Origin of the sequence: Mycolicibacterium aurum (assembly GCF_900637195.1) — a bacterium.
Lineage (GTDB): Bacteria > Actinomycetota > Actinomycetes > Mycobacteriales > Mycobacteriaceae > Mycobacterium > Mycobacterium aurum.
Genome location: NZ_LR134356.1, coordinates 1256406 through 1313273, shown reverse-complemented (window position 1 = coordinate 1313273; position 56868 = coordinate 1256406). Strand labels below are relative to the sequence as shown.

The 56868-nt window shown below is 68.2% G+C and carries 55 protein-coding genes and 1 riboswitch (2 of these 56 running past the window's edge); of the genes, 29 read left to right on the top strand and 26 right to left on the bottom strand.

The annotated features are described in order from the left end of the window. A protein-coding gene (locus tag EL337_RS06370; RefSeq protein WP_048630203.1) for an APC family permease crosses the window boundary here: on the top strand, nt 1-127 show its end. It extends 1385 nt beyond the left edge of the window; 127 of the gene's 1512 nt are visible here — the last part of the coding sequence; its start codon lies off the left edge, out of view; its stop codon occupies nt 125-127. 15 nt (nt 128-142) lie between these two features. Further along, nucleotides 143-1003 (top strand): universal stress protein, encoded by an 861-nt coding sequence (locus EL337_RS06365; protein WP_048630202.1) that lies wholly within the window; start codon nt 143-145, stop codon nt 1001-1003. Between the two features lie 78 nt (nt 1004-1081). On the opposite strand, the gene EL337_RS06360 is transcribed toward EL337_RS06365, so the two are convergent. Next, complete coding sequence (locus tag EL337_RS06360; protein ID WP_048630201.1) at nt 1082-2575, bottom strand: gamma-aminobutyraldehyde dehydrogenase; 1494 nt, start codon at nt 2573-2575, stop codon at nt 1082-1084. 122 nt (nt 2576-2697) lie between these two features. Between EL337_RS06360 and EL337_RS06355 the strand changes: the two genes are divergently transcribed. Genes EL337_RS06355 through EL337_RS06345 form a run of 3 tightly spaced genes read left to right on the top strand, consistent with a single transcriptional unit; the run spans nt 2698 to nt 5617 of the window. Continuing rightward, the gene (locus EL337_RS06355) at nt 2698-3219 is read left to right on the top strand and encodes an Lrp/AsnC family transcriptional regulator (RefSeq protein WP_048630200.1); all 522 of its coding nucleotides are present in this window, start codon (nt 2698-2700) and stop codon (nt 3217-3219) included. Further along, entirely contained in the window at nt 3216-4604 is a 1389-nt protein-coding gene (locus tag EL337_RS06350) for an aspartate aminotransferase family protein (RefSeq protein ID WP_048630199.1), read from the top strand. Before EL337_RS06355 ends, EL337_RS06350 begins: the two co-directional genes overlap by 4 nt. Nucleotides 4605-4615: 11 nt before the next feature. Then, a complete protein-coding gene (locus EL337_RS06345) occupies nt 4616-5617 on the top strand; it encodes an SMP-30/gluconolactonase/LRE family protein (RefSeq protein ID WP_048630198.1) in 1002 nt (333 codons plus the stop codon). A gap of 4 nt (nt 5618-5621) precedes the next feature. On the opposite strand, the gene EL337_RS06340 is transcribed toward EL337_RS06345, so the two are convergent. Beyond that, nucleotides 5622-6086, bottom strand: a complete 465-nt coding sequence (locus EL337_RS06340) for a nuclear transport factor 2 family protein (protein WP_048630197.1) — start codon at nt 6084-6086, stop codon at nt 5622-5624. Between the two features lie 4 nt (nt 6087-6090). Next, nucleotides 6091-6912, bottom strand: coding sequence for an alpha/beta fold hydrolase (locus tag EL337_RS06335; RefSeq protein WP_048630196.1), 822 nt, complete (start codon nt 6910-6912; stop codon nt 6091-6093). Between the two features lie 187 nt (nt 6913-7099). On the opposite strand from EL337_RS06335, the gene EL337_RS06330 reads away from it, so the two are divergent. After that, nucleotides 7100-7396, top strand: a complete 297-nt coding sequence (locus EL337_RS06330; protein ID WP_048630195.1) for a hypothetical protein — start codon at nt 7100-7102, stop codon at nt 7394-7396. A gap of 115 nt (nt 7397-7511) precedes the next feature. Here EL337_RS06330 and EL337_RS06325 read toward each other — a convergent pair whose 3' ends face one another. Then, the gene (locus EL337_RS06325) at nt 7512-8354 is read right to left on the bottom strand and encodes a helix-turn-helix transcriptional regulator (RefSeq protein WP_048630194.1); all 843 of its coding nucleotides are present in this window, start codon (nt 8352-8354) and stop codon (nt 7512-7514) included. 61 nt (nt 8355-8415) lie between these two features. Here EL337_RS06325 and EL337_RS06320 point away from each other — a divergent pair, with 61 nt between their 5' ends. Together EL337_RS06320 and EL337_RS06315 are read left to right on the top strand one after the other, a co-directional pair. Next, nucleotides 8416-10116 (top strand): AMP-binding protein, encoded by a 1701-nt coding sequence (locus EL337_RS06320; RefSeq protein WP_048630193.1) that lies wholly within the window; start codon nt 8416-8418, stop codon nt 10114-10116. A gap of 8 nt (nt 10117-10124) precedes the next feature. Further along, nucleotides 10125-11747 (top strand): AMP-binding protein, encoded by a 1623-nt coding sequence (locus EL337_RS06315; protein WP_048630839.1) that lies wholly within the window; start codon nt 10125-10127, stop codon nt 11745-11747. A gap of 51 nt (nt 11748-11798) precedes the next feature. Here EL337_RS06315 and EL337_RS28700 read toward each other — a convergent pair whose 3' ends face one another. After that, on the bottom strand, nt 11799-11954 hold the full coding sequence (locus tag EL337_RS28700) for a hypothetical protein (protein WP_157866269.1): 156 nt from the start codon (nt 11952-11954) through the stop codon (nt 11799-11801). A gap of 112 nt (nt 11955-12066) precedes the next feature. Next, nucleotides 12067-13281: a metallophosphoesterase gene (locus EL337_RS06310; RefSeq protein WP_048630192.1), complete on the bottom strand. Its 1215-nt coding sequence runs from the start codon at nt 13279-13281 to the stop codon at nt 12067-12069. 189 nt (nt 13282-13470) lie between these two features. Between EL337_RS06310 and EL337_RS06305 the strand changes: the two genes are divergently transcribed. Next, nucleotides 13471-14694 (top strand): D-alanyl-D-alanine carboxypeptidase family protein, encoded by a 1224-nt coding sequence (locus EL337_RS06305; protein ID WP_048630191.1) that lies wholly within the window; start codon nt 13471-13473, stop codon nt 14692-14694. 1 nt (nt 14695) lies between these two features. Here EL337_RS06305 and yhjD read toward each other — a convergent pair whose 3' ends face one another. Together yhjD and trpS are read right to left on the bottom strand one after the other, a co-directional pair. After that, nucleotides 14696-15730: an inner membrane protein YhjD gene (yhjD, locus tag EL337_RS06300; RefSeq protein ID WP_048630190.1), complete on the bottom strand. Its 1035-nt coding sequence runs from the start codon at nt 15728-15730 to the stop codon at nt 14696-14698. A gap of 42 nt (nt 15731-15772) precedes the next feature. Then, on the bottom strand, nt 15773-16795 hold the full coding sequence (gene trpS / locus EL337_RS06295; protein WP_048630189.1) for a tryptophan--tRNA ligase: 1023 nt from the start codon (nt 16793-16795) through the stop codon (nt 15773-15775). Between the two features lie 166 nt (nt 16796-16961). Here trpS and EL337_RS06290 point away from each other — a divergent pair, with 166 nt between their 5' ends. Continuing rightward, a complete protein-coding gene (locus EL337_RS06290; RefSeq protein ID WP_275992946.1) occupies nt 16962-17969 on the top strand; it encodes an esterase/lipase family protein in 1008 nt (335 codons plus the stop codon). Here EL337_RS06290 and EL337_RS06285 read toward each other — a convergent pair. Continuing rightward, on the bottom strand, nt 17966-18796 hold the full coding sequence (locus EL337_RS06285) for an exodeoxyribonuclease III (RefSeq protein WP_048630187.1): 831 nt from the start codon (nt 18794-18796) through the stop codon (nt 17966-17968). The two genes, EL337_RS06290 and EL337_RS06285, sit on opposite strands and share 4 nt — an antisense overlap. Nucleotides 18797-18866: 70 nt before the next feature. Here EL337_RS06285 and EL337_RS06280 point away from each other — a divergent pair, with 70 nt between their 5' ends. From EL337_RS06280 to EL337_RS06265, 4 genes are all read left to right on the top strand, one after another. After that, on the top strand, nt 18867-19697 hold the full coding sequence (locus tag EL337_RS06280) for an epoxide hydrolase EphH (protein ID WP_048630186.1): 831 nt from the start codon (nt 18867-18869) through the stop codon (nt 19695-19697). Between the two features lie 67 nt (nt 19698-19764). Further along, nucleotides 19765-19884, top strand: a riboswitch (SAM riboswitch). 39 nt (nt 19885-19923) lie between these two features. Next, nucleotides 19924-21267: a bifunctional o-acetylhomoserine/o-acetylserine sulfhydrylase gene (locus EL337_RS06275; protein ID WP_048630185.1), complete on the top strand. Its 1344-nt coding sequence runs from the start codon at nt 19924-19926 to the stop codon at nt 21265-21267. Between the two features lie 10 nt (nt 21268-21277). Beyond that, a complete protein-coding gene (gene metX / locus EL337_RS06270; RefSeq protein ID WP_048630184.1) occupies nt 21278-22405 on the top strand; it encodes a homoserine O-acetyltransferase MetX in 1128 nt (375 codons plus the stop codon). Beyond that, on the top strand, nt 22402-23142 hold the full coding sequence (locus EL337_RS06265; RefSeq protein WP_048630183.1) for a class I SAM-dependent methyltransferase: 741 nt from the start codon (nt 22402-22404) through the stop codon (nt 23140-23142). Before metX ends, EL337_RS06265 begins: the two co-directional genes overlap by 4 nt. Before the next feature lie 6 nt (nt 23143-23148). On the opposite strand, the gene EL337_RS06260 is transcribed toward EL337_RS06265, so the two are convergent. Then, nucleotides 23149-23433 carry a DUF3017 domain-containing protein gene (locus EL337_RS06260; protein WP_048630182.1) on the bottom strand — a complete coding sequence of 95 codons (285 nt, stop codon included), beginning with the start codon at nt 23431-23433 and terminating at the stop codon, nt 23149-23151. Next, nucleotides 23430-24284 (bottom strand): bifunctional methylenetetrahydrofolate dehydrogenase/methenyltetrahydrofolate cyclohydrolase, encoded by an 855-nt coding sequence (locus EL337_RS06255; protein WP_197724186.1) that lies wholly within the window; start codon nt 24282-24284, stop codon nt 23430-23432. Before EL337_RS06255 ends, EL337_RS06260 begins: the two co-directional genes overlap by 4 nt. 58 nt (nt 24285-24342) lie before the next feature. Here EL337_RS06255 and EL337_RS06250 point away from each other — a divergent pair, with 58 nt between their 5' ends. Next, nucleotides 24343-25539, top strand: a complete 1197-nt coding sequence (locus EL337_RS06250) for an NADH:flavin oxidoreductase (protein ID WP_048630838.1) — start codon at nt 24343-24345, stop codon at nt 25537-25539. Here the strand turns inward: EL337_RS06250 and EL337_RS06245 are convergent. Next, on the bottom strand, nt 25523-26086 hold the full coding sequence (locus tag EL337_RS06245; protein ID WP_048630180.1) for a TetR/AcrR family transcriptional regulator: 564 nt from the start codon (nt 26084-26086) through the stop codon (nt 25523-25525). The genes EL337_RS06250 and EL337_RS06245 overlap by 17 nt on opposite strands. A gap of 387 nt (nt 26087-26473) precedes the next feature. On the opposite strand from EL337_RS06245, the gene EL337_RS06240 reads away from it, so the two are divergent. Next, nucleotides 26474-29074, top strand: coding sequence for an FHA domain-containing protein (locus EL337_RS06240; protein ID WP_048630179.1), 2601 nt, complete (start codon nt 26474-26476; stop codon nt 29072-29074). A 97-nt stretch (nt 29075-29171) separates the two neighbouring features. Next, nucleotides 29172-29738 carry a TetR/AcrR family transcriptional regulator C-terminal ligand-binding domain-containing protein gene (locus tag EL337_RS06235; protein WP_048630178.1) on the top strand — a complete coding sequence of 189 codons (567 nt, stop codon included), beginning with the start codon at nt 29172-29174 and terminating at the stop codon, nt 29736-29738. On the opposite strand, the gene EL337_RS06230 is transcribed toward EL337_RS06235, so the two are convergent. From EL337_RS06230 to EL337_RS06205, 6 genes are all read right to left on the bottom strand, one after another. Continuing rightward, a complete protein-coding gene (locus EL337_RS06230; protein WP_048630177.1) occupies nt 29735-30955 on the bottom strand; it encodes a globin domain-containing protein in 1221 nt (406 codons plus the stop codon). The genes EL337_RS06235 and EL337_RS06230 overlap by 4 nt on opposite strands. Before the next feature lie 127 nt (nt 30956-31082). Next, nucleotides 31083-31631, bottom strand: a complete 549-nt coding sequence (locus EL337_RS06225; RefSeq protein ID WP_048630176.1) for a pentapeptide repeat-containing protein — start codon at nt 31629-31631, stop codon at nt 31083-31085. After that, on the bottom strand, nt 31632-32213 hold the full coding sequence (locus tag EL337_RS06220; RefSeq protein WP_048630175.1) for a GTP-binding protein: 582 nt from the start codon (nt 32211-32213) through the stop codon (nt 31632-31634). Beyond that, nucleotides 32194-32568: a DUF742 domain-containing protein gene (locus tag EL337_RS06215; RefSeq protein WP_048630174.1), complete on the bottom strand. Its 375-nt coding sequence runs from the start codon at nt 32566-32568 to the stop codon at nt 32194-32196. The genes EL337_RS06220 and EL337_RS06215 overlap by 20 nt, the downstream gene beginning before the upstream one ends. 6 nt (nt 32569-32574) lie before the next feature. Then, nucleotides 32575-32976 (bottom strand): roadblock/LC7 domain-containing protein, encoded by a 402-nt coding sequence (locus EL337_RS06210; protein WP_048630173.1) that lies wholly within the window; start codon nt 32974-32976, stop codon nt 32575-32577. Beyond that, nucleotides 32973-35546: a HAMP domain-containing sensor histidine kinase gene (locus tag EL337_RS06205; RefSeq protein ID WP_232786679.1), complete on the bottom strand. Its 2574-nt coding sequence runs from the start codon at nt 35544-35546 to the stop codon at nt 32973-32975. The genes EL337_RS06210 and EL337_RS06205 overlap by 4 nt, the downstream gene beginning before the upstream one ends. A 312-nt stretch (nt 35547-35858) precedes the next feature. Here EL337_RS06205 and EL337_RS28695 point away from each other — a divergent pair, with 312 nt between their 5' ends. The 3 genes from EL337_RS28695 (at nt 35859) to EL337_RS06200 (ending at nt 36827) form a co-directional block, all read left to right on the top strand. Continuing rightward, nucleotides 35859-36011, top strand: coding sequence for a hypothetical protein (locus tag EL337_RS28695; protein ID WP_170216910.1), 153 nt, complete (start codon nt 35859-35861; stop codon nt 36009-36011). A gap of 142 nt (nt 36012-36153) precedes the next feature. Then, nucleotides 36154-36306 carry a hypothetical protein gene (locus tag EL337_RS28690; protein ID WP_170216909.1) on the top strand — a complete coding sequence of 51 codons (153 nt, stop codon included), beginning with the start codon at nt 36154-36156 and terminating at the stop codon, nt 36304-36306. A gap of 56 nt (nt 36307-36362) precedes the next feature. Beyond that, nucleotides 36363-36827: a tRNA (cytidine(34)-2'-O)-methyltransferase gene (locus EL337_RS06200; RefSeq protein WP_048630172.1), complete on the top strand. Its 465-nt coding sequence runs from the start codon at nt 36363-36365 to the stop codon at nt 36825-36827. 9 nt (nt 36828-36836) lie between these two features. Here the strand turns inward: EL337_RS06200 and EL337_RS06195 are convergent, their stop codons facing one another. After that, the gene (locus tag EL337_RS06195) at nt 36837-37478 is read right to left on the bottom strand and encodes a nitroreductase family protein (RefSeq protein WP_048630171.1); all 642 of its coding nucleotides are present in this window, start codon (nt 37476-37478) and stop codon (nt 36837-36839) included. 63 nt (nt 37479-37541) lie between these two features. Here EL337_RS06195 and EL337_RS06190 point away from each other — a divergent pair, with 63 nt between their 5' ends. Beyond that, on the top strand, nt 37542-38030 hold the full coding sequence (locus tag EL337_RS06190; protein ID WP_048630170.1) for a DUF1877 family protein: 489 nt from the start codon (nt 37542-37544) through the stop codon (nt 38028-38030). Between the two features lie 3 nt (nt 38031-38033). Here EL337_RS06190 and EL337_RS06185 read toward each other — a convergent pair whose 3' ends face one another. The 3 genes from EL337_RS06185 to EL337_RS06175 form a co-directional block, all read right to left on the bottom strand. Beyond that, on the bottom strand, nt 38034-41339 hold the full coding sequence (locus EL337_RS06185) for an error-prone DNA polymerase (RefSeq protein ID WP_048630169.1): 3306 nt from the start codon (nt 41337-41339) through the stop codon (nt 38034-38036). A gap of 31 nt (nt 41340-41370) precedes the next feature. Next, nucleotides 41371-42546 (bottom strand): diguanylate cyclase domain-containing protein, encoded by a 1176-nt coding sequence (locus tag EL337_RS06180; protein WP_048630168.1) that lies wholly within the window; start codon nt 42544-42546, stop codon nt 41371-41373. 113 nt (nt 42547-42659) lie between these two features. Then, a complete protein-coding gene (locus tag EL337_RS06175) occupies nt 42660-43526 on the bottom strand; it encodes a MaoC family dehydratase (protein WP_048630167.1) in 867 nt (288 codons plus the stop codon). 55 nt (nt 43527-43581) lie between these two features. Here EL337_RS06175 and EL337_RS06170 point away from each other — a divergent pair, with 55 nt between their 5' ends. Together EL337_RS06170 and EL337_RS06165 are read left to right on the top strand one after the other, a co-directional pair. Next, complete coding sequence (locus tag EL337_RS06170) at nt 43582-45579, top strand: SDR family oxidoreductase (RefSeq protein ID WP_197724185.1); 1998 nt, start codon at nt 43582-43584, stop codon at nt 45577-45579. 53 nt (nt 45580-45632) lie between these two features. Then, nucleotides 45633-46616 carry a nucleoside hydrolase gene (locus EL337_RS06165; protein WP_232786711.1) on the top strand — a complete coding sequence of 328 codons (984 nt, stop codon included), beginning with the start codon at nt 45633-45635 and terminating at the stop codon, nt 46614-46616. Here EL337_RS06165 and EL337_RS06160 read toward each other — a convergent pair. Together EL337_RS06160 and EL337_RS06155 are read right to left on the bottom strand one after the other, a co-directional pair. Next, a complete protein-coding gene (locus EL337_RS06160; RefSeq protein ID WP_048630835.1) occupies nt 46607-48190 on the bottom strand; it encodes a DNA polymerase Y family protein in 1584 nt (527 codons plus the stop codon). The two genes, EL337_RS06165 and EL337_RS06160, sit on opposite strands and share 10 nt — an antisense overlap. A 4-nt stretch (nt 48191-48194) precedes the next feature. Further along, entirely contained in the window at nt 48195-48902 is a 708-nt protein-coding gene (locus EL337_RS06155; protein WP_048630165.1) for a DnaE2-dependent mutagenesis accessory factor ImuA', read from the bottom strand. Between the two features lie 185 nt (nt 48903-49087). Here EL337_RS06155 and EL337_RS06150 point away from each other — a divergent pair, with 185 nt between their 5' ends. The 6 genes from EL337_RS06150 to EL337_RS06125 are packed head-to-tail and all read left to right on the top strand — an operon-like array spanning nt 49088 to nt 54764. After that, complete coding sequence (locus EL337_RS06150; RefSeq protein WP_048630834.1) at nt 49088-50056, top strand: alpha/beta hydrolase; 969 nt, start codon at nt 49088-49090, stop codon at nt 50054-50056. Nucleotides 50057-50058: 2 nt separating this feature from the next. Continuing rightward, complete coding sequence (locus EL337_RS06145) at nt 50059-50886, top strand: SDR family NAD(P)-dependent oxidoreductase (RefSeq protein ID WP_126316504.1); 828 nt, start codon at nt 50059-50061, stop codon at nt 50884-50886. Nucleotides 50887-50895: 9 nt separating this feature from the next. After that, nucleotides 50896-51816 (top strand): hypothetical protein, encoded by a 921-nt coding sequence (locus EL337_RS06140; RefSeq protein ID WP_048630163.1) that lies wholly within the window; start codon nt 50896-50898, stop codon nt 51814-51816. Nucleotides 51817-51819: 3 nt separating this feature from the next. After that, on the top strand, nt 51820-53322 hold the full coding sequence (locus EL337_RS06135) for a flavin-containing monooxygenase (protein ID WP_048630162.1): 1503 nt from the start codon (nt 51820-51822) through the stop codon (nt 53320-53322). A gap of 1 nt (nt 53323) precedes the next feature. After that, the gene (locus tag EL337_RS06130) at nt 53324-54190 is read left to right on the top strand and encodes a MerR family transcriptional regulator (RefSeq protein WP_048630161.1); all 867 of its coding nucleotides are present in this window, start codon (nt 53324-53326) and stop codon (nt 54188-54190) included. A 13-nt stretch (nt 54191-54203) separates the two neighbouring features. Then, nucleotides 54204-54764: a TenA family protein gene (locus EL337_RS06125; protein WP_048630160.1), complete on the top strand. Its 561-nt coding sequence runs from the start codon at nt 54204-54206 to the stop codon at nt 54762-54764. Between the two features lie 16 nt (nt 54765-54780). Here EL337_RS06125 and EL337_RS06120 read toward each other — a convergent pair whose 3' ends face one another. Further along, complete coding sequence (locus EL337_RS06120; RefSeq protein WP_048630159.1) at nt 54781-55767, bottom strand: alpha/beta hydrolase; 987 nt, start codon at nt 55765-55767, stop codon at nt 54781-54783. Nucleotides 55768-55853: 86 nt separating this feature from the next. Next, nucleotides 55854-56868, bottom strand: the 3' portion of a protein-coding gene (gene guaA, locus EL337_RS06115) for a glutamine-hydrolyzing GMP synthase (RefSeq protein WP_048630158.1). Its footprint extends 545 nt past the window's final position; the window shows 1015 of its 1560 coding nt (coding positions 546-1560); the start codon falls outside the window, past its right edge; it ends in the stop codon at nt 55854-55856.

Genomic DNA, 56868 nt, shown 5'->3' with positions numbered 1-56868 from the left:
CGGCGTCGGGATGCTGGTGCTCGGCATCCCGCTGATGTTGGCGTGCTTCGCCTTCGGCACCAAACGGTTCTTCCGCGGCGAGACGCTGACCGCGAGCACCGAGGTCAAGGTTCCGGACACCTTCTAAAGAGAGAGTCCAGCAATGCATTTGACAGTCGGCTACCTCGCGACCCCCACCGGCGACGACGGCATCGCGTTGGCCAGCGCGCTCGCCAAGACCTTCGACGCCACGGTCGACGTTCTGCTCGTGGTCCGCGAAGAACTCCCCGACGGCCACCCCGGCCGCGTCGAATACCAGCAGTTGCTGATCAACCGCGGCGAGCAGTGGGTCGCCAAAGCCGTTGCCGCACTGGCAGAGGACGGGGTGAGCGCCAACTCGAGTGTGACGGTGGGTGAATCGTTCGCCGAGACGCTGATCCAGTTCGCCGAGCAGAACTCCTCGGACCTCATCGTGGTCGGTGGTGCGCGTGACGGGTTCTTCGGCAGACACACCATCGGACCGGTGACGGGCGCGCTGCTGCACTCCTCGCCGATTCCGGTGGCGCTGGCGCCACGCGGCTACGCCGAGGACCCCGACGAATCGATCGTCGCCGTGACGGCGGCGGTGCCGACCAAACCCGGCGACGACAACCCGCTGCCGTTCGCCATCACGCTGGCCAGCGCTGCAGGCCTGGGGATCCGGATGCTGTCGCTGGTGTCGGCGGAGAACCTCGCCGAGGCGGGCAGCGCCAAGGAGGTTCGGGCGCTGCAGCGCGCCGCCGCCGAGGAGAACCTGCTGCTGGCAGCGCGGGCGCTGCCCGACGCCCCCGAGATCGAGTCGCTGGTGGCCGACGGCATGACGCTGGAGTCGGCGCTCAAGAAGCTCAAGTGGGAGGACGGCGACCTGCTCGTGGTGGGCTCGTCGCGGTTCGCCGCGCCCCGGCGCATCTTCCTGGGGTCGACGGCGGCGCGGATCCTGGCCGGCGTCGACGTGCCGGTGATCGTGGTGCCGCGCGACGAGTAAACGTCTCCCGCCCGCGGAATATCATTCCGGGCTGTGATCACGTGACCGACCACGACCCGGAATGATATTTCGCGGTACCTACCGCTTGGTGAAAATCGTTCGGTGCCAGTCCTTGTCGACCGCGCCGGTGATGTCGCTCATCACGTGCTTGATCGAGAGGTACTCCTCGAGCGAGTACTGACTCATGTCCTTGCCGAACCCCGACGCGCCGAAGCCACCGTGCGGCATCTCGGAGATGATCGGGATGTGGTCGTTGATCCACACACAGCCGGCGTGGATTTCGCGTGACGCCCGCTGGGCGCGGTACACATCCCGCGTCCACGCCGACGCCGCCAGCCCGTACTTGGTGTCGTTGGCCTGCCGGATCGCGTCGTCGTCATCGGTGAACGCGCGCGCCACCAGGACCGGACCGAAGATCTCGTCGCGCCACACCTCGGACTGTTCCGACACGTCGGCGATCAGCGTGGGCCGGTAGAACGACCCCGGTCCCTCCGGCGCCACGCCGCCGGTGACGATCCGTCCGCCCTCACTGGGCGCCCGCTCGACCATGCCCGCCACTTTGGCCCGGTGCGCCAGCGTGATCAGCGGCCCGAGATCCGTATCCGGATCCTCGGGATCGCCGAGGACGATCTTGCTCATCACCTCGCCGACACCCGCGACGAAGTCGTCGTACAGATCGCGCGCCACGATCGCGCGGGTCGCGGCCGTGCAGTCCTGCCCGGTGTTGATCAACGCCCCGGCGACCGCACCCTGGATCGCGGCGTCCAGATCGGCGTCGTCGAACACCACGAACGGGGCCTTGCCGCCCAGCTCGAGCTGCGTCCGATGCCCATGCGCCGCCGCGGCGAGCATGACGCGACGCCCCACCGGCGTCGACCCGGTGAACGTCACCATGTCCACATCGGCGTGGCCGGCCAGCGCGGCACCGACATCGGCACCGGATCCGGTCACCACGTTGAACACACCGTCGGGCAACCCGGCCTCCGAGGCCAGCCGTGCCAGCGTCAACGTGGTCAGCGGCGTGATCTCGGCGGGCTTGATCACCACCGAGCACCCGGCCGCCAAGGCGGGCAACACCTTCCACACCGCCATCTGCAGCGGGTAGTTCCACGGCGTGATGGTGGCGACCACGCCGACGGCTTCCCGCCGGATCGACGACGTGTGATCGCCCGAGTACTCGGCCGAGGCCTTGCCTTCCAGATGGCGCGCCGCGCCGGCGAAGAAGTCGATGTTGTCGATGCTGCCGGGCACGTCGAACTCGGTGGCCAGCCGCACCGGCTTGCCGGTCTGGCTGACCTCCTCGGCAACCAGGACCGAGGTCGCCTCATCCGCGAGCTTGGCCAGCTTGCCCAGCACCGCGGATCGCTCCGCCGGGGTGGCTCCGGACCACTCGGGCAGCGCGCCACGCGCCGAGGCAACCGCGGCATCGACATCGCCGGGCTGGGCCAACGCAATCTCGGCGACGGGAGCGCCGGTGGCCGGGTTGATGACCTGATGACGGGGGCCGCCGGTGGTGACCGGGGCACCACCGATCCAACTTCCCGGGTGCGTGGCGATATCAGCGACAGTCATGCGACAACGGTATCGCGCACCGTCCAGCGGAGCTACGCATTACTGCACCGTCAACGACCCGGAACGAATGATTTCGCCGCCATGGTTGCCTGTGACGACGGATTCCGTGCACAATCTCAGGCATGGCGAACCCGGGGCTACCCCACGCTGTCGGCCCCGTGTCGTTCCGCGTCAATCAGTCCCGCCCGGGTGCCGCCTTCCAACTCGACGAACTGTCCAAGGCGATCATCGAGAAGCTGCAGCAGGACGGCCGCCGTTCCTACGCCGGCATCGGCAAGGCCGTGGGCCTGTCCGAGGCCGCCGTGCGCCAGCGCGTCCAGCGCATGGTCGACGCCGGGGTGATGCAGATCGTCGCCGTCACTGATCCGATGCAGCTCGGCTTCGCCCGCCAGGCGATGATCGGCATCAAATGCACCGGCGACACCACCAAGGTCGCCCAGAAACTCGCCGAGCTCGAGTCCGTCGACTACGTCGTGCTGACCGCAGGTTCGTTCGACGCCATCGTCGAGGTGGTCTGCGAAGACGACGACAGCCTGCTCGAGCTGCTCAACACCCAAATCCGCTCGCTTCCGGGAGTGATATCCACCGAAACCCTGGTCTACCTGAAACTTGTTAAGCAGCAATACAATTGGGGCACACGATGACGATCATTTCCGAAACCGAACAGACCACCACCGGCGACCTGGGCGCCAAGGCCGACCGCCACCTGTGGGGCCACTTCGCCCGGCATGGCGAAGGTATTACCCCGACCATCATCACCCGCGGCGAGGGTGTCCACATCTGGGACAGCAACGGCAACAAGTACATCGACGGCCTGTCCGGGCTGTTCGTCGTCCAGGTCGGCCACGGCCGCGCCGAGCTGGCCGAGGCCGCCGCCAAGCAGGCCGAGTCGCTGGCGTTCTTCCCGCTGTGGTCCTTCGCCACTCCCCCCGCCATCGAGCTCGCCGAGCGGATCGCCGGCTACGCCCCGGGTGACCTCAACCGCGTGTTCTTCACCACCGGTGGCGGCGAGGCCGTCGAGAGCGCCTGGAAACTGGCCAAGCAGTACTTCAAGCTGACCGGCAAGCCGGGCAAGTACAAGGTGATCTCGCGGTCCATCGCGTACCACGGCACCCCGCAGGGCGCCCTGGCCATCACCGGCATCCCGACGTTCAAGGCGCCGTTCGACCCGCCGACTCCTGGCGGTTTCCGCGTGCCCAACACCAACTTCTACCGGGCGCCTGAGCAGTTCAGCTCGGACCCCAAAGCGTTCGGCCGGTACTGCGCCGACCGAATCGCCGAGGCCATCGAATTCGAAGGCCCCGACACCGTCGCCGCGGTATTCCTGGAGCCGGTGCAGAACGCCGGCGGCTGCTTCCCGCCGCCGCCCGGGTACTTCGAGCGGGTCCGCGAGATCTGCGACGAGTACGACGTGCTGCTGGTCTCTGACGAGGTGATCTGCGCCTACGGCCGCATCGGATCGATGTTCGCCTGCAACGACTTCGGCTACACCCCCGACATCATCACCTGCGCCAAGGGTCTGACGTCCGGGTATTCGCCGATCGGCGCGATGGTCGCCAGCGACCGGCTGTTCGAGCCGTTCAACGACGGGCAGACCGTGTTCGGGCACGGCTACACCTTCGGCGGTCACCCGGTGTCGGCGGCGGTGGCGCTGGCCAACCTCGACATCTTCGAGCGCGAGGGCATCAACGACCACGTCAAGCAGAACGCCTCGGCGTTCAAGGCCACGCTGGACAAGCTCTACGACATCCCGATCGTCGGCGACGTCCGCGGCGAGGGCTTCTTCTACGGCATCGAACTCGTCAAGGACAAGGCCACCAAGGAGACCTTCAACGACGACGAGTGCGAGCGGCTGCTGCGTGGCTTCCTGACACCCGCGCTGTTCGAGGCAGGCCTGTACTGCCGCGCCGACGACCGCGGCGACCCGGTGGTGCAGCTGGCCCCGCCACTGATCAGCGGGCAGAAGGAATTCGACGCGATCTACGACATCCTGCGTGGTGTGCTCACGGAGGCGTCGGCGCGGATGTAGCGTCCGGCGGTATGGAACAGGGGCCGACACCGCCGGTCGATCCGGTGCGCTGGCAGGCGCCGCCCGTCGGGGCGCTGCCCGACTTTCCGGCCGCGGACCTGACACTGGTCCCGATACCCGGAGGCGAACCCGAGGACGTCGTCGTCGACCATGACGGCGCGCTGTGGGTCGGGGCGCAGGACGGGTCGATCGTGCGGTTGCGCCCCGACGGCAGCGCGCCCGAGGTGATTGCGAACACCGGAGGCCGTCCGCTGGGGATGACCTTCACCCGTGACGGCCGCCTGCTGGTGTGCGACAGCCCCCGCGGGTTGCTCGCCGTGGACACCGCGACGGGTCACGTCGAGACGTTGGTGGACTGGGCCAACGGACACCCGCTGATCTTCTGTTCGAATGTCACCGAAACCGCGGACGGCACCGTGTATTTCACCGAATCGACGAGTGCCTTCACGGTGGGCGACTACGTCGGTGCCATCCTGGAGGCCCGCGGCCGCGGCGCGCTGCACCGGCTGGAGCCCGACGGAACCGTGACGACGGTCGTGGAGGGCCTCTACTTCGCGAACGGGGTGACGCCGACGGCCGACGGGTCGGCCCTGGTGTTCGCCGAGACGCAGGGTCGCCGATTGTCCAAGTACTGGCTGACGGGTCCGCAGGCCGGTTCGGTCACGCCGCTGGCGGTGCACCTGCCCGCCATGCCCGACAACCTGTCGACCGGGAGCGACGGCCGCATCTGGTGCGCCATGGTCACACCCGCCAATCCCGTCGCCGACCGGCTCGCCGCCGGACCGCCGCTGGTGCGTAAGGCGGTGTGGCGACTGCCGAAGCGGTTGCAGCCGAAGCCGCAGCCGGTGGTGTGGGCGGTGGCGTTCGATCCGGACAGCGGCGACGCCGTCGCAGGTGTGCGCATGACCCATCCGCAGTTCAGCATGGTGACCGGCCTGGTCGAGGCCGGCGGCCGGCTGTGGATGGGCAGCATCGGCGCCCCGTATCTGGGCTGGGTCGAGCTACCCCGCTGATCTGTCAGAGGCCGAGCTCGGTGAGGCCCGGATGGTCGGCCGGGCGCGGACCCGACGAGTCCCAGTGGAACAACCGATCCTGCTCGGCGATCGCGAGGTCGTTGATGCTCGCGTGCCGGGTCCTCATCAGCCCGTCGGACGCGAACTCCCAGTTCTCGTTGCCGTAGGCGCGGTACCACGCGCCGGAGGAGTCATGGTATTCGTAGGCGAACCGCACGGCGATGCGGTCGCCGCCGTAGGTCCACAGCTCCTTGATGAGCCGGTAGTCCAGTTCGCGTTGCCATTTGCCGGTGAGGAATTCGACGATCTCGTCGCGCCCACGCGCGAAGTGGGATCGGTTGCGCCACCAACTGTCCGGCGTGTACGCGAGCGCGACCCGCTGAGGATCCCTGGTGTTCCAGAGATCCTCGCCGGCGCGAACTTTGGCGATCGCGCTGTCGCGGGTGAACGGCGGGGCGAGCACGGTCACGGAGCTATCCCTTCAGAAACGCCAGCAGGTCGGCGTTGATGACGTCGGCATGGGTGGTCGGCATACCGTGCGGAAATCCCTGATAGGTCTTCAAGATTCCGTTCTTCAGCAGCGCAGCGGACTTCGGGCCGGCGGCGACGTAGGGCACGATCTGGTCGTCTTCGCTGTGCATCACCAGCACCGGCACGGAGATCTTCTTGAGGTCCTCGGTGAAGTCCGTCTGGGAGAACGCGACGATGCCGTCGTAGTGCGAGAGCGCGTCACCCATCATCCCCTGACGCCACCAGTTGTCGACGATGGCCGGTTGTGTTTCCACGCCGGCGCGGTTGAACCCGTAGAACGGACCCGAAGCCAGGTTCTGGTAGAACACCGACCGATTCGCCGCCAGCTGAGCCTGCAGATCGTCGAAGACCGACTTGGGCAGGCCTTCGGGATTCGCCTCGGTGCGGACCATCAACGGGGGTACAGCGGAGATGATCGCCGCCTTCGCGACCCGGTCCTCGTGGCGGGCGACGTAGCGCACCACTTCCCCGCCGCCGGTGGAATGACCGACATGGATCGCGTCGTGCAGGTCGAGATGGGCGGTGAGTTCGGCGAGATCGTCGGCGTAGTGGTCGATGTCGTGCCCGCCGGGAGTCTGCGTCGACCTGCCGTGGCCGCGACGGTCGTGGGCGATGACGCGGTAGCCGTGCTGGAGGAAGAACAGCATCTGGTTGTCCCAGTCGTCCGAGGACAGCGGCCAGCCATGACTGAAGACGATGGGCTGCCCGGTTCCCCAATCCTTGTAGAAGATGTCGGTGCCGTCGGTGGTGGTGAAGATGCTCATCGGCTTACTGTCCCCGACACCGGCGGCGTTGTCATCAGTGCTGTCTGCCACCACCGTTTCCGGTTAACCCCCAGTTCCGCGATTCTGCCACCGGCCGTTCAATTTCTGCCAACTGAAATGAAGCCGACCACCTGCCGGTTTAACCCGTCAGAAGTCATCGAGTTGAACAAGAAGAGCAGGAACGACCATGAAGAACGTCACCATCGCCACCGCCTTCGCCGCCACCCTGACCGGAGCCATTGTCGGGCTGGCCGCGCCCGCCGCAGCCGCGCCCTCTGCCGGCGACGCGCAGAGCACCATCAGCCAGCTGGAAGCCGACGGCAATCGCGTCATCGTCAACAACCTGTCCGGGACGCCACTGTCCCAGGCCACAGTCGTCGGGGTCAATCCCGGCGGCGACATCCGCTCCACCGTCCCGTCCAACAGTGACGGGATGAACCAGCAGGTGATCACGGGCAAGGTCTACTACGTCGCCGTGCGGTAACCCGCACAATCCAGTCGCCGTGCGGTAACCCGCACAATCCAGCCGGAGTGCGGTAACCCGCACAACCGAGACCAAAGGGGCACCTCCTTCCCCCGGGGAGGTGCCCCTTTGCATGTCACGGAATGAGGTGCAGCCGCCTCGCTTTCGACACCGACTCGAAACGGGTCCGGGTTCCGAGTTTTGTTGCCGCGCTGCGCAGATAACTCTTCACGGTCTCGGTCTTCAACGAAAGTCGCTGGCCTGCCTCGGCGTTGGTGCAGCCGAGCGCAACCTGGGCGAGCACGTCGAGTTCGCGAGGCGTCAGCACGGGCGCGTCGGGATCGTCGTCTGCGGGTCCTGTCAGGGTGTCGGCGAGTGCTCGCAGCCGGCACTGGAGAGCGGCGGGCGCCTCCACCGCGAGGCGACGCAATTCGGCATGCGCCTCCCTGATCTGCTCGGCGCCGACCACACCGCCGTGGTGCGCCACGTGCGCATCGCGCAGCCGTAGCCGGCGATCCACCTCGTCGCGGATCCGGAGTTCCTCGCTGAGCCGCCGGGCCGAGTCGACCATCAGGTCGGCGACCCGGCCGCCGAACGGTGCGCCGCTGCGATAGGCGCCGTAGAGCATGGCCCTGGCCCGCCCCTCCACCAGTACCGGCACCGCGAGGACCGAGCGGATGCCCTCCGACAGCACCGGCCCGTCGTAGTCGTGCGTGATGGACGAGGCGCTGCGGTAGTCGGCCACCGACAACGGTCTCCCGGCCACCATGCTCGCTCCGCCCAGTCCCGAGTTCGACCGGACGGCCAGTCCGCGCAGGCCGCCGGTGCGCACCCCGTGGTACTCCGAGATCAGCAGCGTGTCGTCGTGGACCTCGCCCCCGAACAGCACCGGGACGTCACCGAGCACGGCCACCCGGCGCAGTTCGGCGCGCAGCGCGTCACCATCGCGCGGACGGAGCAGCGCCGACGAGCCTGACATCGGGACGGCACCCTCTTTCGGGGGTAGTGGACGGACGAGTGTGACCTGGATCCTATTGGGCATGGCCTCCAACACCGACCTGTTCGACGTCCTGCGTAACGCCCGAGACCACCTCGTCGAGGTCATGGCCGACTACGACAAGGCCGTCGAGACCTTCGCCTGGCCACGACTGTCGGGGCGCTTCAACTGGGCCACCGACTGGTTCGACCACATCGCGCGCGGCAACGACCGCGTCGCGCTGTGGATCGTCGAGGAGGACGGCAGCGAGCAGAAGGTCACCTTCGACGAGATGGCGCGCCGCTCCGATCAGGTCGCGACCTGGCTGCACGGTCTCGGGGTGGGACACGGCGACCGGGTGATCCTGATGCTCGGCAACCAGGTCGAACTGTGGGAAACGATGCTGGCCGTCGCGAAGCTGGGGGCGGTCATCCTGCCGACCACCGCGGCACTGGGGCCCGCCGATCTTCTGGACCGGATCAGCCGTGGCCAGGCCGGCTTCGTCATCGCGAACTCCGCCGATGCCGCCAAGTTCGACGATGTGCCCGGCGACTACGTGCGCGTCGTCGTCGGGGCGGCGGTCGAAGGCTGGCAGTCCTACGGCGATGCCGCCGCGGTCGATGCCCCCCACGCGCACGACCCGCAGACCACGGTCGACGACCCGCTGCTGGTGTACTTCACGTCCGGCACCACCAGCAAGCCCAAGCTGGTCGAGCACTCGCAGGTCAGCTACCCGGTGGGACACCTGACCACGATGGCGTGGATCGGCCTCAAGCCCGGCGACGTGCATCTGGCCATCAGCTCGCCGGGGTGGGCCAAGCACGCGTGGAGTTGTTTCTTCGCTCCGTGGATCGCCGAGGCCACGATCTTCGTCTACAACTACGGCCGCTTCCAGGCCTCCGCCCTGCTGGATCAGATCCGGCGGGCCGGGGTCAGCACGTTCTGCGCACCGCCGACCGTCTGGCGCATGCTGATCCAGTCCGACCTCGGACCCCGCCCCGAGCGTCTGCGGGAAGTGCTGGGTGCCGGCGAGCCGCTCAACCCCGAGGTGATCGGCGCGGTGGAGCGGGCGTGGGGGTTGACGATCCGGGACGGGTTCGGCCAAACCGAGACCACGCTGCAGGTGGGCAACACTCCGGGGCAACCCGTGAAGGCCGGCTCGATGGGCAGGCCGATGCCCGGGGTTCCGGTGGTGCTGGTCGACCCGCTCACCGACCAACCCGCCGATGAGGGCGAGATCTGCCTGGATCTGAGCCAGACGCCGCTGAACCTGATGACGGGCTATCTCGGCGATGACGACCGCAATGCCCTGGTGATGCGCGGCGGTTACTACCACACCGGCGATGTCGCCGTCCGCGACGCCGATGGCTACATCACCTACATCGGACGCACCGACGACGTCTTCAAATCCTCGGACTACAAGGTGTCGCCGTTCGAGTTGGAGAGCGTGCTCATCTCCCATCCTGCGGTGGTCGAGGCCGCGGTGGTGCCGCAGCCGGACGACACCCGCCTGGCCGTGCCGAAGGCCTACGTGGCGCTGGCGCAGGGCTGGTCGGCCGACAGCGAGACGGCACGAGCGATCCTCGAGCACTCCCGCGACAACCTCGCGCCGTACCTGAAGGTGCGCCGGGTGGAGTTCTTCGAACTGCCGAAGACCATCTCCGGCAAGATCCGTCGCGTCGAGTTGCGCCGCCGCGAGGACGAGGCCCACCGTGCGGGTCAACCCATCGAAACCGAGTACCGCTACGAAGATCTGGTGGATTAATGGCAGACATGACGACTACCCAGTCCTACGACGCAGGGCCGACGGACACCCCCATTCTGGAAGAGACCATCGGCGCGAACTTCGAGCGGATCGCGGCGACCTACCCCGATCACGACGCGCTGGTCGACGTCGCCAGTGGTCGCCGCTGGACCTACGCCGAACTCGACCGCGAGATCGACACCGTCGCCAAGGGTTTGATGTCGCTCGGCATCGAGCGCGGGGACCGGGTCGGGGTGTGGGCACCCAATTGTCCGGAGTGGGCGATCGTGCAGTACGCCACGGCCAAGATCGGCGCCATCCTGGTCAACATCAATCCCGCGTACCGCACGCACGAGCTGCGCTACGTACTCGACCAGTCCGGGGTGGGGACGTTGATCTCGGCCACCCGGTTCAAGTCTTCCGACTACGTCGCCATGGTCGACGAAGTTCGCTCGGATGTTGCTGCGCTGCAGCGTGTCCTGTTCATCGGCACCGACGACTGGGACGCCCTGTGTTCGGGCGCGGATCAGGTGGACGACGCCGAGTTGCGACGGCGCGGCGCGGCGCTGTCCAATCGCGACGCCATCAACATCCAGTACACGTCGGGGACCACCGGGTTCCCGAAAGGTGCGACGCTGTCCCATCGCAACATTCTCAACAACGGCTACTTCTGCACCGAGCAGATCCGGTTGACCGCCGGTGACCGGCTGTGCATTCCGGTGCCGTTCTATCACTGCTTCGGCATGGTGATGGGCAACCTGGGCTGCACGACGCACGGCGCGACGATCGTGATCCCCGCGTCGGCCTTCGATCCCGGGCAGACCCTGGCGGCCATCGAAAAAGAAAGGTGCACCGCGGTTTACGGAGTGCCGACGATGTTCATCGCGATGCAGAACCACGCCGACTTCGCCGAGCGCGACCTGTCGTCGCTGCGTACCGGCATCATGGCGGGCGCCGTGTGTCCGGTCGAGGTGATGAAGCGCTGCGTCGAAGAGATGAACATGGCGGAGATCTCGATCGCGTACGGGATGACCGAAACCTCTCCGGTGTCGTGCCAGACGCTCTTCGATGACGACCTGGAGCGCCGGACGTCGTCGATCGGGCGTGTGCACCCGCATGTCGAGATCAAGATCGTCGACCCGGACTCCGGAGACGTCGTCGAGCGCGGTATGCCGGGCGAATTCTGCACACGCGGATACTCGGTGATGCTGGGGTACTGGCGCGATGAGGAGAAGACCGCGGACGCCGTCGACGCCGATGGGTGGATGCACACCGGCGATCTGGCGGTCATGCGCGAAGACGGTTACTGCAACATCGTGGGACGCATCAAGGACCTCGTGATCCGCGGGGGCGAGAACATTTACCCGCGCGAGATCGAGGAGTTTCTCTACACCCACCCCGACATCGAGGACGCGCAGGTGGTCGGGGTGCCCGACGAGAAGTACGGCGAGGAGCTGTGCGCCTGGATCCGGATGCGGCCCGGCCGCGCCCCGTTGGACGCCGCCGCGATACGCGCGTTCGCTCAGGACCGGCTCGCGCATTACAAGATTCCGCGCTATGTCCACGTGGTCGACGAGTTCCCCATGACGGTGACCGGCAAGATCCGCAAAGTGGAGATGCGGGAGGTCAGTGCCCGCCTGCTGCAGACGTGACAGACGCGAAAAAAGGGGCGCCCCCACCACCAGGAGCGCCCCTTTAAGCGTCTACACCAACCGCAGGTGTGGCGCGGGTGGCTGAAGTCGAGATTGGAATGCCGGATGCCGTCGCATCGCTTCTTCGATGTCGCGCGCGCGGCGCTCGGCAGCCTGCCGGGCCGGATGGGAGTCGAGACGCACTACGGTGGCGGTCTTCCTCGTCATCACCATGGCTCCTTCCGCGGACTTTCGATGTCTTCAGCGTGCTGGTCGCACCTGTGCATCACCGTCAGAGTTGTCCGTGAATCTGCTAAGAAATACCCCTGGGGTCCGACATTTAATCCCCGAGTCCGCCTTCGAGGGTCAACACGCTGATGTCCGGCGGGGCGCCGACCCGGACCGGCGGCCCCCAGAATCCGGCCCCGCGCGTCACGTAGAGCTGGGTGTCGCGCACCTGGGACAGACCCGCCAACGACGGTTGCGCGAGCTCGACGGCGTAGTGGAACGGCCACATCTGTCCGCCGTGCGTGTGTCCCGACAACTGCAGATCGACACCTCGGTCTGCTGCCTCCGTCACCTGAACGGGCTGATGTGCCAGCAGAATCGCGGGTCCCCCCGGGTTGACGCCCGCGAGGGCGCGGTCGTAGTCGGGCGGATCCGACCGTGACTCACCGGCGAGGTCGTTGACTCCCGCCAGGTCGAATGCGGCACCGCCCCGCCGGATCCGGGTGTTCTCGTTGCGCAGCACGTTCAGGCCGAAGCGTTCGAGTTCCCGCATCCATGCTGCGGTGTCGTCCACGAAATACTCGTGGTTTCCAGTGACGAAGAACACACCGTCACGCGGCTGCAGGTCCTGCAGTGGTTCCGCCGCGGAGCCCAGTTCTTCGACGGTGCCGTCCACCAGGTCGCCGACGACCGCGACCAGGTCGGGTTCGGCTTCGTTGATGATGCGCACGATCCGCTCCGTGTGCGCGCGCCCCAGCAGCGGACCGAGGTGGATGTCCGACACCACCGCGACGCGAAAGCCGTTGAACGCCGGATCCAGGCGGGGCAGCCGTACGGGGACTCTGAGCAGGTCAGGAGGACCGACGGCACGCGCGGCACCGAAACCGGTGATCCCGACCGCAGCCACGCCGGCGGTCACCGCGGCGGTGCGTGCGAGGAACAGCCGTCTGTCGACCACGGGGTCGGCGTCCGTCGCAAGATCGGCGGTCACCTCCGGTGACGCGGCTGACACGGGTGAGGCGACGCGCGGCGCGCGAGCGAACCGGCGCCGCAGGGCCAGTCGGACCGGTTCCAGGACCAGGGACGCCAGGAACAGGTAGACCAGGAGCCCGAACCACAGATAACCGGGCCACGCGAGCCAGCCGGACTCCGTCACCCCGAAGACCCGCGGCACGAACAGCGTGCCGACGAGCAACAGCGCAAGAGCGCCGACGAGCGCGGACAGCGACCAGCGGGTGCGGCCGGGCCGGGTGGTGTCCTTGACCAGCCGTTTCCATACGTACAGGTGCATCAACGCAAGGACCGAGCCGAGAACAAGAATGAACATGCACGCCCTTCAGCCGGCTCACAGGTAACACCAGCCTAGTGATGCCGACGACGTACCCGTTTGCGCGCGGATTCCCCGCTGACCTGGCGGGAGCGCGGTACCCCGTCGAGTCCCACGTGAAACTCTGACCACACCAGTCACCGCGTGGCTCCCCGACTCAGTGACTCGGATCGCTTAATCTGCGCAACGATGGCGACGTTACGGACAGTCTCGATGCGGGTATCCGCGCTGGTCGCAGCCTCGATGCTGGCCCTGGCGCCAGTGGCTGCCGCTCAGCCGGACCCGGCGGTGATGGACGCGAATACCTGCCCGTACCGGGTGGCGACGCCGCCCGCGGTGGACTCGTCGGAGATCCCCGAAGTCGGCGATCCACCCGCCCCGCTTCCCGTCCCGGCCGCTCCGGTGGGCGGGGACGCGCTGTCGGGCTGCGGCGTCATCACCGCCCCCGGCACTCCCCCCGTGCCCGGCGACGTTTCCGCCGAGGCATGGCTGGTCGCCGACCTCGACACCGGTGACGTCATCGCCGCCCGCGATCCGCACGGCAGGCATCGACCCGCCAGCATCATCAAGGTGCTGACCGCGATGCAGGCCATCCGCGATCTCCCGCTGCACAAGGTGATCCCCGGCACCGAACAGGACGCCGCTCAGGAGGGCACCAAGGTCGGGGTCGGCCAGGGTGGCTTCTACTCCGTCAACGACCTGCTGCACGGGCTCCTCATGTACTCCGGCAACGACGCTGCACACGCACTGGCGATGCAGATGGGCGGCATGGAGACGGCACTGAACAAGATCAACGTGCTGGCCGGCAAGCTGGGGGCCCGCGACACCCGTGTCGCCACCCCGTCCGGTCTCGACGGCCCCGGCATGAGCACGTCGGCCTACGACATCGGGCTCTTCTACCGATACGCGTGGCAGAACCCCGTCTTCACCGACATCGTCGCCACCAAGGCCACCGAATTTCCCGGCCGTGACGGCGCCGGCTACCCGATCGAGAACGACAACAAGTTGCTGGCCAACTACCCGGGTGCAATGGGCGGCAAGACCGGATACACCGACGATGCCGGGCAGACCTTCGTCGGCGCCGCCACCCGCGACGGCCGCCGGCTGGTCGCGGTCCTGATGCGCGGCACCCGCCAACCCATCGCGCCCTGGGAGCAGGCCGCCAGGCTGCTCGACTACGGCTTCGCCACCGCACCCGGCACCAAGGTGGGCTCGCTGGTCGATCCCGACCCTTCCCTCGTCGATCCCACACCCGACGCTGCGGCCGCGGGAACCACCACGACCAACGCCAACGCCATGCTGCCCGACGTCGATGCCACACCGGTCCGGATCGGCGTCGGCGTCATCGGCACGATCGTCGTGTTCTTCCTGATCTTGGGTGCCCGCGCGATGAACCGCAGGCCCGCACGCTGATTCAGCGCTTACGCCACCGCGTGACGCTCAGAGCGCCCAGCGCTCCCACCGCCGCTGCCGCGGCGACCTGTAGCGGTCCCACTCCCGGGCGGGTGACGATCCGGTTCCGGATGACGGCGGGTTCCGGTGGCGGCACCATCTCCTCGCCCATGTTCTCCGGCGTCGTCGCCGCCCACGCCGTGGCGAACAGAATCAACCGCGACGTGATGTAGGCGAAGACCATCAGGCCGAGCACCGGCCCGAACGTCGCGCCCGCGGGACCGGTGACCACCGACCGCAGATAGATCGAGGCGACCAACTTGAAGACCTCGAACGCGACGGCGGCGATCAGCCCCGCGCGCATGCTGCTGCGCAGGCTCGTCGACTCCCGGGGCAGTCGCGCGATGATCCAGGTGAACAGCAACCAGGACACCAGAATCGACACCACGATGGACGCGGTCCGCAGCGCCACACTCAGGCCGGGGGCATTGGGAAAGCCGAACCAGTCCAACACATTCTGCATCACCGACGTGTTGCCCAGCGCGGTCAGCGCGACGGTGACGACGATCGCGACGAATGTCGAGAGCAACGCGCCGAGATCGGACAGCTTGGTCTTGAGAAAACTGCCCTGCTCGTCGCGGAAACTGCCCCACATCTGGCTGAGCGCCTCGCGGAGGTTGGCCATCCAGCCCAGCCCGGCCCATGCGGCCGCGGCCAAGCCGATGATGCCGACCGTCCCGCGGGAATCGATCGCCGAATCCATCAACTGCACCAGTTGCTGCCCGAGATCACCGCTGACGGCTGCCCTGATGCGTTCCTCGACCTCGGCGAGCAGGTCGGGACGTCCCACCAACACGAAGCCTCCCACCGCGAACCCGACCATCAGCAGCGGGAACAACGCGAAGATCGTGAAATAGGTGAGACCGGCCGCGTAGAAGTCGCCCTTGCAGTCGGTGTAGCGCTGCTGAGCCCGCATCGTGTGGTCGAACCACGGCATCCGCGCCCGCAACCGGTCGAGGATGCCGGGCTTGTCCTCCGGGTCGGGCTGCGCGGTCATCCGACCCCCTTGCGCTCGTGAGACGGTGCTGTCGAGACGGTGTTATGCAGAGGGTAGGAACCCTAACCGGTCATATACCCGCCGCAACGTCTCTCCAGACACCTCGCGTGCGCGCTCGGCACCGCGTGCCAGCACACCTTCGAGTTCGGCCGGGTCACTGAGCAACTCGTCGACCCGGGTCTTGATCGGAGTGACGAACTCGACCACCGCCTCGGCGGTCTCCTTCTTGAGGTCTCCGTACCCACGGCCCGCGTAACCCTCGACGAGCTTGTCCACGTCGGTGCCCGTGACCGCCGATTGGATGGTGAGCAGGTTGGACACCCCGGGCTTGGCGTCCCGGTCGAAGCGGATCTCCCGCTCGCTGTCGGTGACCGCGGACCGGATCTTCTTGGCCGTCCGGCCGGGGTCGTCGAGCAAGCTGATCAGCCCGGCATCGCTGTCGGCGGACTTGCTCATCTTCGCCGTCGGGTCCTGCAGGTCGTAGATCTTCGCGGTGGCCTTCGGAATCATCGCCTCGGGCACCACGAAGGTGTCCGGGAAGCGCGCGTTGATGCGCTGGGCGACGTCGCGCGCGAGCTCGAGGTGCTGACGCTGATCCTCGCCCACCGGCACCAACTCGGTGCCGTAGAGCAGAACGTCGGCGGCCATCAGCACCGGATAGGTGAACAGACCGACGGTGGTGGCGTCGGCGCCTTGCTTCTGCGACTTGTCCTTGAACTGCGTCATCCGCGACGCCTGTCCGAAGCCGGTGAAACACCCGAGCACCCAAGCCAATTCGGAGTGCGACGGCACATGGCTCTGCACAAACACCGTCGCCCGGGACGGGTCGATGCCCAGGGCGAGGTACTGGGCGGCGGTGACGAGGGTGCGCTTGCGCAACGTGGCGGGGTCCTGCGCGACGGTGATCGCGTGCAGGTCGACGACGCAGAAGTAGGCGTCATACCCGTCCTGGAGGCTGACCCACTGGCTGACCGCACCCAGTGCGTTGCCCAGATGCAGGGAGTCAGAGGTGGGTTGCGCGCCCGAGAAGACGACGGGCCTTGCCGGGTTGGTGGCGGTGCTCATGATGACATCATCTTTCCACTGACTCCGTCGCGGTCATCCCGGGGTCACGCGCGGCGGCGCGACCGCGACGCCGATTCGTTCGCATACCGCACCGTCCGCGCTGATCGAGAATATGGTTGGCCGCGTGCCTCGGTTGGTGGTCAGCGTCGTCGTCCTGACCTTTGCGATGATCGCTTCCGTGTTGACCGCTGCGAGCGCGCAGAGCGCGCCGCCCCCTCCCGGGCGGGCCGTGGTCATCGTCTCCGGCGGCGACGCGACGAGTCCGTTCACCACACCGGACCAGGCCTGCACATCGGGATTGGCGGCGGGCAACACCGACACCGCGCTGCGGCAGCACCTGCTCGAGCTCGGTTACACCGTCTACACCTCCCCGGCGCTGGCCGGCCGGGGGCCGGTGGTCGACCAGGGCGGCTTCGGGGCCTTCGGCAACTGCCCGATCACGTTGCCCGAGAACATGACCGTGAACTCCACCGGCAGCATCGACACCGCCGGTGAGCATCTGGCCCGGTTCCTGACCCACCTGCACGACCACTACGGCGTCACTGACGTCGACGTCGTCGGACATTCCATGGGCGGGCTGTACTCGCGCGCCGCGTTCCGGGTGCTGCAGAGCCTCGGTTCCCCGATCGTCATCCGGTCGCTGACGACGCTCGGTACCCCGTGGCAGGGGTCGTATCTGTCCGACTACGCCAACGGCATCACACCGAAGTCGGATTGCCTGGGCGACAGGTTCTGCGAGGCCGCGATGGACGGCATGCAGGCCGAGGTCCAGCGGCTGATGGCGGGCTCGGGGCGCGAAGTCAACCAGGCTTTCCTGATGGGTCCCGACGGCTGGAACGAATACCAGGCCGGCGTGCTGGACCGGATCCCGGTGGTGCTGATCGGCGGCCACCGGTTCACCGCACCCGCGGGTGCGGCGGCGAATCCGACCGTCTGGCCGAACGACGGGCTGGTCGCGCAGTCGAGTGCGCTGGCTGTCGACATCAGCGACCGCGTGCTACCGCACCGCCGGTGCTTCACCTTCGACGACACCCACAGCATCTACGTGTCCGATGCGGCCGGACTGCCCTGGGATACCGGGCTGACCTGGGATCCGCGTGTTCTCGATGTGGTCCGGGCCGCGATCGACGGCGCCGACGGCGCGCTCGGAACCCCCAATCGGCAGGGCTGCTAGGCGATTTCGTACTGCACGGTCACCGGGCAGTGGTCCGACCACCGCAGCGCGTAGGCGGCCGGCCGTTCGGTGGTGACGGCGGCAGCGCGCGCGCCCAGTCCGGGCGTGGCCAGGTGGTAGTCGATGCGCCAGCCCGCGTCGTTGTCGAAGGCCTTGCCTCGCCACGACCACCACGCATACGGACCGGGGACGCCGGGGTGGGCCTGCCGCACCACGTCCACCCAGCCGGTGGCCAACAGCTCGGTGAGCCACTGCCGCTCCTGCGGAAGGAAACCCGCCTTCTTGATGTTGCCCTTCCAGTTCTTGATGTCGTTCTCGGTGTGGGCGATGTTCCAGTCCCCGCACAGCACCGATTCTCGTCCCGTCGCGGCACTCTGGGCGAGCAGCACCGCCATCCGATCTGCCACGGCAGCCATGAACCGTTCCTTCTCCAGCTGGCGATCGGTTTCGGCCTCGCCCGTCGGGAAGTACACGCTTGCCACCGTCACACCGGCGGTGTCCACCTCGATGTACCGCCCGTGCGTCGCAAATTCCTCTGCGCCACAGCCGATTCTGATGTCGTCAAGCGGCGCGCGGGACAGGACCGCAACGCCGTTGCGGCCCTTGACGTGCGGGGCCGCCGATGCCAGATGCCAACCGCGCGCCAGCACCGGAGCCAGTGCGTCGGCCAGCTGCTCGTCGTCGGCGCGCGTCTCCTGCAGACACACCACGTCGGCCGCGGTGTCGGTGAACCAGGGCACCAGACCCCGGTTCTCCGGAGAGCGTTCCTTAACTGCCGCACGAATGCCGTTGACGTTGATCGTGCTGACGGTTAACGGGCGTGTCACGGCGCATGACCCTAACCGACCAGACGAACCGATTCTTGCGGTACCGGCGGTATCACCTTATCGTCGGGCCATGGCATCACGAGAGCCGATCCACGCCGGGTCCGGCGTACCGATCCTGCTGCTGCACCCGTTCCTGTGCTCGCAGAACGTCTGGCGCACCGTGGCCGATCAGCTGGCCGCCACCGGCCGTTTCGAGGTGTACGCGCCGACGATGGTGGGCCACCACGGCGGCGCACCGTCCCCGACGTGGCTGCTCGAGACCTCGGCGCTGGTCGAGGACGTCGAGCGGCGCATGGACGAGCTGGGATGGGAGACCGCCCACATCGTGGGCAACTCCCTGGGCGGCTGGGTCGGGTTCGAGCTGGAACGCCGCGGACGAGCGCGCACCGTCACGGCGATCGCACCCGCGGGCGGCTGGTCACAGCACTCCCTGACGAAGTACGAGACCGTCCTGAAATTCGTCCTCGGCGGTCCCGCGCTGATCCTGGCGCGTCTGCTCGGGCCGCGCATCCTCCGACTCCCCGGCGTCCGCCGCATCGCCACGCTGCCGGTGAGCGGACCCGCCGACGGCCCGTCGGAGGCCGATCTGCGCGCACTCGTCGAAGACGCCACCCACTGCAGCGCCTACCTGCAGCTATTGATCAAGACCCTGCGCCTGCCCGGCCTGCTGGAGCTGGCCAATCTCGGCGCACCCACGCAACTGGTGGTCTGCGAACGGGACCGCGTGTTCCCGCATCCGCGCGGCCATCGCTACTTCAGGAAGCACCTGCCGAAGGACACCCGCATCGTGGAACTCGACGGCGTCGGCCACATCCCGATGCTGGAGGCGCCGTCGGTGATCTCCGAGCTGATCGCCGAGTTCGTCGACCAGCATTCCGCCCCCGAGAAGGCCATCAGCTGACCCGCTGAGCCGCCTGCGCGCGCCACCCACTGGCAACTTTTCGGCCGCGTGCGATACAGTTCGTCTCGGTCATGAGTGCCAGCGTCAAGCCCCGGCTCGCTGGCCGGCAACCCTCCAACCGCGGTGGGGTGCCCCGGGAGACGACCAGGTTGAGTAGCCGAACGCGGCTATAAGGCAAGCGCGGGTCCGCTGTGAAACGGGCCCCCCGGTTTCACGGAGGAGAACGATGACCGAACCCGATACCAGTTCCTGGGCGTTCGAGACCAAGCAGGTGCACGCCGGGCAGACCCCCGACACCGCCACCCATGCACGGGCACTGCCGATCTATCAGACGACGAGCTACACGTTCGACAGCACCGATCACGCCGCGGCGCTGTTCGGGCTCGCCGAGCCCGGCAACATCTACACCCGGATCATGAACCCGACACAGGATGTGGTCGAGCAGCGCATCGCCGCGCTGGAAGGTGGTGTGGCGGCGCTGTTCCTGGCCTCGGGTCAGGCCGCCGAGACGTTGGCGATCCTCAACATCGCCAACAGCGGTGACCACATCGTGTCCAGCCCGCGTCTCTACGGCGGCACCTACAACCTCTTCCACTACACGCTGCCGAAGCTCGGCATCGAGGTCGGCTTCGTCGAGAACCCCGACGATCCGGAGTCCTGGCGGGCCGCGGCGCGCCCCAACACGAAGGCGTTCTTCGGCGAGACGATCTCCAACCCGCAGATCGACATCCTCGACATCCCCACCGTCGCCGCCGTGGCCCACGACATCGGCGTGCCGCTGATCGTCGACAACACCATCGCCACCCCGTACCTGATCCAGCCTCTGAGCCACGGCGCCGACATCGTCGTGCACTCGGCGACGAAGTACCTGGGCGGCCACGGTTCGGCGATCGCCGGGGTGATCGTCGACGGCGGCACCTTCGACTGGACGGCCAGTGGAAGGTTTCCCGGGTTCACCAGCCCAGACCCCTCCTACCACGGTGTCGTGTTCGCCGAGCTGGGCCCGCCCGCGTTCGCACTCAAGGCGCGGGTGCAGTTGCTCCGCGATCTGGGTTCGGCGGCGTCGCCCTTCAACGCGTTCCTGATCTCCCAGGGGCTGGAAACGCTGAGCCTGCGCATCGAGCGCCACGTCGAGAATGCGCAGCGGGTGGCCGAGTATCTCGAAGCGCGCCCCGACGTGATCTCGGTGAACTACGCCGGCCTTCCGTCCTCACCGTGGCATGACCTCGGAAAGAAGTTGGCTCCCAAGGGAACCGGCGCGGTGCTCGCCTTCGAGCTGGCCGGCGGCATCGCGGCGGGCAAGGCGTTTGTCGACGCGCTCACACTGCACAGTCATGTCGCCAACATCGGCGACGTGCGTTCACTGGTCATCCATCCGGCCTCCACGACGCACCAGCAGCTGTCCCCCGAGGAACAGCTCACGACGGGTGTGACCCCGGGACTGGTGCGGCTCGCCGTCGGTATCGAAGGCATCGACGACATCCTCGCCGACCTCGATCGCGGCTTCGCTGCCGCCAAAGCCCTGACCAACGCCGACGGGTCCGCCCCGCACGCCGTGGCGTCGTCCTGAGGTTTGTGACGTGACGATTGTGGATGTGTTCAGTGACCGTGTCACGCTGCCCCCGGAAGGGGAGATCGGCGTGGTCGACATCGGTCCACTCACGCTGGAGAACGGCGAGGTCATCGACGAGGTGTCCATCGCCGTGCAGCGGTGGGGAGAGTTGTCGCCCAACCGCGACAACGTCGTGGTGGTGCTGCACGCCCTCACCGGCGACTCGCACATCACCGGACCGGCCGGGCCCGATCACCCGACGCCCGGCTGGTGGGACGGCGTCGCAGGACCGGGCGCGCCGATCGACACCGACCGGTGGTGCACGATCTCGACGAACGTCCTGGGCGGATGCCGCGGCTCGACCGGACCCAGCTCTGCCGCCCCGGACGGGAAGGCCTGGGGGTCACGGTTTCCGGCGATCTCGGTGCGCGACCAGGTGGCCGCCGACGTCGCCGCGCTGGCACGGTTCGGCATCACCGAGGTGGCCGCGGTCATCGGCGGATCCATGGGCGGGGCACGGGCGTTGGAATGGGCCGTCACGCATCCGGACGCCGTCCGCTCGGCACTGGTGCTCGCCGTGGGTGCCCGCGCGACCGCCGACCAGATCGGCACGCAGAGCACACAGGTGGCGGCCATCAAGTCCGACCCGAACTGGTGCGGCGGCGACTATCACGACACCGGGCTATCGCCCGACGCCGGTCTGGAACTCGCGCGGCGCTTCGCGCATCTGACCTACCGCGGCGAGACCGAACTCGACGAGCGGTTCGGCAACGATGCGCAGCCGGGCGAGGACCCCGGCGCCGGCGGTCGCTACGCGATCCAGAGCTATCTGGAGTACCAAGGACGAAAGTTGTTGGCGCGCTTCGATGCCGGCACATACGTCGCCCTCACCGATGCCTTGTCCAGCCACGACGTGGGCCGGGGCAGGGGCGGGGTGGCGGCGGCACTGCGTGGCTGCCCGGTGCCGACCGTTGTCGGCGGCATCACCTCCGACCGGTTGTACCCGCTGCGTCTGCAGGCCGAGCTGGCCGAATTGCTGCCCGGCTGCGACGGGCTCGACGTCGTCGACTCGGAATTCGGCCACGACGGTTTCCTGCTGGAGACCGACGCCGTCGGCAAGCTGATCCGGCGGACGCTGGAGTTGGCGTCACGGTGACAGGGCCGTCCGATCAGCGCTCGTTGTCGTTCGGCGCGGAGGCGGCCGCGTATGAGCGGGGCCGGCCGTCCTATCCGCCGGAGTCGATCGACTGGCTGCTGCCCGATGGCGCCTCCGACCGTCTCGACGTGCTCGACCTCGGGGCCGGTACGGGGAAGCTGACCACCCGGCTTGTCGAACGCGGCCTCGATGTCGTTGCGGTCGACCCGATTCCGGAGATGCTCGAGCTGCTCAGTTCCTCGCTGCCCGATACGCCCGCGCTGCTCGGGACGGCAGAGGAGATCCCGCTGCCCGACAACAGCGTCGACGCGGTACTGGTAGCCCAGGCGTGGCACTGGTTCGATCCGGAGCGGGCGATCAAAGAGGTGGCCCGCGTGCTGCGTCCCGGCGGCAGGCTCGGGTTGGTGTGGAACAACCGCGACGAACGCATGGGCTGGGTCAAGGATCTGGGCCGGATCATCGGCCACGAGGTGGATCCGTTCAGCCAGACCGTCGACCTGCCCGCCTCCTTCACCGACGCCGAGCGCCATCTGGTGGAGTGGACGAATTACCTGACGCCACAGGCTTTGATCGACCTGGTGGCCTCGCGCAGCTACTGCATCACCTCGCCGGAGAAGGTACGCACCCGCACGCTGGACCGCGTCCGGGAATTGCTGGCCACCCACCCGGCACTGGCCAACACCAGCGGACTGGCCCTGCCCTACGTCACGGTGTGCATCCGCGCGACGCTGCGCTGAACCACGTCAGCTGGTGCCCAGCGGATCGATGGTCCACGCGATGTAGAGCATCGCGGCGCTGACCGACGCGGTGGTGACGACGTCCACCCCGCGGGTGCGGACGGCGAGCAGACCCACCCGATCCTCCGGCAGGGCCAGGCGCAGGGACGCCGCCACCGCCACACCGATCGCCATGACCAGCGCACCGCGCCGCCAGTAGCCCGCGGCCACCAGGACGAACGCGGCGATCAGGAAGAGTCCGACCAGCAGAATCGGCCACTGACCCGCGCACACCCTGCGGGCGAACCTCACGTCGCGAGAGCCTCAGCGCGCTCGACGACGTTGGTGAGCAGAAATGCTCGGGTCAGCGGGCCGACACCGCCGGGGTTCGGCGACACGTGGCCGGCGACGTCCCACACGTCGGGGTGCACGTCGCCGACGAGCTTGCCCGCGTCGTCTCGGCTGACCCCGACGTCCACGACGGCCGCGCCGGGGCGCACCATCTCGGCGGTCACCATGTGCGGCACTCCCGCCGCCGCGATGATGATGTCGGCCTCGCGGGTGATCTGCGGCAGGTGCCGGGTCGCGGTGTGGCACAGCGTCACGGTCGCGTTCTCCGAACGCCGGGTCAGCAGCAGCCCGAGCGGCCGGCCGACGGTGACGCCGCGACCGATCACCACGACGTGCGCTCCGGCGATCTCCACCTGGTAGCGGCGCAGCAGATGAACGATGCCGCGCGGCGTGCACGGCAGCGGCGCGGGCTCGTTGAGCACCAACCGGCCCAGGTTCATCGGGTGCAGGCCGTCGGCGTCCTTGCCCGGATCCACCCGCTCCAGTGCGGCGTTCTCGTTGAGGTGCTTGGGTAGCGGCAACTGCACGATGTAGCCGGTGCACTCCGGGTTGTCGTTGAGCTCGTCGAGGGTCGCGAGGAGTTCCGCCTGGCTGATGTCGGCAGGCAGGTCACGTCGGATCGAGTTGATGCCGACCTTGGCGCAGTCGGCGTGCTTTCCCCGGACGTAGGCCTGCGACCCGGGGTCGTCGCCGACCAGCACCGTGCCGAGCCCCGGCGTCCGTCCGGCCGCGGTCAACGCCGCGACGCGTTCGCCGAGATCGACGAAGATCTCGTCGCGCGTGGCTTTACCATCCAAAGTTATTGCACCCACGGCAATCATTCTGACAGGCTGCGATCGTTCACCACGACGGCGTGGCATGCTCGGCGATATGACCGCCCCGCACGATGTGTTCGCCCCAGCCACGCTCGGGCCGCTGACGCTGCGCAACCGCATCATCAAAGCTGCGACGTTCGAGGCGGCGACGCCCGACGCACTGGTCACCGAGGATCTGATCACCTACCACCGGCTGCCGGCGGCCGGTGGGGTCGGCATGACGACAGTCGCCTACTGCGCCGTCGCTCCGGGTGGACGCACCGACGGCTGGCAGCTCTGGATGCGGCCCGAGGCCGTGCCGGGCCTGCGCCGGCTCACCGACGCCATCCACGCCGAGGGCGCGGCGATCAGCGCGCAGATCGGGCACGCCGGTCCGGTGGCCAACGCGCGCACCAACAAGGCCACGGCGCTGGCTCCGATGCGCTTCTTCAACCCGCTGTCGATGCGATTCGCCAGGAAGGCCACCGCCGACGACATCCGCGACGTGACCGCGGCGCACGCCAACGCCGCGCGATTGGCGATCGAGTCCGGTTTCGATGCCGTCGAGATCCACCTGGGTCACAACTACCTGGCCAGTGCGTTCCTCAGTCCCATGCTCAACCGGCGCACCGACGAATTCGGCGGATCGCTGGAGAACCGCGCCAAGGTGGCGCGGGGCGTGGTCAGGGCGGTCCGCGATGCCGTCGGCAGTCAGATCGCGGTGACCGCCAAGCTGAACATGTCCGACGGGGTGCGCGGCGGCATCCCGATCGAGGAGTCGTTGCAGACCGCCAAGTGGCTGGAGCAGGACGGCGGCCTGGACGCGCTCGAGCTGACTGCCGGCAGCTCACTGGTCAATCCGATGTATCTGTTCCGTGGTGACGCACCGGTGAAGGAGTTCGCCGGGGCCTTCGCACCGCCGCTGCGCTGGGGCATCCGGATGACCGGCAAGAAGTTCCTCCGGGAGTACCCGTACCAGGAGGCGTATCTGATGCGGGACGCCAAGAAGTTCCGCGACGAGCTGACGCTGCCACTGATCCTGCTCGGCGGCATCACCAACCGCGAGACCATGGACCGCGCGATGGCGGAGGGCTTCGACTTCGTCGCGATGGGCCGTGCGCTGCTGGCCGAACCCAACCTGCTCAACCGGATCAAGGCCGACAGCAGCGTGAAATCGATCTGCGACCACTGCAATCTGTGCATGCCGACGATCTACAGCCACACCTACTGCGTCCGCACAGGTTCGCCGTCGCCGGTCAGTTCGGGCAGATGAGGGCCCTGGCGCAGTCGGCGACGATCGCGTCGGCGCTGGCCGGAACGGTCTGACGCGCCCGCAGGTGGCGCCGCACGATCGCAGAGGGCACGTCCATCACGGCGGCGGTGACCCGGCCGGGGTCGCCGGGGAGATCACCGAGCACCTTCTTGAGCTTGCGTTGCAAGCGTTTCCGCCGCCCGGCCAACGGGTCGGGCCACTCCCCCATTCCGAGGTCGTCAGGTCCGGCGAGAAACACCTGCGCCTCCACGGGGTTCTCGCGGCACCACTGCACAAGGCGCAACGCCGCGTCCACACAGCGCTGCTGAGGGTCGTCGGCGCTCGTCAGCGCCTCGACGAACTGCTCCTGGAAGCGCTCCTCGGTACGCACCCACAGCTCGCCGCACAGCGCCGCCCTGGTCGGGAACCGGTGGTACACCGACCCACTCGGGGCACCTGTGCTGCGCGCGACCGCCGACATCGTGACCGCGGCGGGTCCGTCGGCGGCGAGCAGTTCCGCGGCAGCGTCGAGGAGAGCGTCGACGGTGTATCGGGCGGGCCGCGGCATTGGTCCACCCTAAAATAGAGGTTTTCCTCCAAAAATCGCGCGAGCGCCGCGCACGGCGCCCACCGAACGCTCAACAGACGGGACGACGATGCGCTGTTCCGTTGAGCCACAGCTGAATTCGTACATACACTGAACGCAGGCAGGCTGCCCGGCGCAGAAGGCGAGCACCACGGGCGTGTCGCGACCAACGCCGACATGTGCAGATGCACGCCGGCGCGTGATGCGGTCACGGTCGCCGATGCGGCGTTCGCACGTGTGGGCAGTGCGAGAAACAGGCAGATAACGGCGCCGTATCAGATCACCGACACCGCCAGGTGACACCTGCCTACCTGACCGGGTACCGATAGAGTTGGCCGCGATGTCTAATGTCGCCGCCGGAGCGTCTCTGTGAGCCGCCCGGTATCCCCTGCGCTGACCGTTCGGTACGACGGATCCACACGCTCCTTCGCGGCCGGCAATGATGTCGTTGTCGGGCGGGACCTGCGGGCCGACGTGCGGATCGCCCACCCCTTGATCTCGCGCGCCCATCTGGTGCTCAGATTCGACCAGGGTCGGTGGATCGCCATCGACAACGGCAGCCTCAACGGCATGTACGTCAACGGCAGGCGCGTTCCCGCCGTCGACATCGCCGACGGCGGACAACTCCACATCGGCAATCCCGACGGTCCGCTGCTGACCTTCGAGGTCGGCCGCCACCAGGGTTCGGCGGGCACACCGCCGCCGACGGTCGCAGTGCCGGTCACAGGCCGATCCGGTCCGACACCCGCGCCGGGACGACCCAGCGCGACGTGGCCCGCCCCGCCGCCGCCCCCGCCGTCGGCCCCGACGGGGCGGCCGCCCGTGCACCGCCCTGTCACCGGCAACCAGTCCCAGCCCTACCCCGCCGCCACGTCCCGGCCTGCTCCCGTTCCGCAACCCATCTCCGCGCCCGCGATGGAGTCGGCCACCGTCATGGGACCGGCCGCGGCTCCGCGGGGAGGCGGCGACGGCAACATCGCGACCAGCATGTTGCGGATCCTGCGGCCCGGCAGCGCGCCCAAGGCGCCGCCGGGGTCGATCAAGATCGGCCGCGCCGGCGACAACGACATCGTCATCAACGACGTACTGGCCTCGCGCCACCACGCCACGTTGGTCACCACCCCGTCCGGCGCCGAGATCCGCGACAACCGAAGCATCAACGGCACCTTCGTCAACGGCGTGCGGGTCGACGACGCACCGCTGACCGACGGCGACACCGTCACCATCGGCAACGTCGACCTGGTGTTCCGCGACGGCACCCTGGTCCGCCGCACCGAGACCGCCGCCGACACCGCCACCGGCGGACTCGAGGTCCACGGGGTCACCTGGACCATCGAGGGCAACAAGACGCTGCTGGACAACATCTCCATGTCCGCCCGTCCCGGCACGCTGACCGCGGTGATCGGACCGTCCGGCGCGGGTAAATCGACCTTCGCGCGACTGGTCGCGGGATACACCCATCCCACGACGGGCCAGGTGTCGTTCGAGGGCCACGACGTGCACGCCGAATACGCCTCGCTCCGCTCCCGGATCGGCATGGTGCCCCAGGACGACGTGGTACATGGCGAGCTCACCGTCCGCCAGGCCCTGATGTACGCCGCCGAACTCCGACTTCCCCCCGACACCACGAAGGCAGACCGCGAACAGGTCGTCAACGAGGTCCTCGAAGAACTCGAGATGACCAAGCACCTCGACACCCGCGTCGACAAGCTCTCCGGTGGACAGCGCAAACGTGCCTCGGTGGCCCTTGAGCTGCTCACCGGTCCGTCGCTGCTGATTCTCGACGAGCCGACCTCGGGCCTGGATCCCGCGCTGGACCGCCAGGTCATGACGATGCTGCGTCAGCTCGCCGACGCCGGCCGTGTCGTGCTCGTCGTCACCCACTCGCTGACCTACCTCGATGTGTGCGACCAGGTGCTGTTGCTGGCCCCGGGCGGCAAGACCGCGTTCAACGGTCCGCCCAGCCAGATCGGGCCGGAGCTCGGAACAACCAACTGGGCCGACATCTTCAGCACGGTCGCCGGCGATCCAGAGTCCGCGAAGCGGCGCTACCTCGAGCGCCACGGTCCACCACCGCCGCGGCCGGCCACCCAGCAACCCGCCGACCTCGGCTCGCCGACCCGCACCAGCGTCCGAAAGCAGTTCTCCACGATTTCGCGCCGCCAGATGCGGCTGATCGTCTCCGACCGCGGCTACTTCATCTTCCTGGCGTTCCTGCCGTTCATCATGGGTGCGCTGTCGCTGTCGGTGCCGGGAGATGTCGGCTTCGGCGTGCCCGTCCCTGCGATCCAGGGCGGTGAGGCACCGAACGAGCCGGGCCAGATTCTGGTGCTGCTCAACGTGGGCGCCATCTTCATGGGCACCGCGCTGACCATCCGCGCGCTGATCGGCGAGCGGGCGATCTTCCTGCGTGAGCAGGCGGTCGGGTTGTCCACGACCGCATACATGTTCGCCAAGGTCTTCGTCTTCGCCGGGTTCGCCCTCCTGCAGTCGGGGGTCGTCGTCGCCATCAACATCTTGGGGAAGGGATGGGGCCCCGGGGCGGTGGAGCGCGGCGCGGTGATACCCAACCGGTCCCTCGAGTTGTACGTCGATGTGGCGGCCTGCTGTGTGGGCGCGGCGATGGTCGGCTTGGCCCTGTCCGCCATCGCCAAGTCGAGCGAGCAGATCATGCCTCTGCTGGTGATCGCGATCATGTCGCAGTTGGTGTTCCAGGGCGGCATGATTCCGGTGACCGGCCGCATCGGTCTCGACCAGTTGTCGTGGTTCACGCCGGCCCGGTGGGGCTTCGCCTCGACGGCGTCGACCATCGATCTGCTCAGGCTCGTACCCGGCCCGCTGACCCCGCAGGACTCGCACTGGAAACACGCCGCGGGCACGTGGTGGTTCAACATGGCCATGCAGGGGATGATCTGCGTCGGCTATCTGAGCTTGGTGCGGTGGAAGATCCGGCTCAAGGCCGCCAGCTGATCTGATCCGGCTGCCGGAGTGCGATTTCGGCACGGCGTCCCGCAAACTTCCGTACTCTCGGCGCCCGGGAAGGTACAGGGGGACACAGGGGGACAACGTGGGGTCCGAGGCCGACGAGTCGCAACGCGCCGCGGTGCTCGACGCCGCGCTCGCCGAAGTCCAGCAGTGGGGCGTGGACAGATTCAGCATCGAGGGCGTCGCCCAGCGGTCGGGGCTCACCGCCGACTACATCCGCCAGACCTGGACCAGTAAGCGCCAACTCATCATCGACACGTTGCGCACCTACAGCGAATCCATGGTCCCGCAGTCGGATACGGGGTCACTGCACGGCGATCTCACCGTGCTCGCACTGTCGATCGGCAATCACCTCAACAACGAGATCGGTCGCCGGATCGCCAGGATGCTCGTGGTCGACAGCAAGTCGCTGGTGGTCGACTCCGACACCCGGGTGCAGTTCTGGCTGTTGCGGCGCGCGGCGATCGAGGAGATCTTCGAGCGTGCCGCCGCACGGGGCGAGCTGCGCAGCGATGTCAAACCTCTTGTCGCCCTGCAACTGCTGACCTCCCCGATCCACACCTTGGCGTTGTACACCGATCTGCCGGTGGACCCGGACTTCTGCCGGACGATCGCCGACCTCGTGACCCGCGCGCTCAGCCCCGACTAACCGAGCAGCCAGTCGTTGGGCGAGAAGAGTTCACAGTGCACCCGCTGCGTGATGCCGCGCGCGCTCAGCTGCGCGCGCACCGCGCGCACGAAACCGTCGTTTCCGCAGAGATAGACGTGCGCGTCGTCGGGCCACTCGACGGCGGCCAGGTCGATCAGCCCGGTGTGCGCGTCCGGTGTACCCGCCGGTGGGCCGTCCTCGTACCAGACGTCCAGGCGCGCGCCGGGCAGCATCTCGGTCAGCTCGCGCTGGCGTTCGCGCAACGGATGCACCTGCTCGCTGCGGTCGGCATGCAGCACCTGCACCGGTGTGTGCGGAGCCGACGTTGCGAGGTACTCGAGAATCCCGATCATCGGCGTGATCCCGATGCCCGCCGAGATCAGGACCAGCGGTGTACCACCGTCGGGTGCGGGCAGGTCACCGAAGGGCACCGTGACGTCGATCATGTCACCCACCCACACGTTGGCGGCGATCCACGACGACACCTCGCCGGCGGGTCGACCGGCGACGGCAGCAACCGGCCGGACCGCGAATGTCAGCTCGCCGCCGCCCGCAGCGTTGACGAGACTGTACTGGCGCAGCTGACGGGCGCCGTCAGGCAGCGTGACACCCACCGAAACATATTGTCCGGGAAGGAAATCACCGAACTCTCCACCCTGAGGGCGAACCGTGAGCACAACCGTGCCGGAGGGGGTGTCCACCCGTGCGACCACCCGCGCCCGGCGGTAGACGTCGCCGTCGGCCACCCCCGCCGCGCCGTAGAGCTCGCGCTCGAGCCCGATCAGCGTGTCGGCCATGATCCAGTACACCCGATCCCAGGCCTGCGCGACGTCCGCGGTGACGGTGTCCTCGCCGAGGACGGCAACGATCGCACCGAAGAGGTGCTCGTGCACCACCGGGTACTGGTCCGCGGTCACCCCTAGCGAAGCGTGCTTGTGCCCGATGCGGGACAGCAACTCGGCCGGATGCGGCAGCTCGGGGTCGACGAGGTGGCTCGCGAAGGTGGCGATCGCCGCTGCCAGGGCGCGCTGCTGCGCGCCCTGGGCCTGATTGCCACGGTTGAACAGAGTCCGCAGAAGTTCGGGGTGCGCACTGAACATGCGCCGGTAGAACTCCGTGGTGATCTCATCGATGTGCGCGCCGATGAGCGGAAGCGTTGCGGAGACGATCTGCGCCTGCGCGGGATCCAACTCGACGGGTGCTGCGGTGACGGTCATCGGGGGTTCCTTTCGGTTGTCGAACCATCACCGACGCTAGTAATTGCGCATCACACATGCGACTTTTCTGGCTATGGGGTCAAACACCCTGTGGCGTGCGGTTTTTTGACCAGCGGCGACGCCGGGCTCACCCGATGTCGAGGCCGTGGGCAGCGGCGAACGCAATCGCCTGCTCGATGTCGACCTTGGCGCCACGCAGCGCGGCGGTGGTCCAGAACGTCGGGTCGACCCGGGCCCCGCGCAGGTCGGCCTTGTCGAGCCTGGCGTCCTGAACCCGCGCGCCGGTCAGATCGGCACGCGCCAGCACGGCCTCGCGCAGATCGGTGCCCACCAGGCTGGTCTCGCGCAGTCGGCAGTCCGACAGATCCACCTTGCGCAGGTCGACGCCGGCCAGGACCGCCAGCGTGAAGTCCACCTCGACCAGTGTCAGCGGGCGCATCCGACACTCGGTGAACGTCGAGCCCAGGAAGCTGCAGTGCCGAAAGGAGCTGTGCCACAGCGAAGTCCGGCGAAACGTACAGTTGCGGAAGGCGGACCCGATGTGCTCGGAGTCGTTGAGGTCGGCACCGGTGAAGTCGCATTCGGTGAACACGACCCGTTCGGTGCGCAGCCGGCTGAGATCCTCGTCGCGGAACTCGTCGCCGTCGAATTCGCGATCGGCTTCGTGGGAGTCCATTCAGCCGGTCGGCGCCAGCCGACTCAACGCATACTCGGCGACGGTGATGAGCGCGGCCTTGGCCGACTCCCTGCTTCGGGCGTCGACCGTGATGACCGGGACCCGCTCCGGCAGTGCCAGCGCGGTACGCACCGCACTCAACGCGTGGCGGGGCGCGCCGTCGAACTCGTTCACGGCAACCAGGAACGGCAGGTTGCGCGCCTCGAAGAAGTCCACAGCGGCAAAGCTGTCCTCGAGGCGGCGGACATCGACCAGGATGATCGCGCCGATGGCCCCGCGGACCAGGTCGTCCCACATGAACCAGAACCGGCGCTGCCCCGGGGTACCGAACAGGTACAGCACCAGATCGTCGTCGAGGCTGATGCGACCGAAGTCCATCGCCACCGTGGTCGTCGTCTTGTCGGGGGTGGCGTCCAGTCCGTCGAGCCCGGCCGACGCGTTGGTCACCAGCGCCTCGGTGCGCAGCGGCACGATTTCCGACACGGCTCCGACGAAGGTCGTCTTGCCCGCACCGAAGCCGCCGGAGACGACGATCTTGGTCGACGCCGCCCGGCCGCGAGAGTCAGAGTGCCCTGAGGCCACGCAGTGTCCTTCCGATCAGTTCTCGTCGTTCATCGGCCGTCGCGGCCTCCGCCAGGGTGGCGTGCACCTGCACATAACCCTGCACCACCAGATCACCGACAAGTACCCGCGCCACGCCGAGCGGAAGCGAGAGATGCGCGGCAATCTCGGCGACCGACGGGCGCTCGGTACACAGCGACAGGATCTGACCACGGACGTCGTTGCCCGGCCAGCGGGACGGCTGCGACGGCGTCATTACCCCGATCGGCGCCTCGAGCGGCAGTTGCACACCGGCGTCGGTACGTCCCGCCGTCAGCGTGTACGGGCGCACCAGATTCGGCTCGCTGCGGCCCTGCTCCCTGTCGTGCGCCCCCATGCGCGCTCAGGAGTGCTGCGGGCTGCGGCGCTGCGACTGCACGACGGCGCCCACCCGCTCCACGAGGATCGCCATCTCATAACCGATCTGGCCGATGTCGCAGCCGCGGTTGGCCAGCGCTGCGAGGTTGGACCCGTCACCGACACGCATCAGCAACAGGTACCCGTTGTCCATTTCGACGACCGACTGCAGGACATTGCCGCCCTCGAACAGCCGCGCGGCTCCCGCGGACAGGCTCGCCAGCCCGGACGCCACCGCGGCCAGTTGGTCGGCCCGCTCCCCGGGGATGTGCTCGCTGGACGCCATCAGCAGGCCGTCGGCCGACACCAGGATGGCGTGCGACACCCCGGATACCTCGCGGGCGAACCGCGCCACCAGCCAGTCGAGCGATGCACCGGGTTCCGTCATTCCCTGTGCGCTCCCGGTGTTTCCTGCGCCCGCCTGCGGCCGGCCTGCACACCACCGAAGTGGCCGCCGATGCTGGCACGGACAGCGTCGGGATCGCGCACGGACTCGCCTGCCGATGCCACCGGCCGCGGCGCACCGTCGGCCGTCCCCGGGACCAGACGGGCACCGGGTTGGCGGACCGGCAGGCCGTCGACGGTGTGGTCGCGCACCGGCACCGACTCTGCCGCCCGCGCCGCCGACCAGCCGTTGTCCCAGACGGACTTCCAGTTGAGGTCGGTGCTGTAGGACAACTCGTGCGGGTCGACGAGCCACTCCGACAGCATCTTCTTGTAGATCGCGTCGTCATCGGCGGCCTCGCCGCGCGCCGAGTGTCGCGCATGCCCGTTGGCCGTCGGCGCCGGTTCCGGATCGACCGCCGGGGCGGGTGGCTGAGACCGTGCCGACAGAAACGCGGCGATATCCTGCCGTGGCGCCGGTGGGGTCGGCTGGGCGGAAGCCACCGGGATCGGCTCGAACGGCGTGGCCGGGGTGTCGGCGATCCCACTGGCGCCCGGGCGGCGCTGGGGCAGCAGTTCGACGGCCGGGACGGCGGCATCGACATCTCGGTCGTCGCTGACGGCGCTGCCGCTCCTGACGCCATTGACGCCGTTGACGCCCCAGCCGGGTTCGAGCGCGGGAGCGACGGTGACCTCGGGCATCGGTTCCGCGGGCTCGGGGTGCCGCGTCAGCCCGGAGCGGACCAGCAGGCGGGCCGGGATGTACACCCCGGCAGTGGTGCCCGAGTCGGGTCGGCCGGCGACAGTGCTGCGCAGACGGACCACGAAGCCGTGGGCGGTGGCCAGCCTGCCCACCACGAACAGGCCCATGTGCCGCGCGGTGTACGGGTTCACCTCGCCGCCGGACTGCAACCGGGTGTTGGCCACCCGCAGGTCCGACTCCGTCATCCCCAGGCCGGTGTCACTGACCTCGACCACCAGGCCGTTGTTGCCGGTGTGCACGGCCGACACATGGACCGGGGTGGTCGGGGGTGAGTACCGCAGCGCATTGTCGAGGAGTTCGGCCAGCAGGTGCACCAGATCGCCCGCGACCGCGCCGTCGATCTCGCTATCGGGGAGACCCTCGGTGCTCACCCGCCGGTAATCCTCGACTTCCGACGCGGCGGCGTTGACGAGTGCGCTCACCGGCACGGGTTCGGACTGCTCGCGCGCGACCTGCGCACCCGCCAGCACCATCAGGTTGGCGCCATTGCGTCGCATCCGCGCCGCCAGGTGGTCGAGGCGGAACAGGCTGTCCAGCCGCTCCGGATCCTCCTCGTCGCGCTCCAACCGGTCGATCAGCGAGAGCTGCTGGTCGACCAGCGAACGGTTGCGCCGCGACAACGTTTCGAACATGTCCGTGACCTGAAGCTGCAGGCGGGCCTGCTCGCCGGCCAGGGCGATCGCCTGCTGGTGGAGCTCGTCGACGGCATGGGCGACCTGCCCGACCTCCTCGGTGGTGTGCACCGGGATCGGCTGCACCGGGAACTCCTTGCCGTCGGTGCGCACGTGCTCGACCTCACGCGCCAGGTCGTCGTGGGCGACCTTCAGCGCGCTGTCGCGCAGCGTGCGCAGTGGCCGCACCATCGATCGGGCGACCAGGGTCACGATCACCAGCGCGATCAAAATCGCGGCACCGACGAGTGCGGCGTCGCGGATGGCCGCGGTGCGGGCGTCGTCCGCGCGCTGGGCCACCGTCGCCGGGATCTCGTCGGAGGTCAGCGCGATCACGCCCTCGGCGATGTCGGAGGTGACCCGCTGGGACGCCAGCAGGTTCGGGTTACCGACCAGCACCGACGCGGGATCGGACAGCACCGACAGCCGCCTGACCATTTCCGAGCGCAGCGTGGCCGCCCGGTCGGACGCGCCGCCGAGGAATGCGCCCATCGCCGTCACGGTCGCCGGCTCGGTGCCGGCGATGGCGACGATGGCCGACCGCAGATCGGGTTCGGGAAGTTCGCCGCCCCGGGTGACGAGCATCTGCTGCAGCGCCATCTGGCCCCGGGCGCCGACGGCACGCGAAAGTGCCTCGCCCTCGGCCCGCACGCTCGCATCGTCGGCGCCGACGAGACCGGAGATCGCGGTCTCTGCCGTGACGAGCAGGGGTGCGTAGCTCATCACCCGCCCGCGCAGATCGATGGTGTTGGCGGCGATCTTGTCGAGGAGGTCCTGCCCGTAGTCGATCAACGTATTGGTCGCCAGTCGGACGCTGTCGTCGACCGGGGCCGCACCGAGCAGGTGCTCCAGCTCGGTCTTGCTGGACTCGTACGCCGCGGCGGCGGCCTGGGTGTTGCCGCCTTCGGTGGCGGTCACCATGGCGCCCTCCAGCGCTGCCATGTACTCGGCCACGGCGGGCACCATGTCGGCCCGTGCGGAGGCGCGGTCGAGGTCGACCGCAGACTGCGTGCTGGAGTAGATGCGCAGGCCACCGAACACCGACGCCAGCACCAGCGGCACCATCACGATGGCCAGCACCTTGGCCCGGACCGGCCAGTTGGACAGCGCCAGTCGCGACGGCCGGTGGTCGGGCTTCACCGTCGACCCGCGCGGTCGGTCGGGCGCGCGCAGATCAGAGATCGAGCGTCGTTCATAAGGCTTCCTGCGGACGGTGCTCTCAGGCGGGCGAGCGTGCTGGGCCTGGCAATTGGACGAGTATGCCAGCCCGACCTCGGGCTTTCCACCGTTGCTACACCAGCAGCGGACGCCCGCAAACACACCGACGAGCCGCCGCCATCCAGCCCAGCAAAGCTGCCCACCGGCCGGCGACGCCCGTGAACACCGCGCCTTCGGCGCGCGCGATTGAAACTCCGGATCGACGGGTACTGCGCCCATATTGGAGGTGCGACGATGCACGAGGATCCGGATACGCAGGCAACGCTGGCCGACGTCTCGCAGATCGGCGACTCACCGATGATGCGGGCCATGGGTGGCGAAGTGGTCGGTATCGAGGTGCACGACGGCCTGGCGGCCATCGCCCGCTACGAAGAAAGTCTCGACTAGTCGCTTGGCGCTCGGCGGCCATCCGCCGAAACGGTAGGTGTTCGTTACCTTTTCGAGGTTCGCCGTCGCGACAATGGAGTAGCACGAGACCCGCCGATTCGAGCGTTTCGACGGGTGCCCCGGCTGCACTGGAGGTGCGACGATGGTCCACAACGGAGTGGAAATGGCCTTGCTGGCCGATGCCTCGGAAATCGGTGATTCCCCCATGATGCGAGCGATGAGCGGTGAGGTGGTCGACCTCGACACCCTTGCCGGTCTGGTGTCGGTCGCCAGCTACGGAGCATGCCTGGACTGACGCGGGCGGCGGCGACGTAACCTTCCAGGGACCCATACGTCTGGAGGTAGCTCGCGGTGTTCCGCGTCATGTTCTATTCGCCGCGGATCGCTCCGAACACCGGTAACGCGATCCGGATGGTCGCGGGCACCGGCTGCGAACTCCATCTCGTGGAACCGCTGGGTTTCGATCTGTCCGAACCGAAGCTGCGCCGCGCTGGCCTGGACTACCACGATCTGGCGTCGGTCACCGTGCATGGCGGCCTCGACGCGGCATGGTCGGCACTGACTCCGGACCGGGTGTTCGCGTTCACCGCGCATGCGAGCGCGTCCTTCGCCGACGTGGCATACCGGCCCGGCGACGTGCTGATGTTCGGTCCGGAACCGACCGGCCTCGACCAGGCCACCCTGGCCGACCCGCACATCACGTCGCAGGTGCGGATCCCGATGCTGAGCGGGCGCCGCTCGCTGAACCTGTCGAATGCGGCCGCCGTCGCGGTGTATGAAGCATGGCGCCAGCAGGGTTTCGCCGGCGCGGTCTGACCCCGCGGTCTACCAGGTGTCCCAGTGGGTCAGCTGCTCCGCGGGCAGCCGCTTGGCCTTCTTGAAGTCGGTGCCCACGGTGTAGGCGATCGGGAAAAGTCCGGCCTGGCTGTACTTGTCGAACGGGATGCCGAGAAGCTCTGCGGCCTGCTGTTCGCCGTCGCCGAGCAGATGCAGCGTCGTCCAGGCCGACCCCAGCCCGCGGGACCGCAGGGCCAGCATGAAGCTCCACACGGCGGGCAGCAGCGAACCCCAGAATCCCGCGCTGTGGCCGGACGGGGTGCCTTCGACCTTGCCTTCCAGCACCGGGATCAGCATCACCGGCACCTTGTCGAGGTGCTCGTTGAGGTATTTCGCCGAGTCGACCACCAGCGGCGTCCGCTCGTCTCGGCTGTCGCCGTAGGTGGGTTTTTCGGCATCGAGATACGGTGTCGCGTTGGTCCGGTAGATGTCGGCCAGCGCCTTCTTCTTCTCCTGATCCTCGACGAACACCCATTGCCAGCCCTGGGTGTTGGAACCCGTCGGCGCCTGGAGTGCGATGTCGAGACATTCCATCAGCACCTCGCGAGGCACCGGCTTGTCGAAATCGAGCCGCTTACGCACGGATCGGGTGGTCGTCAACACTTCATCGGCGGAGAGGTTGAGGTTCATTGTCCCGAGATTACATTCGGCTCGCGGCGTCGATGCCGGACCGCACGGGCGTAGCCTCCGACCATGGGGGATTACGCAACGTATCGCGCGGTCCGGGCCGAGATGCTGGCCGCCGCGCTCGGCGCCGAGGAGCCGGGCGCCGCGCTGGGGATGCTGGCCTCCGGCGACCGGGCCGAGGGTCTACTGCTGGACCTGACCAACGCCTACGAGGCGCTGGTGTACGTGCTGGCGGGCCCGGACGGCGATCGCGAGGACTTCGACGACCCGCTGGTGGCCGCGGTGCTGGGACACGATGAGGTGGCCTACGATTCGCCCACCGTCAACGACGTGCAGTGGACCGCCCAGATCGAGCGGGCGCTGAGCGGGTTCGATCGGACGCTGATCGCCGACCGGTTCGACCCGGAGGAGATGGACGACGACGGGGTGGAACCGGGTGGGTTCGCCGCCGATCCGGGATGGCTCGACACCGTGCAGGAGTCATTCGACCAACTGCAGTCGTTCTACCGTTCAGCGGCCGACAACGGGATGGCCGTACTGGTCGTGATCGGCTGAGGCTCAACGGAAGTCGCGGGACTTCGGCGCCGCCCGCATGCTCAGCGGCCCCATCCGGTCGGCCACCACCGTGACCGCCCCCGTGGCGTTCTGCACGATGCCCCTGACCACCAGCGCCGACGCGGTCTGCGCCAGCTTGCGGTGCCGGGCCCAGACCCCGCGGGAGCAGAGCACGTTGACCATGCCGGTCTCGTCCTCGAGGTTCATGAACGTCACCCCCTGTGCGGTGGCGGGCCGCTGCCGATGTGTCACCGCTCCCGCCACCAGCACCCGGGTGCCGTCCGGTACCGACAGCAGCCGGTCGGCAGGCACCACACCCATGGCGTCCAGGTTCTCGCGCAGGAACTCGGTCGGATAGCGGTCCGGCGACACCCCGGTCGCCCACACGTCCGCAGCGGTCAACTCCACCTCGGTCATCCCGGGCAACGACGGGATGTGCGATGCCGACCCGACGCCGGGCAGCCGGTCGGGCCGCTCGCCTGCCGCGGCGCCGGCCGCCCACAGACCTTCCCGCCGGGTGATCCCGAAGCATCCGAGCGCGCCCGCGGTGGCCAGCGCCTCGGTCTGCGGCACCGACAGCTGCACCCGTCGGGTCACATCGGTCAGAGACCGGAAGGGCCCGTTCGCTTTCCGCTCGTCAACCAGGAACCCCGCCAGCTCGTCGCCGATATGACGCACGCTGCCGAGACCCAGCCGCACATCGAGCCCCGCGTTCTCCAGCGTGGCGTGCGCGAGGCTGGCGTTGACGTCCGGACCGTGCACGGCGACGCCGTGCCGTCGGGCGTCGGCGACGAGCGTCTGCGGCGAGTAGAAACCCATCGGTTGCGCCCGCAGCAGCGCCGCGCAGAACGCCGCGGGATGGTGCAGCTTGAACCAGGACGAGTAGAACACCAGCGACGCGAAGCTCAGCGAATGACTCTCCGGGAAACCGAAGTTGGCGAACGCCTCCAGCTTTTCGTAGATCCGCTGGGCCACCTCTCCGGTGACTCCGTGCAGGTCGGCCATCCCGTCGAAGAAGCGCTGGCGCAGCCGGCGCATCTTCTCCGTGGACCGTTTGGACCCCATCGCCCGGCGCAGTTGGTCTGCCTCCGAGGCGGAGAATCCGGCACAGTCGACGGCCAGCTGCATCAGTTGCTCCTGAAACAGCGGCACGCCCAGGGTTTTTCGCAGCGCCGACTCCATCGACGGATGGTCGTAGGTGACTTCTTCCTCCCCGTTGCGGCGCTTGATATAGGGGTGCACCGACCCGCCCTGGATCGGTCCGGGCCGGATCAGCGCGACCTCGACCACCAGGTCGTAGAACATGCGCGGCTTCAGCCGGGGCAGGGTGGCCATCTGCGCCCGGGACTCCACCTGGAACACCCCCACCGAATCGGCCCGCTGCAGCATCTCGTACACGGCGGCCTCGGACAGATCCAGCGTGGACAGATCCACCTCGAGCCCTTTGTGCTCGGCCAGCAGGTCGATCGCATAGTGCAGCGCCGAGAGCATCCCGAGGCCCAGCAGATCGAACTTCACCAAACCGATTGCTGCACAGTCGTCTTTGTCCCACTGCAGCACACTGCGGTTCTCCATCCGCGCCCACTCCACCGGACACACATCGGCGATCGGCCGGTCACAGATCACCATGCCGCCGGAATGGATGCCCATGTGTCGCGGAAGGTTCGAGATCTCCATGGCCAGGTCGATCACGGGCTCGGGAATGTCCTCGACGTGGGTCGCGTCGGCCAGATTGCCCCACTGGCTGATCTGTTTACTCCAGGCGTCCTGCTGCCCCTGCGAAAACCCCAGCGCGCGAGCCATGTCCCGCACCGCGCTGCGACCGCGATAGGTGATCACGTTGGCCACCTGTGCGGCGTACTCCCGTCCGTAGCGGTCGTAGACGTACTGGATCGCCTTCTCGCGCAGATCGGATTCGATGTCGATGTCGATGTCGGGTGGACCGTCGCGCGCCGGCGACAGAAACCGTTCGAACAACAGCTCGTTGGCGATCGGGTCGACGTTGGTGACTTTGAGCGCGTAGCAGACGGCCGAGTTGGCAGCCGATCCCCGGCCCTGGGACAGAATGTCACTCTCCCGGCAGAACCGGGTGATGTCGTGCACCACCAGGAAGTAGCCGGGAAAGTTCAGCTGTTCGATGACCGCCAGCTCATGCTCGATCTGGGCGTACGCACGGGAGGCGCGTTCGGGCGGGCCGTAACGCTCACGGGCACCCTGCATCACCAGGTGCCGCAGCCAGCTGTTCTCGGTATACCCGTCGGGCACGTCGAAGGGCGGCAGTTGCGGAGCGATCAGAGCCAGGCCGAAGGCGCACTGCTCACCGAGTTCGGCGGCGGCGGTGACCACCTCCGGGCAGTGGGCGAACACCCGCGCCATCTCCGCGCCTGACCGCAGGTGCGAACCTCCCAGCGGGGCAAGGTAACCCGCCGCCTCGTCGACCGAGTTCCTGGCCCGGATCGCGCCCATCGCCATGGCGAGCCTGCCCCTGGACGGTTCCGCGAAGTGCGCGGCGGTGGTGGCGACCACCCCGAGACCGAACCGCGGGGCGAGCGCGGCGAGGGCGGCATTGCGCTCGTCGTCGAGCGGGTGGCCGTGGTGAGTGAGCTCGACGGTGACCCGGTCACGCCCGAACCTGTCGACAAGATCGGCGAGCGCCGCCGCCGCGGCTTCCGGACCACCTGCGGAAAGCGCTTGGCGGACATGCCCTTTGCGGCAGCCAGTGAGAATCTGCCAGTGTCCGCCCGCGGCCTCGGTCAGCGAGTCGACGTCATAGCGCAGCACCCCCTTCTCGCCACCCGCCAGATGCGCTGCCGCCAGCTGCCTGGACAACCGCCGGTAGCCCTCCGGCCCGCGGGCGAGCACCAGCAGATGCGGCCCGGGCGGGTCGGGAACGTCCGTGCGGGTTCCACCCCCCAGGGACAACTCCGCGCCGAACACCGTGGCCATGCCGAGCTCCCTGGCCGCCTCGGCGAACCGCACCACCCCGTAGAGCCCGTCGTGGTCGGTCAACGCGATGGCCCGCAGATCGAGCCGGGCCGCCTCCTCCACGAGTTCCTCCGGCGTGCTGGCACCGTCGAGGAAGCTGTAGGCCGAATGGGCGTGCAGTTCGGCGTAGGGCGTCTGCCGAACAGCATCCACCGGGCGGCCGCGCCCCCCGGGCGCCTCGTACTGCCCACGCTTACGCGACCAGGCCGGGCTGTCCCCGCCATCGCCGACGTGCGCGTCGATGGGCCAGCCGGCGCGGCGCGGCTTGCCGTTGAGTACGCGTTCCATCTCGGTCCAGCTCGGCGGACCGGTGTGCCATCCCACCGAGCCAGTCTATCGAACAAATGTTCGACAGTCAGGCGGTTCGGTCGGCGTCCGGCCAGTCGTCGCCCGGGCCGCCCACGGTGTCGTGGCCGTCCTCGTCGAGATTGGGCCGCAGGACGTAACGCACCTGGTTGCCGCCGGTCATCCTGGCCTGTTCGATCGCCTGCGTGGCGACGCTGATCAACTTGTCGAGAACCTCGTCAGGCGGCTCGGCGGCCAGCGGGGGCAGCGGCGTGACCACCACGCCGATGCTTGCCGTCAACCGCTGCGGGGTGGCGACGATGGCGCCGCGGATACGCTCCACCAAAGGTGAGGCGTCGGCGGTGGTGAAGGTGTCGGCGATGAGGAAGTCGTCTTCGGAGACGTGGGCGACGATCGCGTTGTGCCGGACGGTCTCGCGCAGTGCCTGCCCGACCGTCACGCGCGCCCGGTTCCCGCCACGCGAGCCGGACAGGCCGAGCAGCAGCGAGAAGCTGTCGATGTTGACGGCGACGACGACCAGGTACTGGTCCGCGCTGCGACTGCGCGAGGCCAGCAACGTCGCGACCGAGCGGTAGAACGCGTCACGGTGCAGCAGGCCGGTGAGCTGTTCGATGTCGTCGTGGCCGGCGTTGGGCTGCAGCAGCTTGATCACCGCGCGGCAGGAGAACGCCACGAACGCGTTGACCAGCACCACGACCGTCAGCGCACAGACCGCCACCGCGAGGTCGGTGGACGCCAACCGCGCGAACAGCACTCCGAGTACCACCGCCGCGATCACCCAGATGAGTGCCAGCAGCCGGACGGAGTGGAAGCACACCACGAACACCGTCAGCACCACGTACATCACCGCACCGAGGAACGCGATGATCGGACCAGAGATGACCAGGCAGGACACCCCCACCGCGACGGCGCCGAAGACGGCGCAGAACACGGACTGGCCGCGGGACGGCCACTGGTCACGCAGCCACAGGGCGGCCATCGCGAGCGACGCGACCGCGATGACGATCGCGGCGATCCGCATGCTCAGCCCCTGAGGACCGAGCCGACTGGTCATCAGGCCGACGGGAAGCAGACCCAACATCGCGATACACAGCGCCACCAGCCGGGATGCGGCGGTCTGCAGTCCGCGCGCGGCGAGGATCGCGGTGAACCAGTAGTACTGATCGACCCGCCACAGCCCAGGATTGATCCGGGCAGCGGAGGAACTCCGCAAACCGTCGAACATCGGCCCACCCCTGTCGCAACCGCCCAGGTCCAGATCAACTACCCCCGCGCTCAGCGAAGGCTACCAGGCCAGCAAACATTTTCCCAGACGTAAAATTTGCCGCGCATCCCCAGTCACGCGGTGTACTCGACCTCGCCGTCCTCTAGAACCGGTCGGGCACCGGAGCCGTCGGTGGCGGCGGCTTCGGTGCGGAACACCGCGCTGCCCGATTCTAGGCGCCAGATCGAGGTCGTCAGGGTATCTCCGGGATATACCGGCGACGTGAACCGCGCCGCGACAGCGGTGATCTTGGTGGCGTCACCGCCGCCGAGTTCGGCGACGAGTGCCCGTCCGGCGACCCCGTAGGTGCACAGTCCATGCAGGATCGGTTTCTCGAATCCGGCAAGTTGAGCAAACCACGGATCGCTGTGGAGCGGATTGCGGTCACCGGAGAGCCGGTAGATCAGGGCCTGGTCTTCCCGGGTGGACAACGCGACGCTGGCGTCGGGTGCACGGTCGGGGATCGCGGCCCCCGCGGGCCGTTGCCCCGGCTGGCCGCCGAACCCGCCTTCGCCCCGGATCACCAGGGTTGTGAGCGTCTCGGCGACGGGCGCTCCGGTGTCCGGATCGCTACCGGTGGCCTTGAGCATGACCACCGCGTTCTTGCCCTCACCCTTGTCCTGGATATCGGCCACTTCGCTGACCACGCTGAGTGTGCCCGCGGGCGGTAGCGGAGCGAACAGCCGGATGCTTTGGGACCCATGCAGGAGCTTGCTGAAATTGAACGACCCGATCTTCGCGGCGGCGGCGAACGGCGAGCATGCGATCACCGCGTACGTCGGCAGCACCTGCTGATCGACCTCGTGGCTGTTCTCGGTGGTGAAGGCAAGATCACCGGTGCCCGCGCCGACACCGAGCGCGTAGAGCAACGTGTCGCGGTCAGTCCAGGTGAACGTCTTCGGCGGCGTAGTGACACCTATGGCGGTGGGATCGATCGGCATGAGCTGACATTAGTCGGCATTGACTCCGGCCCGAGGGCAGGTGACCATGTCCCGCATGCGCTATGTCGTTACCGGCGGTACCGGGTTCATCGGCAGCCGTCTCGTCGCCCGATTGCTCACCCTGCCCGACACCTCCGCCGTGCACGTGCTGGTGCGCCATGGCTCGCTCGACCGGTTCGAGCACCTCGCCCGCGACTGGGACGATCGAGCCCAGCCGTTGGTCGGCGACCTCACCGCACCCGGTCTGGGGCTGCACGACTCGTCCGTCGCCGAACTCGGCTCGATCGACCACGTCGTGCACTGTGCGGCGATCTATGACATCACTGCACCGGAGGAGCGTCAGCGCGCCGCCAACGTCGACGGCACCCGGGCGGTCATCACACTGACGCAGCGCCTCGACGCGACGCTGCACCACATGTCGTCGATCGCGGTCGCCGGCACCCACCCCGGGGTGTTCACCGAGGACGACCTCGACGTCGGGCAGGATCTCCCCACCCCGTATCACCAGACCAAGTTCGAGGCGGAACTGCTGGTCCGCGCGGCCGAAGGCATGCGATACCGGATCTACCGGCCCGCGGTGGTGGTGGGAGACTCCCGCACCGGCGAGATCGACAAGATCGACGGGCCCTACTACTTCTTCGGCATCCTGGCCGCCCTGGCACGACTCCCCCGGTTCACCCCGATGATGCTGCCCGACACCGGACGCACCAACATCGTGCCGGTGGACTTCGTGGCCGACGCCGTCGTCGCACTGATGCACCTCGATGGGCGTGACGGCCAGACCTTCCACCTGACCGCCCCGAAAACCATCGGCCTGCGCGGCATCTACCGCGGAGTCGCGGCGACCGCAGGCCTGCCGCCGCTGGTCGGATCGCTGCCCCGCGGGGCTGCCACGCCGCTGCTGCGGGCGACGGGACGCGCCAAGGTGTTGCGCAACATGGCCGCCGTCCAGCTGGGCATTCCCGGCGAGATTCTCGACGTCGTCGAGTTGGCTCCCACCCTGACCGCCGATCACACCGCGGAAGCGTTGCGTGACACCGGAATACGCGTGCCCGAGTTCTCGTCCTATGCGCCCCGGCTGTGGCGGTACTGGGCCGAGCACCTCGATACCGGCCGGGCGCGGCGCGACGACCCCACGGGGCCGTTGGTCGGCAAGCACGTCATCATCACCGGCGCCTCCAGCGGGATCGGTCGGGCCTCGGCGATCGCGGTGGCCGCGCGGGGCGCGACGGTGTTCGCCCTGGCGCGCAACGCCGAAGCGCTCGACGACCTGATCGCCGAGATCCGCGAGGACGGCGGTGACGCGCATGCGTTCACCTGTGACGTCACCGACTCGGCGGCAGTGGAGCAGACGATCACAGACATCCTGGAACGCTTCGGGCGCGTCGACTACCTGGTGAACAACGCCGGTCGGTCGATCCGCCGCTCGGTCGTGGCATCCACCGACCGGCTGCACGACTACGAACGGGTGATGGCCGTCAACTACTTCGGCCCGGTGCGCATGGTCCTGGCGCTGCTCCCCCACTGGCGCGAACGCCGATTCGGGCATGTCGTGAATGTGTCCAGCGCCGGAGTCCAGGCCAACAGCCCGAAGTACAGCGCCTACATCCCCAGCAAGGCCGCTCTCGACGCCTTCTCCGAAGTTGTTGGCACCGAGACGCTTTCGGATCACATCACGTTCACCAACATCCACATGCCGTTGGTCGAGACACCGATGATCGCACCGTCACGTAGGCTCAACCCGATGCCGCCGATCACCGCCGAACACGCCGCTGCCATGGTGGTCCGCGGCCTGGTGGACAAGCCTGCCCGCATCGACACCCCCGTCGGCACGCTGGCCGACCTGGGGATGTATTTCACGCCGAAACTGTCCCGCCGGGTGCTGCACCAGCTGTATCTGGGCTATCCGGACTCAGCCGCGGCACGCGGGATCACCGAGCAGCGACCCGAGCCGGTGCGGCGCCCCCGGCGTCCGGCAAGGCCGGTGTCGTCGCTGCGCGTGCCCGGCCAGGTCAAGCGCGCCGTGCGCCTGGTTCCCGGCGTGCACTGGTGAGCGGCGCACGCCAACCGGTGTTCGTCGACGTCGACACCGGCGTAGACGACGCGATGGCGCTGGCGTATCTGTTCGGCAGCCCGGACGCCGAACTTGTCGGGATCGCCTCGACCGCGGGAAATGTTGGCGTACATGATGTTTGCCGCAACAACCTGGCACTGCTGGAGTTGTGCGGGATCACCGGCGTTCCGGTCTCGATGGGCGCGGAAGTTCCCCTGGTGGAGCCGCTGCGCACGGCGGAGGACACGCACGGGCCACAGGGGCTCGGATACGCCCGCTTGCCGGATCCGACGGCAGGTCTGACGGACCACGACGCCGCGGAAGCGTGGGTGCGTGCCGCGCACGCACATCCCGGCGAACTGATCGGGGTCGCGACCGGCCCGCTCACCAACCTGGCGCTGGCGCTGCGCGCCGAGCCCGCCCTGCCGCGGCTGTTGCGGCGGTTGGTGATCATGGGCGGGGCGTTCGACTACCGGGGCAACACCACACCGGTGGCCGAGTGGAACACCAGCGTCGACCCGGAATCGGCGGCCGAAGTGTTCGCCGCATGGAGCGACTCGGACGCCGAGCACCTGCCGTTCGTACTGGGGCTCAACCTCACCGAGAACGTGGCGATGACGCCGGACTTGCTGGGCCGGCTCGCAGAGGCGGCCGGTTCATCGTCGACGCCGATGTCGGTTGCCGACGAACGCGGCACTCCCTCGACCGCATCCAACCCGCTGATCCGGGTGTTGGAGGACGCGATGCGGTTCTATTTCGAGTTTCACCACGACCAGGGCGAGGGTTACCTGGCCCACCTCCACGATCCGCTGGCCGCCGCGGTCGCTCTGGACACCGCGCTGGTGCGGTACCGGGCAGCGCCGGTGGACGTCGAGCTGACCGGGACGCTGACCCGCGGCATGACCATTGCCGACTGGAGCAGGCGGTGGGGACGGGAACCCAACGCGCTCATCGGTGTCGAGGTCGATCCTGCGGCATTCTTCGAGAGGTTCATCGCGACGGTCGGCGCGTTCGCCCAGCAGTTGCCTCACTCATAGACCCCCTCGAGGTACCACCGTCGTTGCCGGAAGCACAGCAACAACGCCTGCGGCTGGTCCCTGGCCTGGTCACCGCCGATCAACACCTGCACCCGCGCTGTCTTTCCGATCTTCGATTGCGTGGGATCCCACCATCGTTCGTCGACCGGCCACGGACCCGCCCACCACCTCAACCGGCCGGAACGCCCAGGAGCCTGCAGCCGGGACGGATCAGCGGAGAACAGCCCGCGACTGGTGACCCGCACCGGGTTGCCCTCGGCGTCGAACAGTTCCACCGGGTCGTCGAGCAGCACGGTCGGCGAGGGCTCCGGCAGCCGTCCCGGCCATGGTTGGTTCGGATCTGCCTGCGGCACAAGCTCATCGCCCAAAGGGGTGAAGGTGATCCGCTCGGCCGGACCACGGCCGCCGCTGAGCACCGGCACCTTGACGGCGTCGGGACCCAGAAGCCCCTGCACCCGCACCAACGCCCGACGTGCCCGCAGCCTGTCCTCTTCACCCACGCCACCCCACAGCGGCAGTTGCAAGGCTTCGGCCGAGACCACCTCGACGGGCCGCAGCCTCAATTCGGTGATCGGCGCCCCCGGCCGCTGGTCGGGGTTGCGCCGATTCAGCCAGCCGTCCAGCTGCCAGCGCACCCGGTCGGCGGTGGCGTCCTCGGTCAGCGGTTCGGCGCACCGCCAGACCCGCTCCAGCTCTTGCCCATTGGCTGTCACCGCGTGGATGGCGAGCCGGGTGCAGCCCACCCCGGCGGCCGCCAAGCTGCGGTGCAGCACGCCGGCCAGCGACCGTCCCGCAAAGGCCGCCGCGTCCACCCGGTCCACGGGCGGGTCGCAGTCCATCACCGCGTCGAGCTCGACATCGGGTTCCGGCCCTGAGGGGCCGCGGGCAGATTCCCCACGCGCGATGCGGTGCGCGGCGACGGCGTCGGCTCCGAATCGGGACGCGACATCGCTGCGGGACAGCTCGGCGAACTGACCGACCTTCCGGATGCCCATGCGCCACAGCAGATCTACCAGATCTTCTCGGGTGGCGGGCGCCAGGCTCGGTTCGGTGGCGAGTTGCCGGATGGACAGCCCCGACAGAAATGCCGCGTCCTGGCCGGCGTCGATGATCCGGCCCACCCGGGCGGCGAAGACAGCTGTGGGCAGCTGATCGGCGATTCCGACCTGACATTCGGCGCCGGCTGCGGCCACCGTGTCGACCAGCCGCTCCGCTGTGTTCTGCTCGGAACCGAAATACCGTGCTGCGCCGCGAACCGACAGCGCCAGCAGCCCGGGTCGCAGCACCTCCGCCCGCGGCACCAGATCGTCCACCGCGGCCGTCACGTTCTCGAAGTAGCGGGCGTCCCGGGCGGGGTCGGCGGCGGCGACGTGCAACTCCGGACAGCGGGCCTGCGACTCCCGCCGCCTCAGCCCCCGGCGCACCCCCACGGCGCGCGCAGCAGCCGAACATGCGATGACCCGATTGGCCAGGGTGACCGCGACCGGGACCGTCGGGGGCAGGTCGGCTGCCGCCGCGGCAGCGACGGCGGGCCAGTCCATGCACCACAGCGCCAGAACCCTGGACTGCGCCATGTCCTCATCCACCCACGGCGCGCGCTGGATGGCCGATCGCACGACCGCGGGCCCGCATGGCCAGCCGCACCCGGCTGATCCGGCCGCATCCAGGAGTGGGCGTCCCGTCCCGACCGCCCGCGATCTCATACCCGCTGACATGGGCGTGTAGCCGGGCGGAGGCACCCTGCCAGTCACCGTCGGTGACGAGCAGCGTGCACCCCCGCTGCCGGGCACGGGCCACCACCGCCCTGGCGCGGGTCGCCGGGACCGTCCGGCCGCCCAGACCGAGGACCACCAGATCCATTCCGTCCATCAGGACCGCAGCCACCTCCACCGGATCGGCTCCCGGTTCGGGGATGACCGCGATCCTGCTCAGGTCGGCGCCCATCTCCGCCGCCGCCAGCAGCCCCACGTCGGGCTGGCCGATGATCGCCACGTGACCGCCCTCGGCCGTCACCGCCGCAACCATGCTCAGTTGCAGCGATCGGGCACCGGAAATCACTGCCACAGTTCCGCGCGGCAACGAATCAGGAAGCACTTCAGCCAGCGAATCGGGCACCGGCAGCAAAGAATCTGGAGTGCCGGAAAGCGTGGCGTGCCCGGGCGTCGGAGCGACGGCCCGTCGGCTGCCGCCCACCTTGCTGGAGACCGACGCCATCTGCCGGCGGAGCTGTTCTACCTGCTCAGCACGGGTTACGGGACACCGGTCCAGGCTCTTGGGCGACGTCACAACAGCACCTTCCACACCATCCGACCCATCCGTTGTTCGAAACTTTGTTCGATGCCGCCAGTAAACACCTGCCCACCGACAAGCGTCAACAGGACCAACGCTGACACCGCCGAATAGTGACATTGACAAATGTCATCATTGAGAGTTGTATCCGTCAGGTGCTCAATGAAGAGTTGGTGGCGCAGATGCCCGACCGTGGATCCTGGCGTTCTCGCAGCGCCGCCTACGTCAGCAGCCTGACGCTGCGCCAGATCAGCAGCGTCCTCCCGCCCGATCAGGCGTGGGGGCTGTGGACATCCCGGCAGATCGTCGCCCGCATCATGGACACCTGCGGCCCGTCACTCGCCGGCGCCGAAGCCGTCCGCGTCGACACCACCACCTCCGCCGGGCGCCGCGTCGTCGGCGAATGGGTCTGGGGCGCAGACGTACCCCGCGACGCCGGCACCCAGGCCATCTACTTCGTGCACGGCAGCGGGTATGCACTGTGCTCCCCCCGCACCCACCGCCGTCTCACGGCGTGGTTGTCCCGGCTGACCGGCCTGCCCGTCTTCAGCGTCGACTACCGCCTCGCGCCGCGGTACCGGTTCCCCACCGCCGCAGACGATGTCCGGAACGGCTGGGACTGGCTCACCGAGATATGCGGCATCGCACCCGAACAGATCGTGATCGCCGGCGATTCGGCCGGCGGCCACCTCGCCCTGGACCTGCTGCTGCACCCCGACGTCCGCCATCCGGCCGGACTTGTCCTGATGTCTCCACTGGTGGACCTGACGTTCGGCCTGGCGCGGACTCGCGAACGGGATCGTCCCGACCCCGCGATCCGTTCCCGTGACGCCGCGCGACTCGTGCAGATGTACTGCACCGGAATCGAATCCGGGCATCCCCGGCTCAGGCTCGACGTGGCGGGCGGACGGCCACTGCCGTCGACACTGATCCAGGCAGGCGGAGCCGAGATGCTCGCCGCCGACGCCATCGCGCTCGCCGGAGATCTCCGCACCACGGGCACGCCGTGCACCCTGCAGATCTGGCCCGACCAGGTGCACGTCTTCCAGGCGCTGCCACGGATCGCCCCCGAGGCCGTGCCCGCGATGCGCGAGATCGCCACGTTCATCGACAACTCGCTGCGCGAGAACAGCATCGGACAGGTCGGCTGACCATGGGGCTCTTCGGGAAGAAACGCAGCCATGGCGCCGACGCGGTGATCACCGGTGCCGGCAGCGGCATCGGTGCCGCGTTCGCCGCGGAACTGTCCCGTCGCGGCGGGCGGGTGGTGTGCAGCGACATCGATCTCGCATCGGCCACCGCAACGGCCGAGACGATCCTCGCCAACGGCGGCCGGGCACTACCGCTGCGCTGCGACGTCTCCGACATCGACGAGGTGTATCGCCTTGCCGACGAAGCACAGTCGTGGCTCGGCGGGCCGCCCACCCTGGTGATCAACAACGCCGGCGTCGGCGCGGGCGGAGCAGTCATCGGTGAAAGCGCACTCGCCGACTGGAAATGGGTGCTCGACATCAACCTGTGGGGCCCGATTCACGGCTGCCACGTCTTCGCGCCCATTCTGCGCGAGGCCGACCGGCCCGCAGGCATCATCAACGTCGCATCCGCGGCGGCGTTCGGCGCCGCACCCGGCATGGCCGCCTACAACGTCAGCAAGGCCGGCACGCTGTCGCTGTCGGAAACCCTGGCCGCCGAGCTGGCAGGTACCGGCATCAACGTCACGGTGCTGTGCCCGACGTTCGTCAAGACCGGAATCGTCGGCGCAGGACGGATCTCGGACCACTCGACCCAGCTCGCCGATCAGCTGATGCGCTGGATCGGCTTCTCCCCCGAGCGCGTCGCCCGCACCTGCCTGGACACCCTCGACCGCGGCGGGCTCTACTGCATGCCGCAGCCCGAAGCTCGGATCGGCTGGGGCATCAAACGTTTCACCCCGACGGTGTACACCCGCGCCGCCGGTCTGGCCACCCGCGTCACCACCTAGGAGAGTTCGATGGCGATCGACATGGATTCAATGCTGGCGAAGATCAAGGATCGGCAGTGGGCGCTGGCCGACATCGACTGGGATGCCCCGGGCGCGGAGATGATCACCGACGAGATGCGCCCCAAGCTCAAGGCGTTCATGGCCGACCTGTGCTGGATCGAGAACGTGGGAGCGCGGGGGTTCGCCGCGCTGGCCAAGAAGGCGCCGACGCCGACGCTCGCCGAGATCTACCGCTACTTCCATGCCGAGGAGCAACGCCACGCCAATGCCGAACTGGCGCTGATGAAGCGGTGGGGCATGCTCGACGACGGAGAGATGCCGGAGCCGAACGTCAACATCCGGCTGGCGATCGACTGGCTGGACACCTACGCCGACGACATGTCGCTGTCGATCCTGGGCACCGTCATCCCGATGCTCGAAGTGGCCCTGGACGGCGCGCTGCTGAAGTTCCTGCTCGAAGAGGTGCACGACCCGGTCTGCCACCAGGTCTTCGAGAAGATCAACAATGACGAATCCCGGCACATCGCCGTCGATTTCGAAGTGCTGAACATGATCGGTCAGGCCGACGCCCGCCGCCTGCTCGTGCAGTTCGTCGGCAACATCGCATCGCCCGGGCTGATCATCGGCGCGATCATGTACATCCCGCTGCTGAACCGGATGCGCAACAACATCGTCGATATGGGCCTGCAGCCCGAGAAGCTCTACAACGCGATGATGCGGTTCAAGACACTCGGCGAACGCAGCGAGAGCACGTGGCGGGTGCCGACCTACCAGATCCTCAAGCTCCACGCGCGCATGGTGGTCAAACCCAACAACCCGTACCACTGGCTGGCCAACCCGATGGTGTGGGCATCCGACTACTACCCGAAGGCACTCTTGAAGCCGATCCCGAGCTGGTTCAAAGAGCTGACCCATGAGCCGGCGGCCTGAGACATGGCCTCGTCGAAGACCATTCACGACGTACTGATCGTCGGCGCCGGGTTCACCGGGCTGGGCACCGCCGTCAAGCTCAGACAGGCCGGGGTCGACGACATCGTCATCGTCGAGCGCGCCGACCACGTCGGCGGCACCTGGCGCGACAACACCTATCCCGGCGTCGCCTGCGACATCCCGTCGCTGCTGTACTCGTTCTCGTTCGTCAAGAACCCGTCGTGGTCGCGGGCCTACCCGTCGGGTGCCGAGATCCGGGACCATATCGACGGCATGGCCGACCAGCACGGCCTACGCCCGCTGATCAGATTCAACACCGAGGTCACCGGCCTGAGCTTCGACGAGCAGGCCGGGGTGTGGACCGTGACCACCAAGGGGCGCAAGCGTTTCCAGGCCCGCGCCGTCGTACTCGCGTCGGGTCCGCTCGCCGATCACACGCTGCCCGACATCCGCGGCATCGACACCTACCGGGGACACAAGATCCACAGTGCGTCCTGGGATCACGACTACGACTTCGCGGGCAAGCGCGTCGCCGTCATCGGCACCGGAGCCAGTGCCGTGCAGATCGTTCCCGAACTGGTCAAGACGGCCGAATTCGTGAAGGTGTTCCAACGCACCCCCGGCTGGGTGCTGCCGCGCCTGGACATCCCGATGCCCACCGCCGTGCAGAACCTGTTCGCCAGAGTTCCTGCCACCCAGGAGATCGTCCGCCAAGCCCTGTTCTGGGGACACGAAGCCAGCGCGACGGCGCTGGTGTGGAACTCCCCGCTGTCCGCGCTCGTCGCCCGACTCGGGCGGGCCCACCTACGACAACAGGTCAAAGACCCGTGGATGCGCCGCCAGCTCACCCCCGACTTCACGCCCGGTTGTAAACGCATGCTGATCTCCAGCGACTACTACCCCGCGCTGCAGCGCGACAACTGCAAACTGATCGACTGGCCGATCGCCACCCTCAGCCCGGTGGGCATCCGCACCAGCGACGGCGTCGAACACCACCTGGACGCGATCGTCTTCGCCACCGGTTACGACGTCCACCTGTCGGGGCCACCGTTCCCCGTCACCGGTCTGGGCGGCCGGTCGCTGCAGCAGGAGTGGTCCGGCCACGCCGAGGCGTACAAGAGTGCCAGCGCGCACGGGTACCCGAACCTGTTCTTCATGACCGGGCCGAACTCGGGGCCGGGACACAACTCGCTGCTGGTGTATGTCGAGGGGCAGATCGACTACGCCGTTGCCGGGATCACGACGATCCTGAACCAGAACCTGCGCTATCTCGACGTCCGCGCCGACGTCCAGCGCCGCTACAACGAGCGGATTCAGCAGCGTCTGACGAAGACGACGTGGATGTCCGGATGCAACAGCTGGTACTTGACCGCCGACGGGTTCAACGCCTCGATGTACCCGGGGTTCGCCACGCAGTATCTTCGTCAGATGAGGGAGTTCGCACTTCACGACTATGAGGCCCCGGCGCGCGATGCACGCCGGAGCGTCGCCGCCTCGACGGCCTGAGATGTCGGGACCCATCCCCACGATCCTGCGCCGGCTCCGACGAGGCTCCCGCGACGTCATCGAGAACGCGGTGTCGCAGTTGTTCGATGCGGCGGTGCAGCCGCACGGGGTGGCCGAATCCGGGGAGTACCGCATCGACGAGCTGGCCCGGCTGGCCGGGACGACGACGCGCAACATCCGGGTGTACCGCGACCGCGGACTGCTGCACCCACCACTGAGGGTGGGACGCATCGCCCTCTTCAACGACACGCACCTGACCCGGTTGCGGCTCATCACGTCCATGCTCGACCGTGGCTACAACATCGCCCACGTCAACGAGATGCTCTCGGCATGGGAGCAGGGCAAGGACCTCGGAGACATGCTCGGTCTCGAGTCGGCGATCGCGGGCAGCTGGGCCACCGAGAAACCGCAGCGGATGCCGCTGTCGCAGGCCCGCCGCCTGATCGACGACCGCGCCGCGTTCGACCGGTTGGTCCGCCTCGGCATCATCCGCCTCGAGGATGACGAGCACGCCACGATCGTGCGCCCCACCCTGGTCGAGGCGTTCACCGAGATCGGCAGGCACGGGGTGGCGCTCGACAAGCTGATCGACGTCCACGAAGAAGTGGCCCCCCTGCTCGATCAGATCAGCGCGATCCTGGTGCAGGCCGGGCTCGACGAGGTGCTCGACAAGATCAACCCCGGTGCGCCCATGCCGGATGATGTGGAAGTCGCCGGGCTGATAACGACGTTGGTGCGGTTCCGGACCCAGGCCGTCGCGGCCGTCGGCGCGACGCTGGCGTTCTCGATCGAGGCGGCCGTCGAATCGGTGGTCGCACAACTGCTCGGCGACCTGATCACCAAGAGTGACGAAGCCGCCGGCGAGTAACTACTCTTTGCGGGTGCTTAACGACCTGTGGACCGCCGCCACCCGACACCCCTTCCTCGTCGCCGTGCGCGACGGCACCATCGCCGACCGGGATTTCGATCGGTGGCTGGTACAGGACGCAGTGTTCGTCCGTGACCTGCTCACGTTTCAGGCGCGACTGCTGGCCCGTTCCCAGCGGCCCGCGCAATCAACGCTCGCCGCCGGATGTGCGGCGCTGGTGTCCGAACTGGACTGGTTCGACGAGCTGGCCGCGATCCGCGGCATCGACATGGATCAGCCACCGCTGCCTGCGACGCTCGCCTACCGGGAACTGCTGGAGGAACTCGACGGCGCGCCGTATGAATCCGCGATCACCGCGCTGTGGGTCATCGAGCAGGTGTACCTGCTGTCGTGGACCACGGCGGCGTCCGACTCCTCGCCGTTCCGGGAGTTCGTGGAGCACTGGACCGATCCCGGGTTCGCGAGCTACGTCAACGCGCTCGAGGAGTTGGCCACCCCGGCGGGCAACGACGCCGTGATCGCCGACGTGCTCACGCGCGAGACCGCATTCTGGGACATGGCACTGACCGGCTGAACGGCTGCGCGGGCTACTAGGCCAGGGCCGGCCCGATCGTCGCGTTCCAGGACTCCTGCATCTCCGATTCGAACAGGCCCCACGTGTGGGAGCCGTCGGGGCGGACAACGTAGGTGACCGGAACGCCCGCGGCCGCAGCCCGATCGGCGAAGACCCGGGTGCTGTCGGCGACGATGCGCTCGATGAATCCGCCGGTGATGTTCGGTCCGAAGTTCGGGGGCAACCGGTCGACGGCACCGGGATTGCCCGACGGGGACGCGGCGACATACACCGCGACACCGCGCAACTTCTCGACATTCTTGGACGGGTCATGGGCCACCCAGAGCGGCCCGCCCTGCGGTCCCCACATCGCGTCGGCGTTCGCGCCGCCGCTCGACAAGGTGAGTGCGACCTGCCCGGCATTGTCTGCGGGAGTGAGGAATCCGCTGTAGGACCCGACACCCTGATCGAGACCCGGCACCTGGACGGCGTAATCGAGGGCGGTGCCGCCGGTGCTGGACAGACCACCGACGCCGTTCTTGCCGCTGGTGTTGTATTCCTCGTCGATCAGCGGAGGCAGCTCCTGGGTCATGTAAGTCTGGTACTGCCTGCTGGGATCGGCGATCCAGTTCGTGTACCAACTGAATTGGCCGCCCAGCGGCGACACCACGTTGACGTTCTTGTCGGCGAAGAAGCCCTGGATGTCGGTCGTGCCGAACCAGCTCTTCCCGCCCGGCGCGATGCCACCGCCCGCGATGTCGTCGCCGCCATCGATGCCGGGCAGCAGGTAGAACGTCGGTGCACCCGGATTCGCCGCCTTGTACACGTCGTTGACGACGACCTTGTTCATCGACGGTGAGAAGACCGAGACCTTGTCCCAGCGGTCATTGACATGCTCGATCCCGGTGATGTGCGCGCCCGGCGGCTGAGCAGAGGCGACCGGGACCACCGATACGGCCAGAACGCCCATCACCGTCGCCAATGCGACAGCACGTCCGGCACCTCGGCGCAGCAGGCTGATCATCGGCCGAGTATCTATTCAAGATCAATTTTCGGCAAGGATTTCCGCAAATCCCCCGCAGCGCAGTGTGATGCGCGAGCCCGCGCGCCTCACTCCCACTCGATGGTGCCCGGCGGCTTGCTCGTGACGTCGAGCACCACCCGGTTCACCTCGCGCACCTCGTTGGTGATCCTGGTCGAAATCCGTTCCAGCACTTCGTACGGAACCCGTGTCCAGTCGGCCGTCATGGCGTCCTCGCTGGACACCGGGCGCAGCACGATCGGGTGGCCGTAGGTGCGGCCGTCGCCCTGGACACCCACCGACCGCACGTCGGCCAGCAGAACCACCGGGCACTGCCAGATCTGGTGGTCCAGCCCGGCCGAGGTCAGCTCCTCGCGCGCGATCGCATCCGCCCGCCGCAGCGTGTCGAGCCTGTCGGCGGTGACTTCGCCGACGATCCGGATCCCGAGACCGGGCCCCGGGAAAGGTTGCCGGGCAACGATTTCCTCGGGCAGGCCGAGTTCCCGCCCCACCGCGCGCACTTCGTCCTTGAACAACAGCCGCAGTGGTTCGACGAGTGTGAACTTCAGGTCACCGGGCAGGCCGCCGACGTTGTGGTGGCTCTTGATGTTGGCGGTTCCCGAGCCTCCACCAGACTCCACCACGTCCGGATACAGTGTGCCCTGCACCAGGAACTCCACCTCACCGTCCGCGGCGCCGAGCGCATCGCGCACGGCCCCCTCGAAGGCGCGGATGAACTCCCGTCCGATGATCTTGCGCTTGCCTTCCGGGTTGGTGACTCCCGACAACGCCTCCAGGAAGCGCTCCTCGACGTCGACGGTCACCAGGTTGGCGCCGGTCGCGGCGACGAAGTCGCGCTGCACCTGCGCCCGTTCTCCGGCCCGCAGCAGGCCGTGGTCGACGAATACACAGGTCAGCCGGTCGCCGATGGCTCGCTGGACCAGTGCCGCGGCCACCGCGGAGTCCACGCCGCCGGACAGTCCGCAGATGGCGCGTCCGTCCCCGATCTGGGCGCTCACCTGCTCGACCAGGGCATCGGCGATGTTGGCCGGCGTCCACGCGGCGTCGATGCCGGCGAACTCGTGCAGGAAACGGCTCAGGATC

What these genes read in the sequence shown, in the direction of transcription:
- EL337_RS06190 (WP_048630170.1), top strand. Translation starts at nt 37,542, where the DNA reads ATGGGGGATTACGCAACGTATCGCGCGGTCCGGGCCGAGATGCTGGCC.
- EL337_RS06135 (WP_048630162.1), top strand. Translation starts at nt 51,820, where the DNA reads ATGGCCTCGTCGAAGACCATTCACGACGTACTGATCGTCGGCGCCGGG.
- EL337_RS06180 (WP_048630168.1), bottom strand. Translation starts at nt 42,546, where the DNA reads ATGTTCGACGGTTTGCGGAGTTCCTCCGCTGCCCGGATCAATCCTGGG.
- EL337_RS06345 (WP_048630198.1), top strand. Translation starts at nt 4,616, where the DNA reads ATGGAACAGGGGCCGACACCGCCGGTCGATCCGGTGCGCTGGCAGGCG.
- EL337_RS06275 (WP_048630185.1), top strand. Translation starts at nt 19,924, where the DNA reads ATGACCGAACCCGATACCAGTTCCTGGGCGTTCGAGACCAAGCAGGTG.
- EL337_RS06335 (WP_048630196.1), bottom strand. Translation starts at nt 6,912, where the DNA reads ATGAGCATCTTCACCACCACCGACGGCACCGACATCTTCTACAAGGAT.
- EL337_RS06350 (WP_048630199.1), top strand. Translation starts at nt 3,216, where the DNA reads ATGACGATCATTTCCGAAACCGAACAGACCACCACCGGCGACCTGGGC.
- EL337_RS06225 (WP_048630176.1), bottom strand. Translation starts at nt 31,631, where the DNA reads ATGGACTCCCACGAAGCCGATCGCGAATTCGACGGCGACGAGTTCCGC.
- EL337_RS06250 (WP_048630838.1), top strand. Translation starts at nt 24,343, where the DNA reads ATGACCGCCCCGCACGATGTGTTCGCCCCAGCCACGCTCGGGCCGCTG.
- EL337_RS06215 (WP_048630174.1), bottom strand. Translation starts at nt 32,568, where the DNA reads ATGGGGGCGCACGACAGGGAGCAGGGCCGCAGCGAGCCGAATCTGGTG.
- EL337_RS28690 (WP_170216909.1), top strand. Translation starts at nt 36,154, where the DNA reads ATGGTCCACAACGGAGTGGAAATGGCCTTGCTGGCCGATGCCTCGGAA.
- EL337_RS28695 (WP_170216910.1), top strand. Translation starts at nt 35,859, where the DNA reads ATGCACGAGGATCCGGATACGCAGGCAACGCTGGCCGACGTCTCGCAG.
- trpS (WP_048630189.1), bottom strand. Translation starts at nt 16,795, where the DNA reads ATGAGCACCGCCACCAACCCGGCAAGGCCCGTCGTCTTCTCGGGCGCG.
- EL337_RS06320 (WP_048630193.1), top strand. Translation starts at nt 8,416, where the DNA reads ATGGCCTCCAACACCGACCTGTTCGACGTCCTGCGTAACGCCCGAGAC.
- EL337_RS06230 (WP_048630177.1), bottom strand. Translation starts at nt 30,955, where the DNA reads ATGACCGTCACCGCAGCACCCGTCGAGTTGGATCCCGCGCAGGCGCAG.
- EL337_RS06170 (WP_197724185.1), top strand. Translation starts at nt 43,582, where the DNA reads ATGCGCTATGTCGTTACCGGCGGTACCGGGTTCATCGGCAGCCGTCTC.
- yhjD (WP_048630190.1), bottom strand. Translation starts at nt 15,730, where the DNA reads ATGACCGCGCAGCCCGACCCGGAGGACAAGCCCGGCATCCTCGACCGG.
- EL337_RS06140 (WP_048630163.1), top strand. Translation starts at nt 50,896, where the DNA reads ATGGCGATCGACATGGATTCAATGCTGGCGAAGATCAAGGATCGGCAG.
- EL337_RS06280 (WP_048630186.1), top strand. Translation starts at nt 18,867, where the DNA reads ATGGCATCACGAGAGCCGATCCACGCCGGGTCCGGCGTACCGATCCTG.
- EL337_RS28700 (WP_157866269.1), bottom strand. Translation starts at nt 11,954, where the DNA reads ATGACGAGGAAGACCGCCACCGTAGTGCGTCTCGACTCCCATCCGGCC.
- EL337_RS06310 (WP_048630192.1), bottom strand. Translation starts at nt 13,281, where the DNA reads ATGTTCATTCTTGTTCTCGGCTCGGTCCTTGCGTTGATGCACCTGTAC.
- EL337_RS06325 (WP_048630194.1), bottom strand. Translation starts at nt 8,354, where the DNA reads ATGTCAGGCTCGTCGGCGCTGCTCCGTCCGCGCGATGGTGACGCGCTG.
- EL337_RS06315 (WP_048630839.1), top strand. Translation starts at nt 10,125, where the DNA reads ATGACGACTACCCAGTCCTACGACGCAGGGCCGACGGACACCCCCATT.
- EL337_RS06305 (WP_048630191.1), top strand. Translation starts at nt 13,471, where the DNA reads ATGGCGACGTTACGGACAGTCTCGATGCGGGTATCCGCGCTGGTCGCA.
- EL337_RS06120 (WP_048630159.1), bottom strand. Translation starts at nt 55,767, where the DNA reads ATGATCAGCCTGCTGCGCCGAGGTGCCGGACGTGCTGTCGCATTGGCG.
- EL337_RS06160 (WP_048630835.1), bottom strand. Translation starts at nt 48,190, where the DNA reads ATGGCGCAGTCCAGGGTTCTGGCGCTGTGGTGCATGGACTGGCCCGCC.
- EL337_RS06360 (WP_048630201.1), bottom strand. Translation starts at nt 2,575, where the DNA reads ATGACTGTCGCTGATATCGCCACGCACCCGGGAAGTTGGATCGGTGGT.
- EL337_RS06330 (WP_048630195.1), top strand. Translation starts at nt 7,100, where the DNA reads ATGAAGAACGTCACCATCGCCACCGCCTTCGCCGCCACCCTGACCGGA.
- EL337_RS06245 (WP_048630180.1), bottom strand. Translation starts at nt 26,086, where the DNA reads ATGCCGCGGCCCGCCCGATACACCGTCGACGCTCTCCTCGACGCTGCC.
- EL337_RS06130 (WP_048630161.1), top strand. Translation starts at nt 53,324, where the DNA reads ATGTCGGGACCCATCCCCACGATCCTGCGCCGGCTCCGACGAGGCTCC.
- EL337_RS06210 (WP_048630173.1), bottom strand. Translation starts at nt 32,976, where the DNA reads ATGACGGAACCCGGTGCATCGCTCGACTGGCTGGTGGCGCGGTTCGCC.
- EL337_RS06175 (WP_048630167.1), bottom strand. Translation starts at nt 43,526, where the DNA reads ATGCCGATCGATCCCACCGCCATAGGTGTCACTACGCCGCCGAAGACG.
- EL337_RS06150 (WP_048630834.1), top strand. Translation starts at nt 49,088, where the DNA reads ATGCCCGACCGTGGATCCTGGCGTTCTCGCAGCGCCGCCTACGTCAGC.
- EL337_RS06290 (WP_275992946.1), top strand. Translation starts at nt 16,962, where the DNA reads ATGATCGCTTCCGTGTTGACCGCTGCGAGCGCGCAGAGCGCGCCGCCC.
- EL337_RS06365 (WP_048630202.1), top strand. Translation starts at nt 143, where the DNA reads ATGCATTTGACAGTCGGCTACCTCGCGACCCCCACCGGCGACGACGGC.
- EL337_RS06145 (WP_126316504.1), top strand. Translation starts at nt 50,059, where the DNA reads ATGGGGCTCTTCGGGAAGAAACGCAGCCATGGCGCCGACGCGGTGATC.
- EL337_RS06195 (WP_048630171.1), bottom strand. Translation starts at nt 37,478, where the DNA reads ATGAACCTCAACCTCTCCGCCGATGAAGTGTTGACGACCACCCGATCC.
- EL337_RS06165 (WP_232786711.1), top strand. Translation starts at nt 45,633, where the DNA reads ATGGCGCTGGCGTATCTGTTCGGCAGCCCGGACGCCGAACTTGTCGGG.
- EL337_RS06355 (WP_048630200.1), top strand. Translation starts at nt 2,698, where the DNA reads ATGGCGAACCCGGGGCTACCCCACGCTGTCGGCCCCGTGTCGTTCCGC.